Origin of the sequence: Pseudomonas asiatica, from assembly GCF_009932335.1 — a bacterium.
Taxonomy (GTDB): Bacteria; Pseudomonadota; Gammaproteobacteria; order Pseudomonadales; family Pseudomonadaceae; genus Aquipseudomonas; species Aquipseudomonas asiatica.
The window spans coordinates 1,473,293-1,530,963 of the sequence record NZ_BLJF01000001.1 but is presented as its reverse complement, the minus strand read 5'-3'; the positions used below and the strand labels follow the sequence as shown (position 1 = coordinate 1,530,963).

At 64.0% G+C, this 57,671-nt stretch carries 39 protein-coding genes and 1 pseudogene (2 of these 40 running past the window's edge); 16 read left to right on the top strand and 24 right to left on the bottom strand.

The window, feature by feature from the left end:
- Both GYA95_RS07220 and GYA95_RS07215 read right to left on the bottom strand, forming a co-directional pair.
- Window positions 1-277 carry the start of an AMP-binding protein gene (locus GYA95_RS07220; RefSeq protein WP_102083887.1) on the bottom strand. It extends 1,184 nt beyond the left edge of the window, so 277 of the gene's 1,461 nt are visible here — the first part of the coding sequence; it begins with the start codon at window positions 275-277; its stop codon lies beyond the left edge, outside the window.
- Window positions 267-944: a thermostable hemolysin gene (locus tag GYA95_RS07215; RefSeq protein ID WP_015269965.1), complete on the bottom strand. Its 678-nt coding sequence runs from the start codon at window positions 942-944 to the stop codon at window positions 267-269. Before GYA95_RS07215 ends, GYA95_RS07220 begins: the two co-directional genes overlap by 11 nt.
- 111 nt (window positions 945-1,055) lie before the next feature.
- Between GYA95_RS07215 and GYA95_RS07210 the strand changes: the two genes are divergently transcribed.
- Entirely contained in the window at window positions 1,056-1,625 is a 570-nt protein-coding gene (locus GYA95_RS07210) for a hypothetical protein (protein WP_013972078.1), read from the top strand.
- Between the two features lie 111 nt (window positions 1,626-1,736).
- On the opposite strand, the gene GYA95_RS07205 is transcribed toward GYA95_RS07210, so the two are convergent.
- The 3 genes from GYA95_RS07205 to GYA95_RS07195 all read right to left on the bottom strand — a co-directional run bounded on the left by GYA95_RS07205 (window position 1,737) and on the right by GYA95_RS07195 (window position 5,289).
- Window positions 1,737-3,413, bottom strand: coding sequence for an MFS transporter (locus GYA95_RS07205; protein ID WP_013972077.1), 1,677 nt, complete (start codon window positions 3,411-3,413; stop codon window positions 1,737-1,739).
- Between the two features lie 213 nt (window positions 3,414-3,626).
- On the bottom strand, window positions 3,627-4,052 hold the full coding sequence (locus GYA95_RS07200; protein ID WP_015269964.1) for a VOC family protein: 426 nt from the start codon (window positions 4,050-4,052) through the stop codon (window positions 3,627-3,629).
- Window positions 4,053-4,362: 310 nt separating this feature from the next.
- On the bottom strand, window positions 4,363-5,289 hold the full coding sequence (locus GYA95_RS07195) for an alpha/beta fold hydrolase (protein ID WP_015269963.1): 927 nt from the start codon (window positions 5,287-5,289) through the stop codon (window positions 4,363-4,365).
- A 254-nt stretch (window positions 5,290-5,543) separates the two neighbouring features.
- Between GYA95_RS07195 and GYA95_RS07190 the strand changes: the two genes are divergently transcribed.
- Window positions 5,544-10,415 carry an NEL-type E3 ubiquitin ligase domain-containing protein gene (locus GYA95_RS07190; RefSeq protein ID WP_332875585.1) on the top strand — a complete coding sequence of 1,624 codons (4,872 nt, stop codon included), beginning with the start codon at window positions 5,544-5,546 and terminating at the stop codon, window positions 10,413-10,415.
- Between the two features lie 7 nt (window positions 10,416-10,422).
- On the opposite strand, the gene GYA95_RS07185 is transcribed toward GYA95_RS07190, so the two are convergent.
- Window positions 10,423-12,939: a UvrD-helicase domain-containing protein gene (locus tag GYA95_RS07185; protein WP_015269961.1), complete on the bottom strand. Its 2,517-nt coding sequence runs from the start codon at window positions 12,937-12,939 to the stop codon at window positions 10,423-10,425.
- Window positions 12,940-13,114: 175 nt separating this feature from the next.
- Between GYA95_RS07185 and GYA95_RS07180 the strand changes: the two genes are divergently transcribed.
- Window positions 13,115-13,813 carry a pirin family protein gene (locus GYA95_RS07180; protein ID WP_013972071.1) on the top strand — a complete coding sequence of 233 codons (699 nt, stop codon included), beginning with the start codon at window positions 13,115-13,117 and terminating at the stop codon, window positions 13,811-13,813.
- A gap of 162 nt (window positions 13,814-13,975) precedes the next feature.
- Here GYA95_RS07180 and GYA95_RS07175 read toward each other — a convergent pair whose 3' ends face one another.
- From GYA95_RS07175 to GYA95_RS07165, 3 genes and pseudogenes are all read right to left on the bottom strand, one after another.
- Window positions 13,976-14,461: an isochorismatase family protein gene (locus GYA95_RS07175; protein ID WP_015269960.1), complete on the bottom strand. Its 486-nt coding sequence runs from the start codon at window positions 14,459-14,461 to the stop codon at window positions 13,976-13,978.
- 88 nt (window positions 14,462-14,549) lie between these two features.
- Window positions 14,550-14,771: pseudogene (locus GYA95_RS07170) on the bottom strand (LysR family transcriptional regulator); the annotation flags it as partial.
- A 197-nt stretch (window positions 14,772-14,968) separates the two neighbouring features.
- The gene (locus GYA95_RS07165) at window positions 14,969-25,726 is read right to left on the bottom strand and encodes a peroxidase family protein (RefSeq protein ID WP_161551361.1); all 10,758 of its coding nucleotides are present in this window, start codon (window positions 25,724-25,726) and stop codon (window positions 14,969-14,971) included.
- Between the two features lie 548 nt (window positions 25,727-26,274).
- On the opposite strand from GYA95_RS07165, the gene GYA95_RS07160 reads away from it, so the two are divergent.
- The 6 genes from GYA95_RS07160 (at window position 26,275) to GYA95_RS07135 (ending at window position 33,826) form a co-directional block, all read left to right on the top strand.
- Window positions 26,275-28,011, top strand: a complete 1,737-nt coding sequence (locus GYA95_RS07160; RefSeq protein ID WP_015269957.1) for a type I secretion system permease/ATPase — start codon at window positions 26,275-26,277, stop codon at window positions 28,009-28,011.
- A 6-nt stretch (window positions 28,012-28,017) separates the two neighbouring features.
- The gene (locus tag GYA95_RS07155) at window positions 28,018-29,358 is read left to right on the top strand and encodes an HlyD family type I secretion periplasmic adaptor subunit (RefSeq protein WP_015269956.1); all 1,341 of its coding nucleotides are present in this window, start codon (window positions 28,018-28,020) and stop codon (window positions 29,356-29,358) included.
- Between the two features lies 1 nt (window position 29,359).
- Window positions 29,360-30,688, top strand: a complete 1,329-nt coding sequence (locus GYA95_RS07150; protein WP_015269955.1) for a TolC family outer membrane protein — start codon at window positions 29,360-29,362, stop codon at window positions 30,686-30,688.
- A gap of 90 nt (window positions 30,689-30,778) precedes the next feature.
- Window positions 30,779-31,642 carry a sensor domain-containing diguanylate cyclase gene (locus tag GYA95_RS07145; RefSeq protein WP_043935540.1) on the top strand — a complete coding sequence of 288 codons (864 nt, stop codon included), beginning with the start codon at window positions 30,779-30,781 and terminating at the stop codon, window positions 31,640-31,642.
- 17 nt (window positions 31,643-31,659) lie between these two features.
- Complete coding sequence (gene chrA, locus GYA95_RS07140; RefSeq protein ID WP_015269953.1) at window positions 31,660-33,018, top strand: chromate efflux transporter; 1,359 nt, start codon at window positions 31,660-31,662, stop codon at window positions 33,016-33,018.
- 139 nt (window positions 33,019-33,157) lie between these two features.
- Entirely contained in the window at window positions 33,158-33,826 is a 669-nt protein-coding gene (locus tag GYA95_RS07135; RefSeq protein WP_015269952.1) for a class I SAM-dependent methyltransferase, read from the top strand.
- A gap of 144 nt (window positions 33,827-33,970) precedes the next feature.
- On the opposite strand, the gene quiC is transcribed toward GYA95_RS07135, so the two are convergent.
- Window positions 33,971-35,878 (bottom strand): 3-dehydroshikimate dehydratase QuiC, encoded by a 1,908-nt coding sequence (quiC, locus tag GYA95_RS07130; protein ID WP_038409298.1) that lies wholly within the window; start codon window positions 35,876-35,878, stop codon window positions 33,971-33,973.
- 374 nt (window positions 35,879-36,252) lie between these two features.
- Here quiC and GYA95_RS07125 point away from each other — a divergent pair, with 374 nt between their 5' ends.
- Complete coding sequence (locus tag GYA95_RS07125; protein WP_015269950.1) at window positions 36,253-37,626, top strand: MFS transporter; 1,374 nt, start codon at window positions 36,253-36,255, stop codon at window positions 37,624-37,626.
- Window positions 37,627-37,900: 274 nt separating this feature from the next.
- Here GYA95_RS07125 and GYA95_RS07120 read toward each other — a convergent pair whose 3' ends face one another.
- From GYA95_RS07120 to GYA95_RS07100, 5 genes are all read right to left on the bottom strand, one after another.
- Window positions 37,901-39,313, bottom strand: coding sequence for a DOPA decarboxylase (locus tag GYA95_RS07120; protein WP_015269949.1), 1,413 nt, complete (start codon window positions 39,311-39,313; stop codon window positions 37,901-37,903).
- A 120-nt stretch (window positions 39,314-39,433) separates the two neighbouring features.
- Window positions 39,434-40,378 carry a LysR family transcriptional regulator gene (locus tag GYA95_RS07115; RefSeq protein ID WP_015269948.1) on the bottom strand — a complete coding sequence of 315 codons (945 nt, stop codon included), beginning with the start codon at window positions 40,376-40,378 and terminating at the stop codon, window positions 39,434-39,436.
- Window positions 40,379-40,522: 144 nt separating this feature from the next.
- Window positions 40,523-41,233, bottom strand: a complete 711-nt coding sequence (locus GYA95_RS07110; RefSeq protein WP_013972055.1) for a YebC/PmpR family DNA-binding transcriptional regulator — start codon at window positions 41,231-41,233, stop codon at window positions 40,523-40,525.
- Between the two features lie 226 nt (window positions 41,234-41,459).
- The gene (locus tag GYA95_RS07105; protein ID WP_015269947.1) at window positions 41,460-42,851 is read right to left on the bottom strand and encodes an FAD-dependent oxidoreductase; all 1,392 of its coding nucleotides are present in this window, start codon (window positions 42,849-42,851) and stop codon (window positions 41,460-41,462) included.
- A 15-nt stretch (window positions 42,852-42,866) separates the two neighbouring features.
- Window positions 42,867-44,183, bottom strand: a complete 1,317-nt coding sequence (locus GYA95_RS07100; protein ID WP_003259277.1) for an MFS transporter — start codon at window positions 44,181-44,183, stop codon at window positions 42,867-42,869.
- 243 nt (window positions 44,184-44,426) lie between these two features.
- On the opposite strand from GYA95_RS07100, the gene GYA95_RS07095 reads away from it, so the two are divergent.
- Together GYA95_RS07095 and GYA95_RS07090 are read left to right on the top strand one after the other, a co-directional pair.
- Complete coding sequence (locus GYA95_RS07095; RefSeq protein WP_015269946.1) at window positions 44,427-45,296, top strand: LysR substrate-binding domain-containing protein; 870 nt, start codon at window positions 44,427-44,429, stop codon at window positions 45,294-45,296.
- Between the two features lie 156 nt (window positions 45,297-45,452).
- Window positions 45,453-45,824 carry a DUF2784 domain-containing protein gene (locus GYA95_RS07090; protein WP_015269945.1) on the top strand — a complete coding sequence of 124 codons (372 nt, stop codon included), beginning with the start codon at window positions 45,453-45,455 and terminating at the stop codon, window positions 45,822-45,824.
- Here the strand turns inward: GYA95_RS07090 and tam are convergent.
- The 3 genes from tam to GYA95_RS07075 form a co-directional block, all read right to left on the bottom strand.
- Window positions 45,814-46,590 carry a trans-aconitate 2-methyltransferase gene (gene tam / locus GYA95_RS07085; RefSeq protein ID WP_015269944.1) on the bottom strand — a complete coding sequence of 259 codons (777 nt, stop codon included), beginning with the start codon at window positions 46,588-46,590 and terminating at the stop codon, window positions 45,814-45,816. The two genes, GYA95_RS07090 and tam, sit on opposite strands and share 11 nt — an antisense overlap.
- A 129-nt stretch (window positions 46,591-46,719) precedes the next feature.
- Window positions 46,720-48,129 (bottom strand): amino acid permease, encoded by a 1,410-nt coding sequence (locus GYA95_RS07080; protein WP_013972050.1) that lies wholly within the window; start codon window positions 48,127-48,129, stop codon window positions 46,720-46,722.
- Window positions 48,129-48,404, bottom strand: a complete 276-nt coding sequence (locus GYA95_RS07075; RefSeq protein WP_085619209.1) for a hypothetical protein — start codon at window positions 48,402-48,404, stop codon at window positions 48,129-48,131. Before GYA95_RS07075 ends, GYA95_RS07080 begins: the two co-directional genes overlap by 1 nt.
- Before the next feature lie 47 nt (window positions 48,405-48,451).
- Here GYA95_RS07075 and GYA95_RS07070 point away from each other — a divergent pair, with 47 nt between their 5' ends.
- Window positions 48,452-49,876: an aminotransferase-like domain-containing protein gene (locus GYA95_RS07070; protein ID WP_015269943.1), complete on the top strand. Its 1,425-nt coding sequence runs from the start codon at window positions 48,452-48,454 to the stop codon at window positions 49,874-49,876.
- A 343-nt stretch (window positions 49,877-50,219) separates the two neighbouring features.
- Here GYA95_RS07070 and GYA95_RS07065 read toward each other — a convergent pair whose 3' ends face one another.
- The 3 genes from GYA95_RS07065 to GYA95_RS07055 are packed head-to-tail and all read right to left on the bottom strand — an operon-like array spanning window position 50,220 to window position 53,818.
- Window positions 50,220-51,242, bottom strand: coding sequence for a histone deacetylase family protein (locus GYA95_RS07065; RefSeq protein ID WP_015269942.1), 1,023 nt, complete (start codon window positions 51,240-51,242; stop codon window positions 50,220-50,222).
- A complete protein-coding gene (locus GYA95_RS07060) occupies window positions 51,242-52,483 on the bottom strand; it encodes a Zn-dependent hydrolase (protein WP_015269941.1) in 1,242 nt (413 codons plus the stop codon). Before GYA95_RS07060 ends, GYA95_RS07065 begins: the two co-directional genes overlap by 1 nt.
- 30 nt (window positions 52,484-52,513) lie before the next feature.
- Complete coding sequence (locus tag GYA95_RS07055) at window positions 52,514-53,818, bottom strand: MFS transporter (protein WP_013972046.1); 1,305 nt, start codon at window positions 53,816-53,818, stop codon at window positions 52,514-52,516.
- A gap of 291 nt (window positions 53,819-54,109) precedes the next feature.
- On the opposite strand from GYA95_RS07055, the gene GYA95_RS07050 reads away from it, so the two are divergent.
- The 3 genes from GYA95_RS07050 (at window position 54,110) to GYA95_RS07040 (ending at window position 56,151) form a co-directional block, all read left to right on the top strand.
- Complete coding sequence (locus GYA95_RS07050) at window positions 54,110-55,018, top strand: LysR family transcriptional regulator (protein WP_015269940.1); 909 nt, start codon at window positions 54,110-54,112, stop codon at window positions 55,016-55,018.
- Window positions 55,019-55,106: 88 nt separating this feature from the next.
- Window positions 55,107-55,502 (top strand): hypothetical protein, encoded by a 396-nt coding sequence (locus tag GYA95_RS07045; protein WP_023662326.1) that lies wholly within the window; start codon window positions 55,107-55,109, stop codon window positions 55,500-55,502.
- 16 nt (window positions 55,503-55,518) lie between these two features.
- A complete protein-coding gene (locus tag GYA95_RS07040; RefSeq protein WP_015269938.1) occupies window positions 55,519-56,151 on the top strand; it encodes a BRCT domain-containing protein in 633 nt (210 codons plus the stop codon).
- A gap of 15 nt (window positions 56,152-56,166) precedes the next feature.
- On the opposite strand, the gene GYA95_RS07035 is transcribed toward GYA95_RS07040, so the two are convergent.
- From GYA95_RS07035 to GYA95_RS07025, 3 genes are all read right to left on the bottom strand, one after another.
- Entirely contained in the window at window positions 56,167-56,448 is a 282-nt protein-coding gene (locus tag GYA95_RS07035) for a type II toxin-antitoxin system RelE family toxin (RefSeq protein ID WP_003259987.1), read from the bottom strand.
- Complete coding sequence (locus tag GYA95_RS07030; protein WP_013972043.1) at window positions 56,438-56,683, bottom strand: type II toxin-antitoxin system Phd/YefM family antitoxin; 246 nt, start codon at window positions 56,681-56,683, stop codon at window positions 56,438-56,440. Before GYA95_RS07030 ends, GYA95_RS07035 begins: the two co-directional genes overlap by 11 nt.
- Window positions 56,684-56,926: 243 nt before the next feature.
- On the bottom strand, window positions 56,927-57,671 hold the 3' portion of the coding sequence (locus GYA95_RS07025; protein WP_054572951.1) for an alkene reductase. The gene runs 362 nt beyond the window's last position; 745 of the gene's 1,107 nt are visible here — the last part of the coding sequence; its start codon lies off the right edge, out of view; it ends in the stop codon at window positions 56,927-56,929.

The following is a 57,671-nucleotide window of genomic DNA, read 5'->3' as shown; positions in this document are numbered from 1 at the left end:
GGCGCTGGGCGCTGCTGAAGAACGCCGGCAGAATAACGATGGGGCGCGCCGCGAACAGCGCCGCCAGGTCCCAGAACAGCGCCTCGGGACCGTTCTCCAGGGCCAGAGCGAAAGTGCCCGGTGGCTGCGCGCTCAGCCAGGCCTGGCGTTGCTCGACCTCGTCCAGCAATTGTTGATAGGTGAACGGCCCGCCAAGGCCCAGCAACGCCGGTTGCGCCCCTCGGTGGCGGGCATGCAGTTGCAACACTTCCCTGAACAGCTGGCATTCACGCGGCATGGCCGGCCTCCTGCACGCTCGCGGGCAAGCCCAGCCGCTCGAAAACGCCGCCGCGGGCCAGGGCTGCATGGCCGTAGCCGATGTTGCCGACGAACACTTGCGGGTGCTGTGCGTAGTAACTGCCCCAACTGTCGGCATCGCCGTTCAGCCGGCCAGGGTCGGCCACGGCCAGCGCCGTCGGCACCAGGCCCAGGCGATGAAAGCTGTTGACCAGGGTCGCGGCACCGGTGAAGGCCACCCACTGCAAACCGCGGGCAGCCAGCAACCAGGTCACGGCAATGATCATGATCCGCGCGCTGCCGGCGCTGAGCGCGGCCAGGTTGCCCACTTCGACCAGCTGTGCACGGCTCACCGAGCTGCCAGACAGCCGGGTCACGGCCGCTTCCAGCGGCTCATCCAGATAACGCTCGAGGAAGGTCGGCCCACTGCTGGCCAGGCGTATGCCGGCGGCGGCCATCAGGCGCCCGTGGCTGTCATGCAGGCCGAGCAGTTCGGGCAGGTAGTGCTGCACGTCGGCGTGGTGCGCGCAGGCAAAGCGGGCGTGAATGAACTGTTCCAGCTCGTCGCGCCCGGGCTCCCCCGAGCGTTTCAGCGTCATGCGGGCAAGGCGCTCGCCGTGGCTGCCGATAGCCAGTGGAAACAGGCTGGCGCTGTCTGCCTGAGTCATGGCGGTCCCCCTTTCAAGTCAGGTGTTGGGGGCAGTATCAGGGGGCAATCTGAAGCCAATCTGAAGTGCTACATTTGCCATTGCCCTCACGCGCACCAACAAGGAAAACAGATGCGCCACGAATTCAGCGAAGTGCTCAACGACCTGGTCGACTACTTTCTGCTCGGCGATATCCAGTTGCTCGAGCGCTTCAAGCAACAACATGAATTGCCCGACGACCTTGCCCATGCCTTCACCCACGGCGACAGCGGCGACCAGGCCGTGCGCGAAGGGGTCGTGCTGCCACTGGCCGGGGTCGATAACCTGCCCTACCGCATCCTGTTCACCCTGGACAACCATACCCCGGCCCTGCGCGAACCCGGCAGCCGCCTGAAGCACCGCCGCAATGGCTATGTGCTGCAGGTCGAGCACGGTGCGCTGATGCTGTACACCTGGCGCATCCTGCAGCACTTCACGCCCAAGACACTGGGTGACCTGATGGCGCGTTACCAGGTGCCGGGGCGGCCGATCATCGAGCTGGACAATGGCTGGTATGACGTGGAGGTGCTGGCGGGTGCACTGGTGCGGGACGGGCTGTACGAGCCAGCGTTCGAGTTCGTGTTGAAGAAGCGCTGGAGCCGCGGCGAGGCTGCTGGGGTGGATACCGGGTATGCCTTTGGGTTGCGTGGCTATTTCGACTGATGGGTTGACTGTACCGGCCTCTTCGCGGGCTTGCCCGCTCCCACAGGGCGCAGTGGTATCCCTGTGGGAGCGGGCAAGCCCGCGAAAAGGCCGGTACAGGCAGCCTCACCTTCAAGTGTGGTTGATATCGCGGTCCTTGGTCTCCGGCAGGAAGAAGATCCCCAGCACCGCCGTCATCACTGCAATCACGATCGGGTACCACAAGCCGTAATAGATATCCCCGGTCGCCGCCACCATGGCAAACGCCACGGTCGGCAGGAAGCCGCCGAACCAGCCGTTGCCGATGTGGTAAGGCAGCGACATCGAGGTGTAACGGATGCGTGCCGGGAACAGCTCCACCAGCCAGGCCGCGATCGGCCCGTAGACCATGGTCACGTAGATCACCAGAATGGTCAGCAGCAACAGCACCATCGGGTAGTGGATCTTCGCCGGGTCGGCCTTTTCCGGGTAGCCGGCTTCCTTCAACGCCCCGGTCAAGGTCGCGGTAAAGGCATCGCTCTGTGCCTTGAAGTCCGCTGCCGCCAGGCTGCGTCCATCAAAGCTTGGCAGTACCCGTTCACCAATGCGGATCTGCGCCACGCTGCCAGGTTCTGCCGCTTCGTTGGTATAGGGGATGGCCCGCTTGGCCAGCAGGCTCTTGGCGATATCGCACGAACTGGTGAATTTGGCCTTGCCCACCGGGTCGAACTGGAACGCGCACTGGGCAGGGTCTGCCATCACCACCACCGGGTTCTGCTCCTGGGCGACGAACACGTCCGGGTTGCCGTACTGGGTCAGTGCCTTGAAGATCGGGAAGTAGGTCAGCGCGGCGATGATGCAACCGGCCATGATTATTTTCTTGCGGCCGATGCGGTCGGACAGGCTGCCGAAGAAGATGAAGAACGGTGTGCCGATCAATAGCGAACCGGCAATCAGCAGGTTGGCGGTCTGCGGCTCGATCTTGAGCATCTGCAACAGGAAGAACAGCGCATAGAACTGCCCGGTGTACCACACCACGGCCTGGCCGGCGGTGCCACCGAGCAGCGCCATGACCACCACCTTGAGGTTGTCCCAGCGAGCGAACGATTCGGTCAGTGGCGCCTTGGACGCCTTGCCCTCGGCCTTCATCTTCATGAACACCGGCGACTCGTTGAGTTGCATGCGGATGTACACCGAAATCGCCAGCAGCAGTATCGACAGCAGGAATGGCACTCGCCAGCCCCAGGCCTCGAACACCTCGTTACCCATGGCCGTGCGGCAGGCCATGATCACCAGCAGCGAGAGGAACAGCCCCAGGGTGGCCGTGGTCTGGATCCAGGCGGTGAAAAAGCCGCGCCGGCCCTTGGGTGCATGTTCGGCCACGTAGGTGGCCGCACCGCCGTACTCGCCACCCAGTGCCAGGCCCTGCAGCAGGCGCAGGCTGATGAGGATGATTGGCGCTGCCACGCCGATCGTGGCATAGCTGGGCAACAGGCCCACCACAGCGGTGGACAAGCCCATGATGACGATGGTGATGAGGAAGGTGTACTTGCGCCCGATCATGTCGCCCAGGCGACCGAACACGATGGCGCCGAATGGCCGCACGGCAAAGCCGGCGGCAAAGGCCAGCAAGGCGAAGATGAACGAGGTGGTTTCATTGACCCCGGCAAAGAAGTGCTTGGCGATGATCGCCGCCAGAGAGCCGTAAAGGTAGAAGTCGTACCATTCGAATACCGTGCCCAGGGACGAGGCGAAGATGACCTTGCGCTCCTCCCGGGTGATACCGCGTTGGGGCGCGCTGCCCGTGGATGTGCTGTCGAGAACCGCCATGGGGTGCCTCCGTCTTGTCGTCATGCAGGCCGGGAGCACCTCATATTTTTTTCACCGTCGCACCCAGGCCCTGGGGGGCTTGCTTTGGATATGCGAAGCACGACGAGGCGGGCCGCCTCGGATCGCAGCAAGGTAAATGAAGCATAATAGGCTTTGCCGGGATATCCACCTGAACCTTGCGCGATCCCTACCTCTCGCGAGTGTGCAGGTTGCTCATGGAGCCTGCGTTGCCGGTACCGGCCCTTTCAGCTCGACCTGGTTGCCATCGGGGTCGTAGCAGTACAGCGACAGCCCCTCGCCTTCGGCGCCATAGCGTTTTTCGGCAGGTTCGACTTTAACCCCTGCAGCTTGCAGGTAGGTCGTAAGTGCCGCCTCGTCGAACGGCTCGATGCGCAGGCAGAAATGGTGCAGGTTGCGCCCCTCGGCCCCCGGCGCCGCACCACCTGGCTGGCCCAGGGGACCATCCAGGGTCACCAGGTCGATCATCGCCGTGCCCGTGGCCAGGTGGACCATGCCCAGGTCGTCGCGCACGCGGCTGACCGTGCAGCCGAGCAGCTCGGTGTAGAAGGCGACACTGCGCTCCAGGTCGCTGACCCGCAGGACGAGGTGGTCGATGTGCTTGATGACGAATGGTCGCATGCCAAGGCTCCTTGTGGCCGCTGGATTCCTGTGGGAGCGGGCGTGCCCGCTTTGGCTCATTGGTTTGCCAGGGGCCTGTAGGAGCAGCCTTGTGCTGCGAAGAGGTCGGTACTGACAATGCTTGTCTGTTGACTTTACCGGCCTCTTCGCAGCACAAGGCTGCTCCTACAAAGGACGCACCAAGCGAGCGATATCTGTTATCTGCGCGACAGCGCAGCCCAAAGAGCTGGACAACCTCCCACAAGGGATCACGCAAGCCCGATGAGATTCACCACCATAGCCCACGTGCGCATGGCATGACCATATGCAGTTATTCGTTTACCAACCGTTGCAGAACGCCCCCTTCATGGCGGGTGAGGATGCGCAGCAGTTGATCGACCAGCGCCCGGTCCGGCGCATCCAGGTGGAAGTGGTGCCCGCCCGGATGCCAGGAGATCTTCGCCTGGCTGGGCAAGGCCGCCTGGCGCCGGGTAAAGGCTTCGCCGGTGAATGCCCCCTGGCGCCCGAACAGCAGGTACAACGGGCAACGGATCTGGCTGAGCAGGTCGCAGGCTTCGCGCTCGGTCAGCGGCATGGGTTCGGGCAGCACCAGGCGTGGGTCGTGGCGCCAGCAATAGCCCTCGCCCAGTTGCAGCAGGTCACGCAGCGCCAGCAGCCGTGCCGCCTCTTCCGACAGCTCGGTGTCCAGGCGCTCGCGGCGTTGTTCCAACGCCGTGTCCAGGTCCTCGAAACGGTCGACGTCCGGCTCGGAAAAACCCTGCAACTGGCTGCGCTGCACCATGCGCTTGAGCCGGTAGGCCCGGGCCAGGTGCTGCACGCGGTCATCCTCGGCCACCGTGAACGGTGCGCCCATGCCGTCGAGGAAGGTCATGCTGGCAATACCGCTGGTCATGGCCGCCAGCAGCGACGCCACCCCGGTGCCCATGCCATGGGCCAGCACATGGAATTGCGACAGGCCCAGGCTGTCGGTCACTGCCAGCATGTCCTCGGCATGTTCCCACAGGTAGTAGCCACTGTCGTGGCGGCGATGGTCCGAGCGGCCGTGGCCAACCAGGTCGGGGGCGACCACGAAGCAGCCGTCGAGCATCGGTGCCAGGCGTTCGAACGAGGCGGCGTTGTCCAGCCAGCCGTGCAGAGCCAGCACCGGGATGCCGTCCTCCGCCCCCCAGGTGCGTACCGCTATTTCAATACCGTCGAGGTCCAGCAGGTGATCCTTGGGACTGCACAGCGAATGCATCGTAGTTCTCCCTGATAGAACGCCGGCCCATGGCCAGGCATCACATGACGCCGGCCCATACCCCACGTGCCGGCGTCATCCACACGACATGCCTACCCCATGCCTTGCTTCACCATCTCCCAACAACCCTGCCCGCGCTGCTCCCCTACCGACGCTCTCGTGCACAGGACCGACCTGTGCATTCAACTAAATACCACCGCATGCCGAGGCGAAACCTGTCGACTGGCCCCTCCATCGACCACGGAGACTTCAGCATGACCAGCACACCCATGCCTTTCCATCAGGCCCAGATTGTCCGTAACCTGCCTGACTGGTGCCGAACGATGCACCCTGACCATACCCGCCGCGTCGTACAGAGCATCCGCAAGGACTACCTCGACGAAAACGGTTCGCCTTACGCCTGGTACACCGCAGCCAGCGATGAAGACAAGGCGCGTTTACGGCAGCTGATCAGCGCCCGCGATGCCGAGTTCAAAGCTCTGCGGGCCTTGCTCGAAGACTTCAGGCAGATCAGCGAATTCTGCAAGCCTTTGCTCGAGAGCCGGTTGGGCCCGGATGTCAAAGCGGACAAGGCCCAGTACCTGCACCAGCCGTTCAAGGTGTACACCACGCTGGTGAATGTCCCCGGCCTCGATTTCTCACTCGGCGGTGACGATACGTACATCAAGCGCCCCGAAGGGCCGCCACAGAAGCGCTCGCTGCTGGAGGCCGCACTGCACAATTTCGAAGGGCCCGACGAAGTGGGCCCGTTCGACACCCTGACCCTTGGCCCGGACGACGACGCCTCACTTCCAGGGCTCGAGCCCGAAGCGTTCGTGAACCTTTGCCGAAGCCTGGACCTCGGCCAGCAGTATCAAGACCACCTGCAGGGCATTTATGAAGGCTCCAGAAAGGCCGCGATCGAACAGCAGTGGATCGATGCAAGCCAGCAGGCACTGAAAACCGAGGCAATGATCGCCTACCTCAAGGGCCTGTTGACGCTCAAAGGCCACAATGCTCTGGTACAGCTATGCGACAACGAAAGCACGCCGCGTTACGGCGAACACAAGCTTCGCTGCTGGCGCTTCAGCCTGTTCGGCATCCCGCTTCATGGCGTACTGCTGATAGGCCCTGATGAAGCCGACCAGACCAACCCCTGCATGCTCTACATTCCCCACGATTCCGAACACCCGGTGAGGGAGTTTGCTTCCTTGCAAAAGGCCGGCTCGCTCATGCGTCAACGCCTGCTGCAAACCACGTTTCGCCAGCACTTGATCAGCTTCGCTGACCAGGACAACCAGATCGAGCTCAGCCGCAAGCTCGAAAATGCCCTGTTCGAGCATGGCACCTCCACGCGCAAACCCAAGGACAAGCCTGAGCTGCACTTCAAGCGAACCCGCCTGGCCTTTCCCATCTGGCAAGTGCTTTACAGGGACCACAAGCGCCGCATCAAGGCGAATGCCAGAACGATCGCAGTACCGACCGCAGATGCCGACGCCAAGGCACGCAAGGAACGGCTGCAGCACTGGCTGGACGCAGGCATGAACGTACTGAACGTGGCCGCCTTCTTCGTGCCTGGGCTGGATGCCGCGATGCTTGGAGTATTTGCCTACGACCTCATGGATTCGGTATTCACCGGGTTCGAAGCCTGGGAAGAAGGCGATACCCAGGAAGCGCTGCAACAACTCGAGTCACTGGCCATCAATGCCGCCGTGATCGCCGGTTTTGCCATCGGCAGCAGCGCGGTCAAGGCATCAGGGTTCGTCGATGCGCTGGAAAGCGTCTGGAAAGGTGGCCGCGAACGGCTTTGGCACCCAGACATGGGCCCTTACAGCACTTCGAGCTCGTTGCCGGTGGGTGTGCAGAAAAATGCCCAAGGGCTCTACATCATCGGAGGCAAAACCCACGTTTGGCTTCAAGGCAAACTGTATGAGGTGTTCGAAACCGACGGACAGTGGCATGTGCGCCACCCGGACGCCCCCGATGCCTACACTCCGGCCTTGCGCTACCTCGGCGACCAGCGCTGGCAGTTGGCCCACGACAACCCGCTCGAATGGGACGATGCGCAGTTGCTCGAGGGGCTGGGCCGGTTCGGCCAGGGGCTGGATGCATCGGAGCAACTTGCCGCATTGCGCATTACCGAAGTCGACGCAGACACCTTGCGTCGCAGCCAGGTCACCGGCTCGCAGCCGCCGGCTCTGCTGGCCGATACCTTGCTGCGCCTGCGACTGGCTGACGACGTGGAGGGCATCATCACCCGAGTACGTCATGGCCAGCCTTTGGCTGCACATATGAACTTCGCGCTGCCGGAACTGGTACAGCTGCCTGGCTGGCCCGCGAACTACAGGCTGAAGGTCTTCACCGGTGCCGAAAAGTGGGGGGACGCAGTCTACTTCGGTGCGGAGCCAAAAGCCGACACGCTGCAGATCGAGATCGGCCGCGAAGAGCTTGACGATGGCGAACTGAGCAAGATTGTCCTGGCGGGGATGGATGAAGATGTCATAGAGCAGCTACTACCCGATACGCCAGTAGAGCAGCGCCCGGGCGCCCTTAACGAGCTATTGGCCAACCGCCTGTCAGCACGTCGTCGCGAAGTCTTCGCGAGCATGCTGGAAAGCCATCGCGCACCGCTTGGCGACGAAGCGCAGACCTTGGGCCGCCAGTTCCCCGGTTTGCCTGACAATGCCCTGGAAGAACTCGTCGCGCATGCCGACAGCACCGAACGCGAACGCCTGAAGAACGGGCGCGTGCCCTTGCGCGTGGCTGAAGAAGCCCGCTACCTGCAAGCTCGTGCCCGCCTCGATCGTGCCTTGACCGGCCTGTACCGAGCAGACCTGGCCAATGCCGACAGCCAACTGCTGCGTGATGCATTGGTAGCCGAACAGCCGCAGGCGAGTGAAGCCGAGCTGTTCGCCAGCGCCCTCGCCGACCGCTCGGGCTGCGCGGTGCTGCTCGGCCAGCAGCCAATCAGGCCTGGTTTTCGCTCACCCATGCGCCTGGCACATGGGCGAATCGGTTACCCGCTCAGTGGCCGAGGAGCAGGCCCTTTCGGCGAAAGCGCCGCGACACGCCGGCTCAAGTCACTTTTCCCCTCACTGAACAGCAACGAGATCAGCGCCTTGAGAGCCGAACTGAGCCAGACCGGTGACCTGGGCACGGCAGTGCGGCAACTGCAGGCAGAGTGGCAAGATCTGAAACGCTATCTGGAAACGTGGTACCTGACCGCACGCAACATCAGCCAGCGCTTCGAGCGACAACAATGCGCCGACCGCCTCAAAGCCGCCTGGCGACGGGAGGGTCCCGGCAACCTGGGCACACTCGTGCTGGAGCGAATGCAGTTAGGCGAGTTGCCAGCGATCACAGCCAGCCTGCCCCACATCCGTGAACTCAAGCTGGACGAGCTGCAACTGCAACGACTGGACAGGGCGTTCCTGTCACGCTTCCCCAACCTGCAAGTGCTGGAAGTGACCAACAACCGTACAATTGACGCGCAAGCACTGTTCGAGGCACTTGAATCGGTGCCCAGGCTGCGCACGCTGGATCTGACCAACAACACCCTTACTACCCTCTCACCCACCGCACAACGTGTGCTGGCGGCGATGCCAGACCTGCGCCAACTGAATTTGCGCCGCAACCAGCTGACACTGGATGAAGCGACATTGACTTTCCTCTGCGGCCGGCCATTGGATGTCCTGAGGCTGGGGCACAATCGCATCACGCTCGATGAAAACCTCTCCACGCGCTTTCAGGACATGATCCATCCGCAGCAACTGGACCTGGACTTCAACCCGCTGCAGCACGCGCCTGATGTACGCTACATGGCGCGGCTGCAGCGCCTGAACCTGTCCAATGCTCAGTTGCAGGCATTTCCTACTGGCCTGACCACGTTGATGAATCAGCCACAGTACCAGTTGCGCTACCTGGACCTCTCATCCAACCGCATTCACCATGTTCCAGACATCGAAGGTATCCTGCGCAGCCCCTATGCGCGGGACGTCGCCGCCCGCTTGCCCGAGCGCCGCTGGCTCTTCAACTACAACGATCTGGAGACCGAGTCGGCCAGGCGCCTGGGAGCCAGCGGCGTCAGTATCTTCGAGCACACGCCCGAAAGACAGGAGTGGCAAGGGTTCTGGCGCAATGTCGCGACAGACCCTCAAAAGCAGCTGTGGTCCGACCTGTTCGACCAGAACGACAATGGCGACCTGCAAGCGGTGTTGGAGCCCCTGACCTACTCGTTGGTAGCGCGAAGGGATCCGGATGGCCTGCGTGCCCGAGTGTGGGCACTGTTGAAGCAGGCCCACGAGGATACAGCGCTGCGCGAGCGGTTGAACGAGGTGGCGCATACCTTCCCACCCACTTGCGGCGATGCCGGCGCAGATGCATTCAGCGCCCTGGAAGTGGAGTTGCTGGCCAGCCAGGCCTCAGGGCGGGCACGGGACACGGCCAAGCCGCTGCTCGACCTTTACCGCAAGCTGTATCGTCGCGAAAAAGTCAACGAACTGGCGGACCGCATCAGCACGCATCGCATCGTGCGCAGGGCGGCGCTAGGTGGAGATGCCGGTCAGTTACCGGACCTTGACGTGCTGGATGTCCCTGCGGCAATCCCTGATGCGGTCCTGGCCAGAGAACGGGTCGACGATATCGAAGTTCGCCTGGCACTGCGCCAGTCCTTGGCCGAAGAGCTCGATTTCCCCGAACCTAGCAGCGGCATGATTTATCGCCATTTCGCCAACATAAACCAGCAAATCGTCGACAACGTCCGCGCTGCTGTGCTCGAACTCGATGCCGATTCCACCACCCGACAGCAGTGGACGAGCAAACAGCCGGTCTGGGCTGACTACCTCAAGCGCCAATATGCCAACCAGTTCGAAGCCATTACCGACTTCTGGCGCCCGGGCCTCGATTACCTGTTCTATTGCCTGGATGAAACTCAGGAGCCGGTCACGCACCTGGACGACGCGATATTACGTGCATTGGCCCCGGAAATGCCTGACCCTGCACTGGACGAAAACGGCACGCTACGTCGGGTTCCTCTCAATGAGCAAGCCTATGTCAGGGCTACGAAAGCCTTGACCGAGGCACAGCAGGAGGTGGAAGCCGGGCTACTGCTGAGCCTTACCCGGCAAGCGGACGTCCTCGATGCCTGAAGGCTGATCAATGACCTCGCAGGTCTTCGAAGAAGGCCTGCCGTCCATCCACCTGGCTCGACGCACGCGGCGCTGCCGCCGCCTCTGCGTTGGCCGCCTCCACATGCCAATAGCAGTGCCTGACCGCGCGGGTTACCGCCACATAGGCCAGGCGCTGCACCTCTTCCTTCTGTGCGGTATCGAACGGCTGGGCATCACCGGCCTTGCCCAACCCGGCCTGGCGATACACCTGGTTCTTGTAGGGCGAGCTGGTCAGGTACTGACAGTCGCCCAGCATGAACACTGCATCGGCCTGCAAGCCTTTGGCACTGTGGTAGGTCAACTGCCGCAGACGGCGCTGCTCGGCCGGCAACGCCGCTTCGGCGTGCAGCACGCCCTGCAGGTGCTCGTTCATCAGCGCCCTGTCGCTGCCCTTGCGGTAAAGCATCATCACCGTCTCGCCACGCTGGTAGTGCTCGATCAGCGTTTCACCCAGGGCTGCCTCGTCACGGTCGAATACCTTGACCGGCGAGCCTGGCAACTCGGCCGCCGGCCCACTGGCCCGGGCTTTCTTGCCGGCTATCGCCGGGGTGCCCTTGACCAGGTGCTCGGCCGCGTCGATCACCTGCTGCTGGCAACGGTAGTTGTCGACCAGCATCACCCGGGTGTTGGCCGGCGACGGGAAGGCCTTGGTGAACTCCATGAAGTACTTGGGCGAACTGCCACGCCAGCCGTAGATCGACTGCCAGTCGTCGCCCACACACAGCAGCGACGAATGCTGCGCATGGCGCCCGATGTGCATCGCCGGGCCGCGACGACGGATCTCGGCGAGGCTGGCCCGCAACCAGCTGACGATCTGCGGCGACACATCCTGGAACTCGTCGATCATCAGGTGCGCCAGCGGCCGCAGCAACGGGTCGGGCAGCAGTTGCAGGTTTTCCGGGTTGTTCTCGCCGAACAAGGCGAACATGCGGTTGTAGCTCATCACCGGCGGCGACTGGTCCAGCAGGTGGGCCTCCAGGGCCTTCCAGTACAGGGCCAGGGCCTCGAAAAACAGCGCATCGCTGTCGCCGGAGGGGAAGCTCATCGCCGCCACGGCAGTGTTCACTTCCAGGCCGAGGTTCTCGATGAAATTCGCCGCGCCGACAAAGGCATCGAGCAGTGGCGCCGGGGCCAGTTCGCCCTTGACCTTGTATTCGAAGCCGGGGCCGGCCACGGCATCACCGGCCAGCGAGGCTGCCAGGCGCCGGGCCATGGCGTAGTTGTCGAGCCAGATCAGCGGCTGGTCGCAGAAGGCCTGCAACAGGGTGCGCTTGACCGCCCACTCGGCACGCACCGCCAGCTTGGCGCCGGGGCGCTGGTACTGCGCGCTTTCCGCAGGGTCGAAGCCCAGCACGAGCAAAGGCCCCTGGCCGGCCAGACGACCATGCACATGGAAGCGGCTGCCACGGATCTCGATGGTCTCGCGGCAGGGTTCGATGCCCTTGATCGGCCAGGCGCCGGCGGCGAACCACAGGTCTTCGATCACATCGCACAGTTCTTCGTCGCGCTGGGCGGCCAGCTGGGTTACCTGGGCGCGCTTCTGCACATCGGGGTTGTTCGGGTCCAGCGGCTTCAGCTGCAGGGCTTCGCTGCGCAACAGGCCGACCAGCTCGGCAAAGCGCTGGCTCTCGCCCAGCAGCGTGCTGTAGCACTGGTTCAGCTGCTGGCGCTGGGCATCGTTCAGGCGCAGGTCGAACGGGTTGCTCTCGGCCTCGGCTTCACGCCCGGCCGGCATCTCGTTGCCCAGCGTTTCGAACGCGCGCACCTGGCCAAAGCCCGGCAGGCTGCGCACCAGCGGCAGGATGCGCGAATGGAACGTGCGCACAAGCTCGCGGGCCTGTGGCGGTTGCAGGTTGATCTGCCACAGGGCGAAAACCTGCAGCAGGCGCTTGATGAAGTCCTTGCGCGACTCACGGGTGAAGGTGACCACGGTCATCGCATCGAGCTCGTAGCCCAGGTAGTGGCGCAACAGCAGGATGCGCAGCACCAGCGAGGTGGACTTGCCCGCCCCGGCCCCTGCCACCACGCAGGTGGACGGTGTGTCACTGAAAATCAGCTTCCATTGCGCGGCACTGGGTTGCGCCTCGGCGGGCAGACGCTGGGCGACATCGGCCTTGAAACGCTTTTTCAGCTCGGCAGTCAGCGGCAGGCGCCAGTCATCGAACAGGTTGTCATCCCGGCCCGGTACGGCGGCGGTGTCTGGCCGGGTGTCGCGGATCACCAGCACCTGGCGCCCGGCCTCGTAACCTTCCACCCGCCCGCGTTCGAACCCTTCACGCACGCCATCGGCATGGCCACTGCGCTGGCCGCTGGCGTGGCCGAGGAACCAGGAGTCGCGGTGCTGGGCCTGCAGGCGGGTCAGGCCACGCCCCAGCAGGCGGGCCGCCAGGCGGCGAAACCAAGGCAGTTGTGCAGGAGGGGTAAGGTCGGCGGGGGCCTGGGGTTGCTCGTGGGCCACGGTCACTCCGTTGAAAAACAAAATCAGCGGGCATGTTCGCCGCATCGACAAAAAATCGCCAGCGAATGCTTGCAGATCAGTGGATTAGGCGATGAAGCGAATAAAACACTCGATCGCATTAAATCAATTTTACTGATTGTTTTAAGCCGATATTTACGCTTATTTTCGATGCTTCTTTGACGCATCATGGCCTCATTCCACTGATTCAAGGAGCACGACCATGCTGCAACTGCGACCGTTCGAAAGCCTCGGCCACGCCAACCACGGCTGGCTCGACGCCCACCACCATTTCTCGTTTGCCGAGTACTACGACCCGGCGCGCATGCACTGGGGCAACCTGCGGGTGTGGAACGACGACCTGATCGCTGCCGGCAGCGGCTTCCCGCCGCACCCGCACCGCGACATGGAAATCATCACCTATGTGCGTGAAGGCGCGATCAGCCATCAGGACAGCCTGGGTAACAAAGGCCGTACCGAAGCCGGTGACGTACAGGTGATGAGCGCCGGTACCGGCATCGTGCATAGCGAGTACAACCTGGAAGACGTCGACACGCGTATTTTCCAGATCTGGATCGTGCCGGAGCGCACCGGCGAAGCACCGCAATGGGGTACCCGGCCGTTCCCCAAAGGTGAGCGTGGCGAAGGCTTCGTGACCCTGGCCAGCGGCCGTGCGGGCGATGAGGACAGCCTGCAGATCCGCACCGATGCGCGGCTGGTGGCTGCCACCCTGCGGGCCGGTGAAACTGCCGAGTACCGCTTCGATACCGCTCGCCGGGGTTACCTGGTGCCGGCCAAGGGGCTGGTGGAGGTCAACGGGCTGCGTGCCAAGGCGCGCGATGGCGTGGCGATCGAGCAGGAGGAGGTGCTGCGGGTGACCGCCATCGAGGACAGCGAGATCGTGCTGGTGGATGTGGCCTGAGGCTTTCGTCTTGCGACGCGATCTCTGGAGCGGCCTTGTGTCGCGATCGGGCTGCGCAGCAGCCCCTCGATTTCAGCTGCGCTGCACATATTGCCGGGTCCGCCTTGCGGCCCTTTCGCGACACAAGGCCGCTCCTACAATTTAGGCCTTTTGGCTACGGTTCTAGCCTAGCGCAGCCACTTCGGCGAGCACCTCGGCCGAGGTGGTGACCTGGCGGAAGTGATGCTTCCACAGGTCGGTGCCCAGCTTGCCCGACCTGTCCAGCGAAGACCCTACAGTCATGTCCGTGACCAGGGTGGGCATCAGCCCCGCATCGAACAGGGCAAAACCGGCGGCCAGCACGCAAGTTTCGGTCTGCAGCCCACATACCAGCACCCTCTCCACGCCCAGTTGCCGGATGTACTCGATGGCCTCGGCGCTCTGCCCGTAGCCATGCTTGACGAACACCTGGTCGGCCTCGACCAGGCTCTCGTCCTCCGCCGCCGGGTGCCAGCCAAGCTGGCGCTCGAACGGCGTGACCTGTTCGTCGTGCAACTCGACCGAGGCGACGGTGGGGATGTTGGCCGACAACCGGCGCAGGCCATCGACCAGCCACTCGGGCGGGCTGAAGGTGGACTGGACATCGACAATGAGCAAAACCTGGCGCATGGGCGGATTCCGGGCATGGGCAAAGGCGCGGAGTATAACGCGATCGCCTGTGGGAAAGGCTTCAATGCCACGCTGCCAGGTTGTCCCCCTGGTAATCGCCAAGCACTTCCACCAGGCGCCCGCTGCGCAGGTGATCGGCCAGGTTCCACCCGGCCCGCAACAGGATACCCTGCCCGTCCAGCGCCCAGTTCAGGGCGACCTCGCCATCATTGGTGCTGAGGCTGCCATGCACCTTCACCGACTCGCTCTGCTTGCCGCGGCTCAGCCGCCAGATACCGAACGCGGCGTCATTCTGGCGTAACACGATGCAGGTTGCTCCCACAGGTTCACCACAGGGCTGAGTATTGTGGGGTATCTGTGAGTTATCTGTTGCCTGAACCAACCTCATCGCGGGCAAGCCCGCTCCTACAGGGGTATCACCAAGCCTGAGGGCAGTGATATCCCTGTAGGAGCGGGCTTGCCCGAGAATGGGCCGCAGAGCGGCCCTTGCTGCGTTCTCCCAGGCCCTCAACCTGCCAGGTTGAAGTCCGCTACGGTCACCGTGGTTGCATCCGCCACCCCCACCAGGCGGATGGAGTCGGTAGCACCGATGCTGACCAGCGTGTCATTGCCGACATCGGCGATGGTGACGTTGGCGGCAAAGGTGGCAGCGGTAATGTTGAGGGCAGAGATATCCAGCCGGTCCTGGCCACCCTGCGGGACTGCGTCGAAGTTGATGATCAGGTCATTGCCGAAGCCTGCACTGAACAGGAAGACATCATTGCCATCGGTGGCCATCATCGTGTCGTTGCCGGCACCGCCCTCGACGGTATCGTTACCCGCCCCACCGTTGAGGAAGTCATTGCCGGCACCGCCCTGCAAGGTGTCATTGCCAACGTCACCAAACAGCGTGTCGTTGCCATCGCCACCCTGCAGCACATCGACGCCGTTGCCGCCGTCAAGGTTGTCATCGCCGGCACCACCCTGCAGGTTATCGTTGCCGGCGTCCCCGAACAGCGAGTCGTTACCGGCGCCGCCGTCGAGGGTGTCGTTGCCAGCGCCACCGTTCAGGGTGTCGCTGCCCAGGCCACCGAGCAACTGGTCGTTGCCGCCATCGCCGTTGAGGGTGTCGTTACCTGCCGCGCCGGTAATGATGTTGGCCAGGCCATTGCCGGTACCGGTGAAGTTGCCCGCCCCGATATAGGTCAGGTTCTCGACGTTGGCACCCAGCGTGTAGCTGGCCGCCGTGGCACGCACGGTATCCGTACCGGCAGCCGTAGCCTCGACTACCACATCCCCGGCGTTGTCCACCACATAGGTGTCGTTGCCCAGGCCACCGACCAGGCGGTCGATACCGGCACCGCCATTGAGCAGGTCGTTACCAGCGCCACCGGTGATGGTGTTGGCCAGCGTGTTGCCGGTACCCGTGAAGTTGCCTGCCCCGGTAAAGGTCAGGTTTTCGACGTTGGCACCCAGGGTGTAGCTGGCAAGGGTGGTCTGCACCAGGTCGACACCGCCGTTCAGCGCCTCGCTAACGGTATCGCCGAGGTTGTCGACCACGAAGGTGTCGTTGCCTGCACCGCCAACCATGGCATCCGCACCAAGCCCGCCGTTGAGGGTATCGTTGCCGGCACCGCCGTCGAGGCTGTCGGGGTCGTTACCCCCATTGAGGATGTCGTTACCATCACCGCCGAACAGTTGGTCGGCGCCGCCGAGGCCGTTGAGCACATCGTTGCCGCCCAGCCCCGAGAGCGTGTCGTTGCCCGCGCCACCGGTCAGGGTGTTGGCCCCGGCAGTACCGACCAGCACCACGCCTGGCGGCGGCACCACCGCCGCAGTCGCTGCCGAGGTCAGCGATTCCAGGGTGCCGAAGGCGTCGGTGTAGCTCACGACCACCCGCAACTGCCGGTTACCCTGTTCGAAGCCCGGAGTGAAGGTTGCAGCAGTGGCACCCGCGATGTTGCTGAAGGTGCCGCCAATGTTCTGCTGCCACTGGAAGCTGAACGCGCCCAGCCCATCCAGGTCGGCGATACTGCCGGTGAGGGCGGTCAGCGTCTGGCCCTGGTCTGGCGTGGTGTCGCTGATCAGCACGGCACCGGTGGGCGCATCGTTGACGTTGGCCACCGGGTCGAGGATGTCGGAGGCGATGCTTTCCTGTACACCGAAGTCATCCACGTAGCTGACCACCACCCGCATGTTCTGCCCCACCTGGTTCTGGGTAAGGAGGAAGGTGCTGTTGATGGCGCCAGCAATGTCGACCCAGCCGGTACCCCGGTTGGACTGCCACTGGAAGGTGAACCGCGGGTTGCTCAGGCCGTCGGCATCGACAATGGTTGCCGGGTTGGCGGTGAGCGTCTGGTTCTGCACCAGCAGCCCGGTCACGGTAGGCCCGGCGGTCGGCGCGTTGTTCGGCGCCGAATCGACGATTTCCAGCGTGCCCTTGGTGTCCTGGTACACCGCGCGTACGCGGATGTTCAGCCCCGCCACATGGTCCGTGACCCGGTAGGTGGTACCGACAGCTCGCGAAACCTCGCCGGCAGCAACGAAGGTGATGTCTTCATAGACCCCCGAACCTGGCAGGGTCTCTACTTGCCAGTAGTACGCCACCGGGCCGGTGATCGCACCGGTCAGGTTGGTTGCGCTGACATTGTCCGCGTCATGTACCGCCAGCGGGGTAACCCGCAGCAGCTGGCCGCTTACCGGTGTGTCGTCACGCACGCCGGTGGCAGCGTCAAGGATCACCAGGCTGCCGGTGGGGCCGGCGTTGACGGCGGTACCCACACCGGAAGCTTGCGAGCTATCCGAGAACTGCAGGCGCTCGATGCCGGTCAGGCGGTCGACACCATCACGCCCGGCCACCGAGTCGGTGACGATCACCGAGTTGCCATCGACTACCACGCTGTAGTCGCTGGCCACCCCGGAGTACACCGCCGTGTCGTAGCTTTCGGTGCCGTTGAGGATTTCGCGAACGATCACCAGCTGGCCCGGGTTGTAGGTGCCTTTGAGCATCAGCGGCACCATCGGCTCCATGCTGTCGAAGCTGGCGATTTCCGGGCCGGTGCCGTCGCTGTTGGCGCGCACGCTGATGCGCACGTTCAGCCACTTGTCACCGTCGAGGATGTCGTCGCCACCGCGGCCTTCGATCAGGTCGCTACCACTGCCACCGAGGATGATGTTGCCACCATCGTAGAACGTTGCACCGGCGGCCAGCAGGCTGGACAGGCCGTTGATCAGGCTGATGTTGGTCAGTACGCTGCCGTTGGCGCCATTGGTCGGCAAGGTGGCAGAGGTTTCGCTGTCACCACGCAGGAAGTCACCATGAGCCGACCCCGACAGGCCTTCCATGATGTCGAAACGCACCAGCGCAGACGCGCCCGAGCCCGGTACCGGCGGCACATTGAAGAAGCGGTCGCTGAAGTCGACAGTCACGCCCTGGGCCAGCCCCTTGAAGGTCGCCCAGTCGTAGCCGGAGCCACCGATGTAGCGGTCACCGAAGCCCAGGCTGCCGACCATGATGTCGTCACCGCCTTCACCGTTGAACTTGTCGTTCTCGTTGCCACCGATGAACACGTCGTTGCCGATGATCGGGTCGTTGCCGAGCGGGTCGAAGTTGTCGCCAGGCGCACCGTCCGAGGTGCCCTTCTCGATCCAGTCGTCACCTTCGTTGCCCATGTCCTGCTCGTTGGCCTTGCTGCCCAGGATGAAGTCGTTGCCCTGGCCGCCAATGGCTTCGGAGGCGTCCTCACCGGTGACGATGAAGTCGTTGCCGAAACCGCCGATGATCAGGTTGACGCCATTACCGCCGTGCAGCACATCGTTGCCGTCGCCGCCCTGGATGTTGTCGTCACCACCCATGTCGCTGATGATGTCGTCGCCGGCACCACCACGCAGTTGGTCGTTGCCGTCGCCACCCTCGATGCGGTCGTTGCCGCCATCGCCCCAGACAGTGTCGTCACCCTCGCTGGAAACCAGGATGTCGTCACCGTTGGTGCCACCCAGCACGATGTGCTGGTCACCGGCGTAGCGGATGTAGTTGGTGTCCGGGCCTACTGTCAGCGGGCTGTCGCGGAACACCACCTGCTCGCCGTTTTCGCCCACTGGGTCGGCATTGCCCAGCCCTTCGTTGAACTGCTTGCTCTGGTCCACTTCCAGGTAGAAGCCAACGTCGGAGAACACCAGGCCCGGCAAGTGGGTGGCCGAAGTGTTGGCCATGATCAGCTTGGCGAACGAGTTGCTTTCCAGCTCGGCGTTCATCGACAGGCCGGCGGTGCGCTCCAGGTAGTAGAAACGGTCGCCGTCCTGCAGTTTCTCCATCTGGTTTTCGAACACGAAGTTGAACGTGCTGCCCAGCATGCCGCCGAACGGGGTTTTCGCCTCCGCCAGGCCACCGATCCACAGGTCGATAGCATCGACACCGGTCACGGTCACTGCCCGCAGGTCATCGACGGTGCCGAGCACGCCATCCTTGCCAGGCAGGGTGACGTTGGCGTAGGCGCCGGTGCTGTTGAGGAACTCCAGGCGATCGGCTGGCGCGCCGTCGCCGCCGAACACCAGGGCCATGGCCGCCGCGCGTTTCTCCAGCAACGTGGTGGCCCCGGTGATGGTGCTGTGGGTGCCGTAGGCGGCGATGAAGTTGATCAACGACTCCGGATGCTTCAGGTGCTGCACCAGGTCGACCCAGCTGGTGTAGGGCTTGAGCTGGGTATCGCCGGTTTGCGCGTAGATGTCGCGGCGCACGGCGTTCAGCGAAGGGATACCGACGTCGCGGCCCCGAGCGATGTTGATCGCCGGCAGGTCCAGCGGCAGGCCGAGCAGGTTGTTGCGCAGCGCCTCGGTGACGAACTCATCGATTTCGTTACCGGCCTGGCGGGTTACCCCGCGCACGATGGCGCTGGTGGCATCCTCGGGGGTGACGCCACTGGCGGCATACGCCAGCGGGTTGAGGAACGCCGCGATCAGGCCCAGTTGCTGGTCGGGGTTGGCGCTGGCCGGGTCGCTGATGACGGTGAAGTCGACGTCGAAGCGGTCGACGGTTTCGGTCAGCATCGAGTGGCCAAAGCGGTACACGGTGTGGGCGAATTCGGCCACGATCGACGCATCGAGGTCGACGTCATACACCTGGGTCGGGGCGAAGAACAAGTCTACCCGCGGCTGCACGGTACGGGCGAACTCCTCGAACACCAGGTGCTGGTACTGCATCTCGGTACCGAACTTGGCGGCCTGGAACAGCCGCTCGCCATTCCACACCAGTGCGTCGATCTCGGCCTGGTTAGCCGGCAGCGCGCTCAACGGGTTGAGCAGCCACTCGTTGATGAAGGCCAGGTCACCCGAGTCGAGCACGGTGTCCATGGTCTGCGCCACCAGCCGGTTGTGCTCGGAGTGGAAGATCGCATGCACGGCGGTCAGGCCGATGTTCTCGTTGACCCTGCCGTCGCCGGCGATGTAGTGAGCATCAAGCAGCTCGTTGTCGTAGGCCAGGTTGGCGCCGGTCTGCGGGTTCACCGGCACGGCGTTGCCGACATCGGTATCTGCATCAGGCACCAGCGCGCCATTGCTGAACACCGGCACGGCATTGTGGGCGATGTCGGCAAGGAACTGGTGACCGGTGCGCACGGCGTTGGTCAGGTCGATCGGCGCCAGCGGGTTGCTCTCGACCTGCTGGTCGTCGGCCGTGCCGGCAATGCCGTCGGCGCCTTTCATGATCACCATCGGGAAGCCGTTGGGCCCCTTGATGAAGTTGCCGTAGGCATCGGTCGCCAGCAGCGGCACGTTGTCTACGTCTGCATCGGTCAGGTTTATGCCCAGTACGTCACGAGCCTGGGCCTTGACCACCTTCCATGTCGCCATGCCGCCGATTTCGGTGTCGTCCGCGGTGCCGTATTTGCCATCTGCCCCCAGGTCACGGTTGGTGATCAGGCGGCCGGTGGCGACGGGGGCACCGTCGACCGTCACATAGGCGCGCAGGAACACCTGGTGTGAGGGGTGCGAGCTGTAGGTCTGGTTCTGGTCCACGAACGGCGAGGTGGTATTGGTGTGCTCGTGGATATCGTCGGCCGTGCCAAGCACGCCGTCCGGCCCAGGCTGGTTGGTCGCACGTGTCACCACCATGAAGTTGGTGAAACCGCCCTCCACGTACAGCGGGTCATCCGGTTGCAGCGGGATGTAGATGGTGCCCGAGCCCCCCTTGGTGACCAGGTCCAGGCCATGGTCGAAGAACTGCCCGAAGAAGGTCATCCAGGCGTTGAACGGCGCGGACAGGCCGGCATCGGCGGCGGTGTTCTCGAACAGGTAAACGTCGTGATCGTCGTCGGTGCCGAACTGGCCGTCCAGGCCCGGGCTGGCGACGATGCGCACGCCGTCCTTGAGCACGTCGTCATTGCCCTCGACGCCGAAGTTGAGCACGCCGTCCGCACCCGGATCATACGCGGTGGCATAGGCCGCCGGGTTGTTGGAGGTCTGGTCGACGATCAGGTTACTGATGGTGCGCGGCTGCGAGTCGAATACCGGGCCACTGGTCTGCTGGTACGACGAGCCCGGAATGGCCGGCGAGCCAGGGCCAAAGAAGCCGGCCGGTGCACCTTCGGCCGGGTTGAACACCGGGTCGGTCACGCGCGGGAAGACGTTGTCGGCCGCACCGAACTCGGTGTTGTTGATGCCGTTGAGGTTCATCAGGTTGTTGTTCGAACCATCCACCGCCCGCAGGCCGAGTGGCGCACGAATGTTGGGCAGCAGCGAGAGGATGTCTGCCCCATTGGCGTCGGCCTCGGCGATCTTGATCTGCTCGAGGATGAAGTTGAGGTCGGAGCGCACCATGTGCAGCCCGGCACCACCTGCCGTGGCATCCACCACCGGCGTGGCTGGCGTCGGTACCACAGGCGCGCCCGGTTGCACCACGGTGGTGGGCTGGGAGAACAGCACTTCGGTGGTGCCATGGGCGTCCTGGTAGATCGCCTTGACCCGCAACGACAACCCGGCCAGGTCCGGCGACACCTTGAACGTGGTGCCGTCGGCGCTCTGGAACGCCAGGTCGCCTGCCGGCAGCAGGATGATGTCTTCGAACACACCACTGCCCGGGGTGGCCTCGAACTGCCAGTAGTACGACACCGAACGGTCGGCGAGCGTGCCAAGCGGGTTGCCGGCGCTGATGTTGTCGGCATCCCGCACGCCGGCCACGTTTACCGTAAGGAGGTCGCCCACGGTAATCGCGCCGCCGTTGTTATCAGTAACGGCCGGGCTGCCGACAGGCTGCGCATTCAGCCCTTCCACCAGCACCCGCTGGCTGTCGGCGAACTGCAGGCGCTCGATGTGCAGCAGGGTATCGACGCCATCGCGGCCGGCCACGTTGTCGGTCACCGTCCAGACATCATCGGAAGTGTCCAGCGTACCTTTGGTGTTCTGCGTCACCGTGTACTCGCTCTGCAACCCCGAGAACACCGCCGTGTCGAAGGCTGCGCCACCGGTCGAGGTGCCGGGCAGGATTTCCCGCACGGCCTTCAACTGGCCAGGGTTGTAGGTGCGGTCGAGCATGAACGGAATCATGTCGACCATGCTGTCGAAGCTGGCGATTTCAGGGCCGGTGTGGTTGACATCTCCCGGCGCGTACACGGCGATGCGCACGTTGAGCCACTTGTCGCCGTCGATCAGGTCATCACCGCCACGGCCTTCGATCAGGTCGCTGCCGTTGCCGCCGAGCATGATGTTACCGGTGGCAAAGCCGGTGGTCGGCAATCCGGCATCGGCCAGGAACTGCTGCAGGCCACGGATCAGCGCCACGTTGGTCAGCGCACTACCGGTAGCACCACCATGGTTGAGGATGGTCACGGCATCGACATTATCGCCCTTGAGCACATCGGCGAAGTTCGAACCGGACACGCCCTCGACCTCGGCGAAGCGGTCGAGGATTGAGGCCGGCGAGGCGCCGACCGGGTTGAAAATACCGGTGTTCTGGTTCGGTGCGTTGCCATGAGGCTGAGCCAGGGCGGCCAGGGTCAGGTCGACGGTGACGCCGACCTGGTCATTCTTGTTGGTAATCCAGTCGAAACCGGACATGCCATCCATCTTGTCCTGGGCATCGCTGCCGACAAAGATGTCATCGCCACCCTCGCCGATCATTTCGTCGAAGCCGCCACCACCGACGAAGATGTCGTTGCCGACCACTTCGTCACCCAGCAGCGGCGCAAAGTTGTCGCCGGGCGCACCGTCCTGGGTGCCCTTCTCGATCCAGTCGTCACCCTCGTTGCCGGTCGGTGGCAGGTTGGTCTTGGCGCCGAGAATAAAGTCGTCGCCCTGGCCGCCGAAGGTGGTGCTGATGTCTTCGGTGGTGATGATGAAGTCCTGGCCGTTGCCGCCCAGGATCAGGTTGCCGCCCACCAGCATGCTGCCGGCGACGATCACATCGTTGCCGTCGTTGCCTTCCAGGCGGTTGTCGCCGAACGAGTCGGTGATGATGTCGTCACCGGCACCGCCCAGCACCGCATCGTTGCCCGCACCGCCTTCCAGGGTGTCGTTGCCGGCGTCGCCGTAGAGGGTATCGTCGCCCTCACTGGAAATGATGATGTCGTTGCCGGAGGTACCGCCCAGTACCACGTGGTCTTCGCCGGTGTAATGCAGGAAGTTTGTGTCGGTGCCCACGGTATCGGGGTTGTCGCGAATCACCAGCGGCACCACTTCGACACCGTTAATCATGATGCCGCCCGTCGGGTCGGCCCGGCCGTCGGCGCCCAGGCCGGTGAACTGCTTGGTCTGGTCCACTTCCAGGGTGAAAGTGGGCGTGAGGAACACGGTGTTGGACAGGTGGGTGACATCGGAGTTGAGCATGATCAGCTTGGCGAAGGAGTTGTTCTCCAGTTCGGTGCCGAAGTTCATGCCCGCCGTACGCGACAGGTAGTAGAACCGATCGCCGTTCTGCAGGGCTTCCAGCTGGGTTTCGAAGACGAAGTTGAAGCTGGAGCCGAGCATGCCGCCGAATGGCATTTTTTTCTCGGCCAGGCCGCCGACCCAGAAGTCGATGGCATCGACACCGGTCACGGTCACCCCGGTGATGTCATCGGCGGTGCCAGCGATGCCGTCGGCACCGGCCAGTGTCACGTTGGCATAGGCGCCGGTGCCGTTGAGGAAGTCCAGGCGGTCCGCTGGCGCGCCGTCACCGCCAAGCACCAGCGCCACGGCTGCGGCGCGCTTGGCCGCTTCGGTGTCAGCCCCGGTGATGGTGGCGTGGGTACCGTAGGCGGCGATGAAGTTGATCAGCGACGCCGGGTGCTTGAGGTGGTCGGCAAAGTCGGCCCAGCTGATGTAGGGCTTGAGCTGGCTGTCGCCAGTCATGGCGTAGAACTCGCGGCGCGCCTCGTTCAGGGTGGGGATGCCGGTGTCACGGCCACGCGCGATGTTCAGCGCAGGCAGGTCCAGCGGCAGGCCGAGCAGGTTGTTGCGCAGCGCTTCGGTGACGAACTCGTCGATTTCGTTGCCCAACTGGCGGGTGACACCGCGGATGATCGCACCGGCCGCTTCATCGGCAGTGGCGCCACTGCCGGCGAATGCCAGCGGGTTGAGGAAGGCAGCGATCAGGCCCAGCTGCGGGTCGTCATTCACCGTGGCGAACGTCGGGTCGTAGCGGTCGACGGTTTCGGTCAGCATCGAGTGGCCGAAGCGGTAAACCACGTGGGCGAACTCGGCGAGGATGGCCGGGTCGATCGAGGTGTCATAGCCGTTGGGGGCGAGAAACTCGTCGATCTGCGGCTGAATGGTGCGGGCGAACTCCTCGAACACCAGGTGCTGGTACTGCATTTCGGTGCCGAATTTGGCAGCCTGGAACAGCCGCTCGCCGTCCCATACCAGCGCGGCGATTTCGGCGGGCGTGGTGGGGATGGCAGCGACATCATCGATCAGCCACTGGTTGAGAAACGCCAGGTCACCGGCGGCCAGCAGGGTGTCCTTGGTCTGCTGCACCAGGCGGTTGTGCTCGGAGTGGAACACATGGTGCACGGCGGTAAGGCCGATGTTCTCGTTCACCCGGCCGTCGCCGGCGATGTAGTGGGCGTCGAGCAGTTCGTTGTCATAGGTCAGGTTGTTGCCGCCAGGCCCGGTTGGCTGCGCGTTGCCGACGGCAATATCGGCGTCGGCCTGCAGCACACCGTTCACGATCACCGGCGCGGCGTTGTGGGCGATGTCGTCAAGGAAGCCATGCCCGGTGCTCACGGCATTGGCCAGGCTGATCGGCGCGTCGCGGTTGCCTTCGACCAGCGTGGTGACGTCGTCGGCGGTACCGGCAATGCCGTCGGCGCCATTGTTCACGCGCATCACCACCTGTGGCATGCCGTTGGGCCCACGCAGGAAGTTGCCGTAGGGGTCGGTGGCCAGCAGTGGCACGCTGTGCACATCGGCGTCGGTCAGGTTTATGCCCAGCAGGTCGCGGGCCTGGGCCTTGACCACTGCCCAGGTGGCCATGCCACCGCTTTCACCATTGCCATCGTCGGCGGTGCCGAAGCGGCCATCGGCGCCCAGGTCACGGTTGGTGATCAACCGCCCGGTGGCTACCGGGTCGCCTGCGGCATTGAGCGTGTATTCACGCAGGAACACCTGGTGCGAGGGGTGCGAGCTGTAGGTCTGGCTCTGGTCGACGAACGGCGAGGTAGTGTTGGTCTGGCCATCGTCGGCAGTACCCACCACACCATCGGCGCCTGCAGTACGCACGGCGCGCGGCAGCACCATGAAGTTGGTCGGGCTGCCTTCGACGTACAGCGGGTCGTCCGGCTGCAGCGGGATGAACACGACGTCGGTGCTGCTCTTGGTGACCAGGTCCAGGCCGTGGTCGAAGAACTGGCCGAAGAAGGTCATCCAGGCGTTGAAGCCGGCGGTCAGGCCGACGTCGGGCGACACGTTGGGGATGAAGAACACCTCCGTGTCGTCAGCGGTGCCGAATACCCCGTCGATGCCGGGGCTGATCACCGGGGCGGCGCCGCCATTGGCTTCGACCGCTGCCGGGTTGTTCGCCGTCTGGTCGACGATCAGGTTGCTGATGGTGCGGGGTTGCGAGTCGATGACCGTGCCGGTGCCGGCATAGTCGCCGGTGAAGGATGGGCTGAGCAGGCGCAGGAACGAATTGTCGGCGGCGCCGAACTCGCTCTGCCCGGTCACCAGGTTGTTGTAGCTGCCGTCTACGGTACGCAGGCCGAACGGCACCTGGCTGTTGGGCAGCAGGTCGATCAGGCTGGCGCCATCGGCATGCGCTTCGGCGATGAAGATCTGCTGAAGGATGAACTCCAGGTCCGACTTGCTGAAATCTGCCATTTCAATTGCCCTCGATCTGTCGGGAGATGACTCAGGGGCAACAGGGTCCTTCCCGCGCCCAGTCAGTGTGACGTGCGCAGTTTCTGATTCTGGGTTCTGGGGCAGTTGGGCACTACGGTGCTGCGTTATCGCCACTGGCCTCATCGCCGGCAAGCCGGCTCCCACAGGAACGGCGGGAACCTTGTAAATGGTGCGATACAGGTTGGCACCGCACACACATCGACCCCAGCTCGCACAGGGTCCGAATACATCAGACTAAAGTCGCAGAAGAAAACCTTGTCAATATCCCGTCAAAAAATTCGTTCAGCATCGATAATGCGACTCAACTTACTGTTTTTCTGAGACTTATGAAAAGTTCAACGATTTTATAGAGCGAAAAGATATTACCGAGTGTTTCACTGCAACCTACGCTCCAGCATGTGGGAGCAACGCAGCGTTTTGGACCATTCGCCCTCAGAGCGACCCGCCTGCGAGCCGACCAGAAGCCACAACTACCGCTGTACGGGCCGCCGCAAGGGCTTCCCGTTTGTGATAAAGGGAGGCCCCCGATGCACAAGCCACCACGCACTCGTTCCGAGTTGGCCGACGTGCTGTTCCGCCTGCGCCGCAGCTTTTTTGCCCTGGCCGCCTTCAGCGGTGTCATTAACGTCATGATGTTGACGCCAGCTATTTATATGTTGCAGGTGTACGACCGCGCCCTGGTCAGCCGCAACGTCACCACCCTGACCATGCTCACCTTGCTGGTGATCGGCTTGTTCATGCTGATGTCGGCCCTGGAGATGGTCCGCACCCGCGTACTGATCCGGGTCGGCAACTTCCTCGACATGGATCTGAACCGACGCATCTTCAGCGCTGCCTTCGAACGCAACCTGAGCCGCGCCGGCGGTAACCCGGCCCAGGCCCTGCAGGACCTGGCCCAGGTACGGCAATTTCTCACCGGCAACGGCCTGTTCGCCTTCTTCGATGCCCCGTGGACGCCGATCTACCTGCTGGTCTGCTACCTGATCCACCCACTGCTGGGGCTGGTGACGTTGATCGGTTCGCTGATCCTGGTGGGCCTGGCCTACCTCACCGAGAAGGCCACGCAAAAACCCTTGGCCGAAGCCAACCAGGCAGCCCTGTCGTCGGCCAGCTACGCCAACAACAACCTGCGCAATGCCGAAGTGATCGAAGCCATGGGCATGCTGCCGGCGATCGGCAAGCGCTGGTTTCAGGGCCATTTGCGCATCCTGCAGATGCAGACCCTGGCCTCCGACCGCGCGGCGATCATCAGTAGCACCGGGCGCTTCGTGCGCATTACCTTGCAATCGGTGATCCTCGGCGCCGGCGCACTGCTGGCGATCGAAGGCAAGATCACCCCCGGCATGATGATCGCCTGCTCGATCCTCACCGGCCGCGCCCTGGCCCCGGTAGAACAGGTGATCGCCGCGTGGAAGCAACTGCAAGGCAGCCGCTCCGCCTGGGGCCGGCTCAACGATCTGCTGCACGACTACCCGCAGCGGCCACCAAGCATGTCGCTGCAACGGCCAATGGGCATGCTGGCCGTGGAAAACGTGGTTGCCGGTGCTCCCGGCACCAGCAACAGCATCGTGCGCGGGGTCAGCTTCAGCCTGGTCCCGGGTGAAAGCCTGGGCATCATCGGCCCGTCGGCTTCGGGCAAATCCACCCTCGCCCGCCTGCTGGTAGGCGTGTGGCCGACCCAGGCCGGCAAGGTGCGCCTGGACGGCGCCGACATCTTCACCTGGAACAAGGCCGAACTCGGCCCGTGGCTCGGCTATCTGCCGCAGGACGTGGAGTTGTTCGAGGGCACCATCGCCGAAAACATCGCACGCTTTGCCGAAGTGGACAGCGAAGCGGTGATCCGCGCTGCCCGCAGCAGCGGTGTGCACGACATGATCCTGCGCTTCCCGCAGGGCTACGACACCCGTCTGGCAGCCGACGGCAGCCCGCTCTCCGGTGGCCAGAAGCAACGCATCGCACTGGCCCGCGCGCTGTATGGCGAGCCGAACCTGGTGGTGCTGGACGAGCCCAACGCCAACCTCGATGACGTTGGCGAAAAGGCGTTGGTCGATGCGTTGGCCGAACTCAAGGCGCGCGGGGCCACGGTAATCCTGATTTCCCACCGGCCCAATGTGCTGTGCGCGGTCGACAAGGTGCTGATGCTGCGTGACGGTGCCGTGCACATGCTCGGCAGCCGTGACGAAGTGTTCGCGGCGCTGCGCAAGGCCAGCGTGATCCCGACGGCGACCGCTGCGCCGCTGGCGTCGGTAAAAGTACGGGAGTGACCGATCATGCAGATGACCCAACACACCGAGTTGATTCCCGCCGAGGCTCGCAACGAGATCGACCTGGACATTCATCGGCCGGCACGCTGGGGCGTGTGGCTGGTCGTCGCCGGCTTTGGCGGTTTCCTGCTGTGGTCGGGCCTGGCGCCGCTGGATGCCGGTGTGGTCGCCACCGGTACCGTCAAGGTCAGCAGCAACCGCAAGGCCGTGCAGCACCTGACCGGCGGCACGGTCGAGGCGATCCTGGTGCGTGAAGGCGATGTTGTGAAGAAAGGCCAGGAGGTGGTACGCCTGGACGCCCTGCGCGCGGTGGCCGAACAGGGTGCGGTCAGTGCCCAGTACATCGTCAGCAAGACCGTGGAGAACCGCCTGGAAGCCGAGCGCGATGGCCGCGACCAGGTCACCTTCGACCCTGCCCTGCTCAAGCACTACGGCGGCGACCCGCGCCTGCTGGCAGCCATGGACCTGCAACAGCGCCTGCTGGACACCCGCCGCGCGGGCCTGGCTGGCGAACTGAGCATCCTCGAGGAAAACCTGGCTGCCACGGCGGTGCAGCTCAAGGGCCTGCAGCAGGTGTACGGCGCCCGCGCCTCGCAGATCGGCTTCCTCAACCAGGAACTGCAAGGCACACGCGTGCTCGCCGCCGAAGGCTATGTACCACGCAACCGCCTGCTGGAGCTGGAGCGCAACAATGCCGACCTGTCCGCCGGCCAGGCCGAAAACCTCAACAACATTGCCCGGGCGCGCAGCCAGGCCACCGAGATCAAGCTGCGCATCCTGCAACGCCAGCACGACTACCTCAAGGAAGTGGAATCGCAGCTGACCGATACCGCCAAGGAGAACACCACCCTGGCCGATCGCCTGCGCGCGCTGGACTACGAAGTGACCCATACGGTGATCCGCTCGCCGATCGACGGCATGGTCCAGGCCCTGAGCATCGCCACGGTCGGCGGCATCATCCAGCCAGGGGCCAAGATCATGGAGGTGGTACCGCTGGACCAGCCGTTGCAGGTGGACGCGATGATCCCGGTGCAGGCCATCGACAAGATGGTGCCGGGCTTGAACGTGGACCTGGCCTTCCCGGCCTTCAACCATGCGAAGACGCCGAATATCCCGGGGCGGGTCAAGACCATCTCCGCCGACCGCCTGATGGACGAAGAAAGCAAGCAGCCGTACTACCTGGCCCAGGTGGAAGTGACGCAGGACGGCATGGCCCTGCTGGGCAGCAACCATATCCGCCCCGGGATGCCGGCCACCGTCACCATCAAGACCGGCGAGCGCAACCTGCTCAGCTACCTGCTCAAGCCGATGCTCGAACGCGTGGACGCCTCGTTCAAGGAGCAATGACATGAATCGCCCGTGCCTGATGTTGTGCCTGTTGGGGTTGTCCGTACAGGCCAGTGCCATGGACCTGAAGCAAGCCTGGGACCTGCTGCAGTACCAGGGCCCGATCTACCGCGCCGCGGTGCACGAGAAAGAAGCCGGCAGCGAGAACCGCGCCATCGGCCAGGCCGGCCTGCTGCCGCAGATCAACGCTGTGGGTTACTTCAACAAGGTCAATGGCAGCCAGCGTCAGAGTGGCCGGGACAACGACCTGGACTATGACTCCAAGGGTGCCAACGTGCGGTTGCGCCAACCGCTGTTCAACAAGCAGAAGATGGCCGAATACCATCAGGGCCAGCAACGTGCCGACTACAGCGTGGCGGTGTTCGATGCCAAGACCCAGGACGCTGCGGTGCGCCTGGCCGATGCCTACTTCGACGTGCTGCTGGCCAGCGAAACCATCACCCTGGCCAAGGCCAAGCTGAATGCTTTCGAAGAGCAGCTGGCGTCGGCAAAGCGGCGCATGGAGCTGGGCGCCGGCACCATCACCGACATCGACGAGTCGATAGCCCGTCGCGACCTGGCCGAGGCCGACCTGATCGAGGCCCAGGACAACCTGGTCAACGCCCGCCGCAAGCTGGAGGAATACATTGGTGAAACGCCGGAGTCGCTGACCACCTTGCAGCCGGGCTTCAACACACCGCCGCTGATGCCGGGCAACCTGCAGGACTGGCTGGTCAAGGCCCAGGCCGACAGCCCGTTGATCCATGCGCGCCGGCACAACTACGAGCTGGCCGAAGAAGAAGTGAAACGCGCCCGCGCCGGGCACTGGCCGACCCTGGATTTCGTGGCGGGCTATACCGCCGGCAGCAGCCAGTCGATCTCCGAACTGAACCAGCGCAACCACTACAGCTCGATCGGGCTGGAGCTGAACATTCCACTATACAGCGGCGGCAGCACCAGCGCCCTCACCCGCCAGGCCAGTGCCAACAGTTCCAAGGCACTGGATGAACTGGATGCCACGCGCCAGGAAGTGATCTCCGACACCACCCGCGAGTACCGCGGCGTACAGAGTGGCGCCTTGCGCATCCAGGCGCTGGAAAAGGCCGTGGCATCCAACGAACGCTCGCTGCTTTCGGCCCGCAAGGGCTTCAGGGAGGGCGGCACCAGCACCAACTCGGATGTGCTCAATGCCGAGGAATTGCTTTTTGACGCCCGGCATGACCTGTTCGAGGCGAAGCTGAACTACCTGATGTCGCGGCTGCGCCTGGCATCGTCGGTGGGCAGCCTGGGAGATGACGATATCCAGCAGATCAACGATTACCTCGGGCCGGAACTGATAGTAAGCAACTGACTATCGGCGGCCCGCTCCCACAGCGGCGCCTACCGCATTTTGTTCCATTTCAGGCTATGATCGGTGACCCCGCCGCGGACGCCATGCCCCATGCCCGTAGACCTGCAATCGTTATACCCCAGGCTGATCCACCTGATGCTGGACACGGTGTTCGTGGTCGACAGGGACAACCAGATCGTTTTCGTCAGCGATGCCTGCGAGGCGCTGCTGGGCTACCAGGCCTGCGAGCTGATCGGCACCCCGATCACCGACTACATGCACCCTGACGACCTGGCGATTACCCGCGCGTCGATCGTACGGGTGATGAACGGCCAACCCCATTACGACTTCCGTAACCGCTACATCCGCAAGGATGGCAGTATCGTGCATATCCTGTGGTCGGCCTCCTGGTCCGATGAGGCCAATGCCCGCATTGGTGTAGCGCGGGATATCACCGCCCAACACCAGGCCGAGGAAGAATTGCGTTTCCTGGCCCACCATGACCCGCTGACTCGCCTGGCCAACCGGGCCATGTTCAATGAGCGGCTGGGCACCGCACTTGTCGCGGCCCGGCACCACAACCATCCGCTGGCGTTGCTGTTCATCGATATCAACGACTTCAAGGATATCAACGACAACCACGGCCACAGCGTGGGCGACCGGGTGCTGTGCACCCTGGCGCGGCGCCTGGAAGGCTGCGTTGGGGCGACCGATACAGTGGCGCGGATGGGCGGTGACGAGTTCACCGTGCTGTTGACCGACTACGCCTCACCAGAGGCCATTGTCGAGCAGGTGGCACGTATCCTGGCAGCCATGGCCGAGCCACTCGGCGCCGAGTTTGCAGGCATCGGAGCGCCGTCCTGCAGCATTGGCGTGGCCCGTTTCCCCGAAGACGGCAATGATGCCGACATGCTGCTGCGCCATGCTGATGGCGATATGTACCGGATCAAGCGACAGCGCGCTGCGGCCAGCTGAATACCAAAGGGAAGAAAATGACGGAACACCTGCAAGGCGCCGCCGAGCAAACGCGTGGTCACATCAGCCGGATCGAGGCCTTGCTGTTCTGGCTGAAGCTGGGTTTCATCAGCTTCGGCGGCCCGGCGGGGCAGATAGCGATCATGCATCAGGAACTGGTGGAGCGGCGCCGCTGGATCAGCGAGCGGCGCTTTCTGCATGCCCTCAACTACTGCATGCTGCTGCCTGGCCCCGAGGCCCAGCAACTGGCCACCTACATTGGCTGGCTGATGCACCGCACCTGGGGCGGGGTGATTGCCGGCACCCTGTTCGTACTGCCGTCGCTGTTCATCCTGATCGGCCTGTCGTGGGTCTATCTGGCCTGGGGCGAAGTGCCGGTGGTGGCTGGTATTTTCTACGGGATCAAGCCGGCCGTGACCGCCATCGTCGTGCATGCCGCACATCGGATTGGCACGCGCGCCCTGAAAAACGGCTGGTTGTGGGCCATTGCCGCGGCCTCGTTCGTGGCCATTTTCGCGCTCGACGTTCCCTTCCCGCTGATCGTGCTGGCGGCCGCGCTGCTGGGCCATATCGGCGGGCGGCTGCTACCGGGGCAGTTCGCGCCTGGTGGTGGCCACGGCGCAGCCAGGGCCAGCCATGGCCCGGCCGTGATCGACGACGACACACCGGCGCCAGAGCACGCCCGCTTCAGCTGGGGGCGGCTGCTGGGCCTGCTGCTGGTGGGTGCCGCGCTGTGGCTGCTGCCCATGGGTGTACTGATGGCTACCTTTGGCTGGCAAGGCACCTTGACGCAAATGGGCTGGTTCTTCACCAAGGCGGCATTGCTGACCTTCGGCGGCGCCTACGCGGTGCTGCCCTACGTCTACCAGGGGGCCGTCGGCCATTACGGCTGGCTGTCGCCGACGCAGATGATCGATGGCCTGGCGTTGGGGGAAACCACCCCCGGGCCGCTGATCATGGTGGTGGCCTTCGTCGGCTTCGTCGGTGGCTACCTGCACCCCATGTTCGGCACCGACCAGGCGTTCATGGCCGGCGCGGTAGCGGCGAGCCTGGTGACCTGGTTCACCTTCCTGCCCTCGTTCCTGTTCATCCTGGCCGGTGGCCCGCTGGTGGAATCGACCCACAACGAACTCAAATTCACCGCCCCGCTGACCGGGATAACCGCGGCGGTAGTGGGCGTGATCCTCAACCTCGCGCTGTTCTTCGGCTACCACGTATTGTGGCCGGCCGGTTTCGACGGGCGGTTCGACTGGCCTTCGGCGCTGATTGCGCTGGCGGCGGCGGTGGCGCTGTTCCGTTACAAGCGTGGGGTGATCCAGGTGTTGATAGCCTGTGCCCTGGCGGGGCTTGCCACCCATCTGTCGAGCCCACTGTAGGAGCAGCCTGGTGCTGCGAAGATGCCCGCATGGCTGGCGGAAATCTGTCTGCCATACTGACCTCTTCGCAGCACAAGGCTGCTCCTACAGAGGGTAGTGATAGGTCGCAGGGCCTATCTCCAATCCAACGGAGATGAACATGCGCAACCCTGAAGACGCCTTGCTCGACAGCTGGCAGCACAACGCCCAGGCCTGGATCGATGCGGTGCGCAGCGGCAGTATCGAGAGCCGTCGCCAGGTTACCGACCAGGCCATCCTGCTGGCGATCCTGGGCCGCCAGCCCGAACGGGTGCTCGACCTGGGCTGTGGTGAAGGTTGGCTGCTGCGCGCGCTGGGCGACCGGGGTGTCGAGGCGGTAGGTGTGGACGGTGACCGGGCGCTGGTGGATGCCGCGCGTGCTGCGGGTTCCGCCGAGGTGCACCTGGCCAGCTATGCACAGCTGGCCGCTGCGCAGGCCTATATTGGCAAGGACTATGACCTGATCTGTGCCAACTTCGCCCTGTTGCAGCAGGACATCATCCCGCTGCTGGCAGCGATGAATGCCTTGCTGGCGCCTGGCGGTGCACTGGTGATCCAGACCCTGCACCCGTGGAGCGTGGCGGATGGCGATTACCAGGATGGCTGGCGGGAAGAGTCGTTTGCCGGGTTCGGCGGGGATTGGCAGGTGATGCCGTGGTACTTCCGCACCCTGGCCAGCTGGTTGAACGCGCTGGACATGGCGGGGTTGCGGCTGGTCAGCCTGCAGGAGCCACAGCACCCCCAGAGTGCGCTGCCACAGTCGCTGCTGTTGGTGGCCGAACGCTCTTGAAGCATACGCGGTCGGTGTAGGAGCGGCCTTGTGTCGCGATGGGCCGCAAAGCGACCCCAGGATTCATGCGGTGCTGCTGAAATCCTGGGGCCGCTTTGCGGCCCATCGCGACACAAGGCCGCTCCTACAGGGACCGCGCCGGGCTCAGAGGACTGGCTTGCGCGCCGCCCCGCTGCGGGCCTTGGCCATGGCCGCCAGGCGCACCGCAACGTTGGCCGCACCGTAACCGGCATACCCCCCCTTGCGCTGGATGATCTCGAAGAAGAAACGCTCTTCGAACGGCTCGGTATACACGTGGAACAGCTCGCCACCCTGGGCATCGCGGTCGTACAGCACGTTGTAGTAGGCCAGTTCGCTGAGGAACTCGTCGTCGAAATCGAAACGCGCCGCCAGGTCGTCGTAGTAGTTCAGCGGGATCTCCAGCAACGGTACCCCGGCCAGTTTGGCCCGCGCCACTTCGCGGAAGATGTCGTCGCAATCGAAAGCGATGTGGTGCACGCCCGAACCACGATAGCTGGACAGCGCATGGGCGATGGCGGTGTTGCGGTTTTCCGAGATGTTCAGCGGCAGGCGAAGGGTGCCGCATTGGCTACGCAGCGCGCGGCTCTTGACCAGGCCGTACGGGTCCGGCAGCACCACTTCGTCATCGGCTTCGAAATCGAACAGGCTCTTGTAGAACAGCACCCAGCTGTCCAGCGACTCGGCCGGCAGGGCCAGGGCCATGTGGTCGATACGGCGCAGGCCGCCGGTGGCGGTGGCGTTCTTGTCCAGGCTGAAATCGGTGTCGTACAGGGTCTGGCCGGCAGTGCCCTGCTCCACCAGGTACAGCAGGCTGCCATCTGGCGCACGTACCGCCGGCACTTCGCACTCGTTGGGCCCGACCAGGCCACGGAATGGCTGGCCACGGAAGGCGGTGGCGCGCTTCAGGGCGGCTTGCTGGTCCTTGACCCGCAGCGCGGTGGCACACAGCGACGGCCCGTGGGCCTCGAAGAAGTTGTGGCCGAAGGAATAGGGTTCAGCGTTCAGCACAATGTTGATATCGCCCTGGCGCAGCAACTGCACCTCTTTGCTGCGGTGCTTGCCGGCATCGGCAAAGCCCAGGCGCTTCAGCCAGCTGCCCAGGCGCGCGCCGACGGCTTCGTCGACTGCAAACTCGAGGAACTCCACGCCGTCATAGGCACTGGCCGCCGGTGGGGTGAACAGCACACCGGGCTCGATCGAGGTACCTTCCTGCTCCAGGCGCAGGCGGGTGTGCTCTTCGAGATACAGCAGCGAACGCAGGCCGTCGGCGGCATTCTGCCGGGGCGGTGCGGCGCGGAAGCCGTCGTTGAAGATTTCCAGCGACAGCGGCCCACGGTAGCCGGTGGCAAGGATCGGCGCCAGGAAACCGGCCATGTCCATCTCGCCCTGCCCCGGGAAGCAGCGGAAGTGGCGGCTCCACTCCAGCACATCCATGGCCAGGATCGGCGCGTCAGCCATTTGCACGAAGAAGATCTTGTCGCCGGGGATATCGCGGATCGCGCTCGGGTCGCCCTTGAGCGACAAGGTGTGGAAGCTGTCGAGGATCACCCCGAGGGCCGGGTGGTCGGCCTGGCGCACCAGGTTCCAGACTTGCTGGTAGGTGTTGACGTGGCGGCCCCAGGCCAGGGCTTCGTAGCCAATGCGCAGGCCGCGTTTGCCGGCGTGCTCGGCCAGCAGGCGCAGGTCGTCGACCAGCAATTGCTCTTCACCCAGGGCATCGGCCTGGACGTTGCTGCATACCAGCACCAGGTCGGTGCCCAGTTCCTGCATCAGGTCGAACTTGCGCTCGGCGCGGTCGAGGTTCTTCTGCAGGCGGTCGCGGCGGCAACCCTCGAAATCGCGGAACGGCTGGAACAGGGTGATGGCAATACCCAGGTCGGCGCACATCTGCCGTACCTGGCGCGGGCTGCCGGCGTAATAGAGCAGGTCGTTTTCGAAGATCTCGACGCCGTCAAAACCGGCGGCGGCGATGGCTTCGAGCTTTTCCGGCAGGGTGCCGCTCAAGGACACGGTAGCGATCGAACGCTGCATGGCGGGAGTTCCTTGTTGTTGGAGGTTGAGGCCAGGGCTGCCTGTACCGGCCCTATCGCCGGCAAGCCAGCTCCCACAGGATTGGCGCATACCTTGTGGGAGCTGGCTTGCCGGCGATAGGGCCAGACCTGGAAAATCCGGACCACAGTTCCTGGCACGATCGATTATTCGCAGGTAAAGTCGTCGCTTCAATCTCTTTGTACGGAATGGTTAGTTTTGCGTTCGATTATCGAACAAAACCGATTTTAGCGAATTGCCAGCCCACTGGCCCGTGGTCAACATGAACCACAGACGCAGGCACACCGACCCTCGCCTCCTGCCTTGGCGAATCTCCGGCGGAACCTGTGCAAACAACAATAACAACGGAGACAACGATGGCTCACTCCAGCTCTCAAGCCAAGAAAGCGACTGCCAGTGGATGGATAGGCTCGGCACTCGAGTACTACGACTTCTTCATCTACGCCCAGGCTGCTGCGCTGATTTTCCCGCAGATCTTCTTCCCCAACACCGACCCGAAAATGGCCATCATTGCCTCGCTGGCCACCTACGGCGTGGGTTACCTGGCGCGCCCGGTCGGCGCCTTCGTGCTGGGCCACTGGGGTGACACCCGCGGCCGCAAGAACGTACTGCTGCTGTGCATGTTCCTGATGGGCCTGTCGACCATGGCCGTTGGCCTGCTGCCCACCTACCACGACATCGGCCTGCTCGCCCCGGCGTTGCTGGTGGTGCTGCGCCTGGTCCAGGGCTTTGCCGTGGCCGGGGAAATCTCCGGAGCCAGTTCCATGATCATGGAGCACGCACCGTTCGGTCGACGGGGCTACTACGCCAGTTTCACCTTGCAAGGCGTGCAGGCTGGCCAGGTGCTGGCGGCGGCAGTGTTCCTGCCACTGGCCTACTTCATGCCTAGCGAAGCCTTCAACGACTGGGGCTGGCGCATTCCGTTCCTGCTGAGCGCCTTCGTGCTGATCGCCGGCTTCATCATCCGTAAGGAAGTGCACGAAACCCCGGCGTTCGTGAAGGAAGAGAAGCAGGACAAGGTCGCCAAGTCGCCGATCAGCGAGGCCTTCCGCCACAGCTGGAAGCACATGGTGCTGGTGATGTTCATGGCCTTGATGAACGTGATCCCGGTGGTCGCCACCATCTTCGGTGCGGCCTACGCGGTGCAGCCGGCCTATGGCATCGGCTTCGACAAGAGCGTGTACCTGTGGATTCCGGTAGTCGGCAACATCGTTGCGGTGCTGGTGATTCCGTTTGTCGGCAACCTGTCCGACAAGATTGGCCGTCGCCCGACCATGATCGCCGGTTGCCTGGGCTCTGGCCTGCTGGCCTTCGTCTACCTGTATGCGATCAGCATCCAGAACGTACCGCTGGCGTTCGCCTCGTCGATCGTGATGTGGGGCATGGTGTACCAGGGTTACAACGCGGTGTTCCCAAGCTTCTACCCAGAGCTGTTCCACACTCGCTACCGCGTTTCGGCCATGGCCATCGCGCAGAACATCGGCACCATGCTGACCGCCATGCTGCCGGCGCTGTTCGCCTTGGTAGCCCCGCCCGGTTCGGACAACATCCCATTGGTGGTTGGTAGCCTGGCGTTCTTCATCACCTGCGTGTGTGCTTTGGCAGCCTACATTGCACCGGAAACCCATCGCCTGGCGATGGAAGACCTGGGTAACCCCGATGCCAAGCCGATGGACAAGACCGCGTATGAAGCTAGCCGTAAAGGTAGCTTTCAGGCGGTGAGCCACTGAGATTGCAGGGGGCTGCTCTGCAGCCCTTTCGCCGGCAAGCCAGCTCCCACCTTGACCGCACAGGCTTCAAGCCTTGTGCGGTTCCTGTGGGTGCCCTTCGCCGGCAAGCCAGCTCCTACCTTGACCGCACAGGCTTCAAGCCTTGTGCGGTTCCTGTGGGAGTCCATTCGCGGGCAAGCCCGCTCCTACCTTGACCGCACAGGCTTCAAGCCTTGTGCGGTTCCTGTGGGAGCTGGCTTGCCGGCGAATGGGCCGCAACGCGGCCCCGGCAGTTTCAGCCCTTGACTACTTCCTGCAGGCGCGCCCAGAGCTGTTCGACATGCTCCCGCTCGGTCGGCAATGCGCCAATCGACACCCGCACCATCCACCGCCCATCCAGCGTCGCCGGCGTCACATAGGCATCCCCAGACGCATTCAGCCGTTCGGCCCAGCCCTTGGTATGCGTATCCAGCGTCTCCCCTTCCAGCCCCGCCGGCCGATGGCGAATACACAACGTCTGCAACTGCACCGGCGCCAGCACCTCCCACTCCGCCGCCGCGCCGATTTGCCCGGCCAGCCACTGGGCATTGTCCAGGTCACGCCGCAGCCGTGCCTGCAACGCCTCGACCCCCTCGCTGCGCAGCATGAACCACAGCTTCAATGCGCGGAACCGGCGGCCCAGCGGGATACCCCAGTCACGCAGGTTCTTCACCTCGCCATCCACCGCCGACTGCAGGTAGCTGGGGTTGGTGCTCATGACCCGGATCAGGTGCTGCGGGTCGCGCACGTAGTAGATCGAGCAATCGAAGGCCACGCCCAGCCACTTGTGCGCGTTGACCACCAGCGAATCGGCCAGCTCGATGCCGTCCCACATCCAGCGGCATTCCGGCAGGATCATCGCCGAGCCGGCCATGGCCGAGTCCACATGCAGCCACAGGCCATGGGCCTGGGCGATCTCGCCGATCGGCCGCAGAGGGTCGAGGGCCGTGGTGGCGGTGGTGCCGGTGGTCGCGACCACCGCGCAAGGCTGGTTGCCAGCGGCCAGGTCCTGCTCGATCGCAGCCTGCAGGGCCTCCGGGCGCAGAGCGTAGCGTTCGTCGGTCGGGATCAGGCGTATGTTGTCGCGGCCAAAACCGGCCAGCAATGCGGCTTTGTCCACCGAGCTGTGGGCATGGGCGCTGACATAGACGATCAGCGGCTTGGCCTGGGCTTGCAGGCCGCCGCGTACCAGTGCGTAGTCGCTGGCGCGTTCCCGTGCGCAGATCAGCGCCACCAGGGTGCTGGTGGATGCGGTGTCCTGGATCACCCCGCTCCATTGGCCAGACAGGCCGAGCAGCTGACGCAGCCAGTCGAGGGTGGTTTCCTCCAGCTCGCTCAGGGCCGGGCTGGACTGCCACGAAAGGCCCAGCACGCCCAGGCCAGTGCTGAGGAAGTCACCGAGGACCGACGACAGGGTGCCATTGGAGGGGAAGTAGCCGTAGAAGTCCGGGTGCTGCCAATGGGACAGGCCGGGCATGACCAACTGGTTGACGTCGTCAAGGATCGCTGCGAAAGGCTCGCCTTGCCGGGGGGCCTGTGCAGGCAACGCAGCCTTGAGATAGCCGGGCTCGACCTGGGCCATGACCGGGCGCTCGCCGACGGATTGGCGGTAGTCGGCGATCAGGTCGATCAGTTGGTGGCCGTACTGGCGGAATTGTTCGGGGGTCACCTGGGGTCTCCTGTGGGGTTTTTCGCTGCCTGTGCCCGCGAAGAGGCCAGCGCAGGCAGCACAATGCCCCCAGTCTAGGCACCTGTCCCGAAGTGAATAACCCCGCTTCGCGCATACCTGCTATGGCAAACCCGCATGCCCACCCTGCACACCGAACTGCGACTGGCGCCACAACTCGAACACCCGGTTGCGCAACCAGCGGTGTTCGGCCGAGGCCTGCAGGCGCTGGTGCCACACCACCCAGTAGCGCTGGCTGTGGTCGATGAAACCCAGCGGCCGCCAGGCCAGGTCATGCAGGCGGCACAGCTGCCGGGCGATGTGCTCGGGCACGGTGGCCAGCGCCTGGCTGTTGGCAATCACCTGCACGGTGGCCGAGAAGAACGGCACTTCCAGGCTGACCTGCCGTTGCAGGCCCTGGGCGCGCAAGTGGCGGTCGATGAAGCTGTCCTTGTCGCCTCCGCCGGAAATACGCACATGCTTGTGCGCCAGGTAGTCGGCCTGGCTGAGCGCACCGTGGGCAGCCAGCGGGTGGTCGTGGCGCATCAGGCACACTGCCCGGTCCTCGCCCAACAGCCGACCGTGCAGGTTGGGTGGCGACTCGTCGAACAACGTGGTGGCAAGGTCGATCTCGCCGCTGGCCAGCAAGGCGTACTGGCCGGCCTGCCAGGTGCGGTACTCCAGCGATACACCCGGCGCCTCGCGCTCCAGCGCCGCCACCAGCAGCGGCAGCATGTGCTCGGCCACATAGTCCGACGCGGCCAGACAGAAGCGCCGCTCGCAACGCGCCGGGTCGAACACCGCGGGCTGGCGCAGGGCGTGCAGCTCCTCGAGAACCTGGCGCAGGGGTTCGACCAGGGCTTCGGCGTGTTCGCTGAGTACGTAACCGCGGCCCTGGCGTACCAACAAGGGGTCGTCGAAGGCTTCGCGCAGGTGGGCCAGCTGGCGGCTAAGTGCGGACTGGCTGACGCCGAGGCGCTCGGCGGCGTGGCTGAGGTTCTTCAGCTGCAGCAGGTGGTCGAGGGTGCGCAGGTGGGCGAGGCTGAGGGAGGCGAAAGCGGGGTTCATACAGGCTCCCTTCTAAAGGATCGACCGGCCCAATCGCCGGCAAGCCAGCTCCCACAGGGTCACCACAACCATCGGGGCTTGTGCTGTACCTGTGGGAGCTGGCTTGCCGGCGATTGGGCCGCAAAGCGGCCCCAGAGAAGCAGATCAGTCAGTCAGGCCAACATAAACGTTCTGCACGTCATCGTTCTCGTCGATCGCCTCGAGGAACGCTTCCACCTCGGCCAGCGCCTCGGCACTCAGGCTGGCCGCGCTCACCGGGTTCTTCGGGGTGTAGCCGATCTTCGCCGAGGTCACGGTGAAGCCGTGCTCCGGCAGGGCCTTCTGCACGGCGTCAAGGTCGGTGGTGTCGGTGATGAACAGGGTCGAACCCTCTTCGTCACCTTCCTCGAAGTCCTGGGCGCCGGCTTCGATGGCCGCCATTTCCGGGTCGGCGTCGCCGTTCGGGGTGGCTTCGATCAGGCCGACATGGTTGAAGTCCCAGGCCACCGAACCGCTGGCACCCAGCTGGCCCTTGCGGAACAGCACGCGGATCTGCGCGACGGTGCGGTTGACGTTGTCGGTCAGGCACTCGACGATCAGCGGCACCTGGTGCGGGGCGAAACCTTCGTAGCTTACCGCCGAGTACTGCACGGCATCGCCGTCCAGGCCCGCGCCCTTGCGGATTGCGCGCTCCAGGGTCTCGCGGGTCATCGAGGCCTTCTTGGCCTGCTCGATGGCCAGGCGCAGGCGTGGGTTCATGTCCGGGTCGGCGCCGGACTTGGCGGCGATCTGGATCTCTTTGGACAGCTTGCCCATGATCTTGCCTTTGGCGTTGGCCGCGGCTTCTTTATGTTTGGCTTTCCACTGTGCGCCCATGTCGACTCTCTTGTTTCAGCGGCCGGTTCAGGAAGCGACCGGCCAAAAGTGGGTGCAGTTTATACGCCCTCTGGCCTGTGTTCGACAAGAAATCGCTGGGGCCGCTTCGCGACCCTATCGCGACACAAGGCCGCTCCTACAGAAGAAGCGCGCCAATCTGGGCTTGCGCGTCCCCCTGTAGGAGCGGCCTTGTGTCGCGACAGGGGTGCGAAGCGCCCCCAAAATATCAGCCTTTATCGGCCTTGCCCGCCGCCGCGGCAAACCGCGCCAGACGCACATCCAGCCTGCGCGGCCGCAGCCCACGGTCCTCGGCCCGCTCCTTGCGGCGGATGGCATTGCGCACCATCAGCGAACCCAGGTAGCGGATCGGCTCGGGCGGGAACAGCCCCAGCGGCCCCTTGATCAGCGGCGAACGGGTCCATGGGTTGTCCAGCCCCAGTGCCAGCGACGACAGAATCTGCCCGCCCATGTGGCACGGCCCGACGCCGCTGCCGGAGTAACCAAAGCCGTAGAACACGTTGCCCTGCCCGTCCAGCCGGCCAAAGAACGGCAAACCGGTCACCGAGCGGTCGGACGGCCCGTTCCAGCTGGCCGCCAGCGGCACCTCGGCCAGCGCCGGGAAAAACCCGCCCAGGCTTTCACGCAGCAGCGGCCGGTACGGCGACGGCTGGTCGAACACCGGCAGCATGCGCCCGCCATAGGCGAAGGTATTGCCGCCCTTGCCGAGCATCAGCCGACCATCGGAGGTGTTGTGGTAGTAATGCACGAAAATCCGCGAATCGAGCACGCTGATGCCACTGTCCAGGCCGACCTGGTGCAGCAGCTCGGGGCAAGGTTCGGTGATCACCATGTCGCTGGAAACAATCGCCACGCTGCGTTCGAACTGCGGGAAAGCCCGCGCCATCCAGGCATTCAGGCCCAATACCACGCGGTCGGCGCGCACCGTGCCATGGGCCGTGCGCACCTGCACCGGGGCGCCGTGCTCCAGGCCGGTCATGGCGGTGCCCTCATGGATGCGCACGCCGCGCTGCAAGGCCACCCGGCGCAGGCCGCGCACCAGCTTGCCCGGCTGCACCGTGGCCGCGGCCGGCGAGAACCAGCCTTCCAGGTGCCGCGCCGAACCCGCCAGACGCTGCACCTGCGGCAGCGGCAGGCGGCGAAACGAGTTGATCCCCTTTTGCTCCAGCGCAGCGATCACCGCGTCGGTGGCGCCGACCTGCGCGGCGTTGGTGGCGGTGTACAGCGTGCCGTCCAGGCGGTAGTCGCAGTCGATGCCATTGGCCGCGCAGAACGCACCGATTTCACCGATGCTACGCTCGGACTCACGCACCAGGCGCACCGCCTCGGCCACCCCGAACAACCGCTCGAGGGTGAAGTACTTGGCCGACCAGGACAACGCACAGCCACCATTGCGGCCACTGGCACCGGCACCGCAGATATCGGCCTCGATCAGCACGATATCCAGGGCCGGCACCGCTTCCTTGAGCATCAGTGCGGTCCACAGGCCGGTATAGCCGCCGCCGACGATGCATACATCGCAACGGGCATCGCCTTGCAGCGGCGGGCACACCGCCTCTTGCGCCGAATCCAGGGCCTGTTGCAGCCAGAAGGGTCTCATTCGCTCGCTTTCCTTTCAGGTACGCAATGGCTTGATTGCCATGCTGGTATTCGGTGCCACGTCGGTGCTTTGCGCAGCGCTGGCCGGGCGGCTGTTCCAGTGCGGCAGCAGCACCAGCGCCGAGAACAGCGCGCAGCCGGCAAACACGATGAACACCGTGACGCCATCGAAGTATCCCGGCAGCAGCCCGCCCAGCACCGCCCCCACCGAGCCGCAGCCGTTGACGAAGCCTGCTGCGGTGGCACCGGCCTTGGCGGTGCCGAAGTCGATGGCCGCAGCACCGCTGATCATCGAGTCTGGCCCGTACAGGGTCAGGCCCATGACGAACAGCAGGGCCACCACCAGGATCACGCTGCCGGTGTGCATGGCCGCCATGAATGCCGCCAGCGCCACGGTCAGCAGCACCAGGCTGATGACACAGGCCGGCATGCGCCGGGCGCCGAACAGCTTGTCGGAGGCAAGGCCGATGATGATCGGGCCGAGCAGCCCGGCCAGTTCGAAGGCTGTCGGGATGATCGCTGCCCCCACCTTGCCCACCGAGGGCATCTGCTCGAAGACGATCACCGGCCCCCACAGCAGGATGGCGTAGCGCGCCGGTTTCAACAGGAAGTACGCCAGCCCCAGGGTCAGCACCGTGCGGTTGCGCATGATCTCCTTCAGGGGCGCCCACACACTGCACAGGTTGCCGGCCGGGGCCATGCTCTGCGGCTCGGGCTCCACCGCCGGCAGGCCGACGTCTTCAGGCTTGTTGCGCTGCAGGAAGAAGAACAGCACGGCCACCAGTGCCACCACCGCGGCACTGGAGAAGAATGCCGCGTGCCAGGTACCGACCAGGGTGTAGGCCCACCAGCCGGCGAACGGCGAGGCCACCAGGCCGCCGAAGGCATAGCAGGAACTCCACAGGCCCAGCACCCGCCCACGCTGCGACGCCGGGAAGAAGCTGCCGATGTTCTTGCACAACCCGGCCCAGCCGGTGGATTGCGCCAGGCCCTGCACCAGCATGCAGGTGGCGAAGATCGGGAATGTGGCGTAACTGCCCATTACCACCGCCGCAACAGCAGAAATCAGCAGGCCGCCGAGCACCACCACGCGTGGGCCAAAGCGGTCGGCAAGCATGCCCCAGGTGAACTGGCCCACGGCGTAGGCGGCCAGGTAGATGGCGTCGAGGTTGGCCATGGCGGCCTTGTCGAGCATGAAGTCGGGGTCTTCACCGATGCCCAGCTTGGCCACCGAGAAGGCCTTGCGGGTGAAGTAGAAGGCGGCGTAGGCCAGCCAGGTAATGGCGAAAATCTGGATACGCCAGCGTTTGAACGCGGCTAGGGATTGGTTCATGTAAGTCTGACCTCTTGCTTGAGTGTGCCGGCAGAATGTGAAGAAACGCCTGTCTTGTTCTTGTGTTACGCACAGCGATGACGAGGCTGTCATCGGGTCAGATGGCGCCGTTTGGGTGCCATGGCCCTGGCGGCACTTGTGGTGCCAGCGTCGGGCTGACATGCATGGAAACAGTTGCGCTAAGATAAATAAAATCGATTTATCGTATTTCACACATAAGCCCAGCTTGTTACTGAGGTCGTCATGTCGGTTTCCCACGCACAACTCAAGGCCTTCCACGCCGTCGCGGTGCACGGCAGCTTTACCCGCGCCGCCGAAAAGCTGTTTCTTACCCAGCCCGCGGTGTCGGACCAGGTGCGCAAACTGGAGGAGCGCTTCGGCGTCTTGCTGTTCCACCGCAACAAGCGTTCGGTGCAGCTCACCGACCTCGGCGAACGCCTGCTGGGCATCAGCCAGCGCCTGTTCGCCTGCGAGGCCGAGGCCCATGAACTGCTGCAGGATTCGCGTGCGCTGCACACCGGCAGCCTGGTGCTGGCGGTGGACGCGCCGGTGCACGTGCTGCCGCAGATCGCCCGCTTCTGCCAGCGCTACCCGGGCATCCAGGTCAAGATCGAGACCGGCAACACCGACGAGTCGCTGGCCCGGCTGTTTAGCTACCAAGCCGACCTGGCCCTGCTGGGGCGGGACGTCGACGATGAGCGGCTGCACTGCCTGCCGCTGCGCCGCGACCCGATGGTGGCGTTTGTCTCGCACCAGCACTCCTGGGCCAGCCGCGGCGCGATCAGCCTGGCGGACCTGGACGATACACCGCTGGTACTGCGCGAGCCCGGGTCGGTGACGCGGCAGACGCTGGAAGAAGAAATGCAACGGGCCGGGCTGCGGATTCGCCCGGCGATCCAGGTGGAAGGCCGGGAAGCGGCGCGGGAAGCGGTGGTGGTGGGGATTGGTGTGGGGGTGGTGTCGGCGGCTGAGTTTGGTGCGGATGCGCGGGTGTGCGCGTTGCCGATCGTCGATTGCCAGCGGCACCTGACCGAGACACTGGTGTGCCTGAGCGAGCAGCGCACGCGGCGGGTGGTGGCGACCTTCCTGCAGATGGTGGAGGAAGGGTTGTAAGCCTGTGCCGGCCTCTTCGCGGGCTCGCCCGCTCCCACAGGCACTGCACAGAATTCAAAACCTGTGGTGATCCTGTGGGAGCGGGCAAGCCCGCGAAAAGGCCAGCACAGGCAACCCAACTATGCTGGGATAACCTCAACCCTCGGCACACAACCCATGCTCTACCGCCTTGCCGCCGACACCCTGGTCCTGCTGCACCTGCTCTTCATCCTGCTGGTGCTGTTCGGCGGCCTGCTGGTACTGCGTTGGCGCCCTGCCCTGCTGCTGCACCTGCCGGTGCTGGCCTGGGGCCTGGCGGTGGAGTGCCTGCACCTGGGCTGCCCGCTGACCACCTGGGAAAACCGCATGCGCAACGCGGCTGGTGACGCGGGCTACCAGGGCGGCTTCGTCGAGCACTATATCTGGCCGTTGATCTACCCCGCCGGGCTGACTCCACACATCCAGCTGCTGCTGGGCACTTTCGTGCTGCTGCTCAACCTCGGCGTCTACGGTTACGTGGCCTGGCGCTGGCGCCGCCCTAGCGGGTAGCGATCACGAACAGCCGCGGGAACGGCAACAGCACCTTGCCATCGGTGGCCGGCGGGTAGTCGCGTTGCATCGCCTGCAGGTACATCTGCAGGAAATCCGTCTGCTCCTGGGGATCCAACCGCGCCAGGTACGGTCGCAAGGCCGAACCCTTGAACCATTCCACCACGGCTTCTGCGCCACCGGCCAACGGGTGGTGGTAAGTGGTGCGCCACACATCCACCCGTGCACACAGCGGGCTGAGCAGGTCGTAGTAGAACGCCGCGCTGTGCCGTGGCGGCAGCTGGAAATCAGCGAACTTCGCCGCCCAAGGTCCCTGGCTGGCGATTTCGCGCAGTTGCCGGTGGGCCGGCTCATCGAGGTTGTCCGGGGTCTGCACGGCCAGGCTGGCACCTTCGCTCAGCTGGCGCACCAGGTGCGGGTACAGCGAGGCGTGGTCGGGTACCCATTGCAGCGAGGCATTGGCCAGGATCAGGTCCTGCGGCTCGGGGGCGGACCAGCCGGCAATGTCAGCGATGACTGTGCGCACGCGGGGGATGCACAGCCGTTTGCGCTCGCGGGCCTTGTCGATCATGTCCGGGTCGCTGTCCAGGGCCGTCACCTGGGCATCCGGGTAACGTTGCAGCAGCACCTCGGTGGAATTGCCAGGGCCACAGCCCAGGTCGGTGGCGTGGCGTACAGGGCGTGCCGGTACAGCGGCCAGCAGGTCACGCACCGCGCGGGTACGCTCGTCTTCGAATTGCGAATACTGGGTGGCGGACCAGGCCATGTGAAGCTCCTTTGGGCGGGCAATGTGTTCAGCATATGCCATGTAACAGGCGGCCATATACCCCTGGCCCAATAACGCAAAACGGCCGGGTCCCCCAGGGAGCCGGCCGTTTCGAGAAGCGAGTGACGCTTAGTGCTGCTTGCCAGTACGGATCTGGTGCACTACACCCATCGCCACCACGATTGCCGCGGCGATACCGGTGGAAATCACCAGGATCTGGTAGTCAGGCATGAAGGCCATGGTTACCAGGGCGGCCACGATGAACGCGATCACCAGGTAGGTCAGCCATGGGAACAGCCACATCTTCAGGCGTACTTCCTTGCCTTCGGCAACCAGCTTGCGGCGCATGCGCAGCTGCGAGAAAGCAATCACCAGGTACACCAGCAGGGCAATCATGCCGGTGGTGTTCATCAGGGTTTCCAGCACGTCTTTCGGGCGCAGGGTCTCGCTGAAGTTGATCAGCGCACACACCACGGCCACGGCGCACGAACCCATGATCGCGTACACCGGTACACCGGTGCCGGCGCGGGTGATCTTGAAGAACGACGGCGCGTCGCCACGCTGGGCCAGGGAGAACAGCATGCGCGAAGCGGTGTAGTGGCCCGAGATCAGGCAGCTGCTCACCGAGGTCAGCACCACGAAGTTCATCAGCAGCTCGGCATATGGCACGCCCAGCAGCTCCAGGGTGCGGCGGTAGGCGCCATAGCCGGAAACGCCCAGGTGCGGGTCGTTCCACGGTACCAGGCAGACGATCAGGAAGATCGAACCCACGTAGAACAGGCACACACGCCAGACCACCGAGTTGGTCGCCTTGACGATCTGCGCGGCCGGGTCCTTGGCTTCGGAAGCGGCGATGGTGACGATTTCCGCGCCGAGGAAGGCGAACATCACCCCGAGCAAGGCACCGATCACTGTGGTGATGCCGTTGGGCATGAAGCCTTCGGCGGTGAGGTGGCTGATGCCACGTACTTCACCGAACTGCCAGATGTTCAGCACGGCAGCGGTACACACGATCAGGAAGCAGACGATCGCGATCACCTTGATCAAGGCGAACCAGAACTCGAACTCACCGTAGTGCTTGACGTTGAAGAAGTTGACGGTGATCAGCAACAGGGTCGTGGCCAGCACGAACACGTTGACGCTGACGTCGGGGAAGAAACCATGCAGGATCTTGCCCGCCACATAAGCTTCCCAGGCCATGAGGATGACCCAGTACCACCAGTACAGCCAGCCGATGGTGAAACCGGCCCAACGGCCGATGGCGCGATCGGCGTAGGTGGAGAACGAACCGGTGTCTGGCGAGGAAGTCGCCATTTCACCCAGCATGCGCATGATCAGTACCACCAGGATGCCGCCTGCCAGGTAGGCCAGCACAGCAGCTGGGCCGGCGCTGTGAATCACGCTGCCGGAACCGACGAACAAGGCGCCGCCGATAACCCCGGCGATCGACATCATCGTCAGGTGGCGCGACTTGAGCGAGGCACTGAGCTTGCTCTCATGCCCGCTTTTCGCGGTGGTGGTTGTGGATGTTGCGTCCATCAGTTGTGTACCCCGTGCTTCTTTTTATCCAAGGAAAACTGTGAAACCCCGATGGCTGGCGGTTTCACGTACATCAGTGCTAATGCGCGCAGGATGGTGTGAGCGAACACACGCAGGCCTTCCATGGCGGCCTGCTGACGCGCCCCAGGGCAGGCGCCTGGAGCGAACTGAACATGCTTTAGGTGGCGATATCTGACACCTAATGTAAAAATGTCCGACGCAGAGAGCCATGCACAGTGGCATGAAACTCGCACTGCACTGTACAGGTCGCCCATGCAATACACCTTGCAAACGCCGGGCGATACGCAACCTGAAGGCCCAAATGTTCGAATTACATCCAGACTCCTCGACCCCGCTGGTGAACCAGATCATCGACGGGCTGCGCGAGCTGATCGACAACCAGACCCTCAAGCCAGGCGCCAAGGTCCCCTCGATCCGCGCCTTTGCCGCGAGCTATTCGGTGAGCACCTTCACCGTGGTCGAGGCCTACGACCGTCTGGTCGCCCAGGGCCTGCTGGTGAGCCGGGGCAATGCGGGGTTCTTCGTCAACCGCGCGGCGGGCGAATTGCTCGACCCGCACAACGCCGAGGCCGACACCAGTCGACCAACGTTCAACTCCGAGTGGTACCTGCAGCAGATCTTCGAAATCCGCCAGCTGCCGTTCAAGCCTGGCTGCGGCTGGCTGCCCAACGACTGGATGTACGAAGACGGCCTGCGCCGCGGCCTGCGCCAGGTGGCCGGCAGCCCGCTGGAGCTGTCGGGCTACGGCGACCCCATGGGCCTGATGGAGCTGCGTGCACTGACCGCACAGAACCTGCAGCAGGAACTGTCGATCGTCGCCAACCCGGCGCAGCTGATGCTTACCCATGGCGCCAGCCAGGCCCTGGACCTGGCCGCGCGCACCCTGGTACGCCCGGGCGACGTGGTGCTGGTGGACGACCCCGGTTACCCCAACCTGATGAGCATCCTGCGTACCCAGGGCGCGACTCTGGTCGGCGTGCCGCGCACACCGGCCGGCTACGACCTGAACCAGCTGGAGCAGTTGCTCACCCATCACCGCCCCACTGCATTCTTCACCCAGCCGCACCTGCACAGCCCGACCTGCTCGCGCACGCCGCTGCCGCAGCTGCACCGCCTGCTGCAACTGGCCAGCCAGCACGGCTTCCGCCTGGTGGAGAACAACCTGTACGCCGACATGGTCGCCGAACCGCAGCCGTGCCTGGCCAGCCTCGACCACCTGCAGCAGGTGGTGTACGTGGGCAGCTACTCCAAGAGCATTTCGCCCAATGTGCGGGTCGGCTACATGCTGGCCAACCCCGAGCTGATGCAGAAGCTGCTGCACCTGAAAATGCGCTCTGGCCTGACCACCTCGCAGGTTATGGAGCGTGTGGTGTATGCCGCGATCATCGACGGGCGCTGGCGCAAGCACCTCAAGCGCCTGCGCCAGCGGCTGGCCGAGGCGCACCAGGAAGTTGGCCGGCATCTGCATCGGCTGGGCTTCGAGCTGTTCATCGAGTCGGATGAAGGGATGTATATCTGGACCCGCCACCCAGCGATTCCGGACAGCGCGGCGTTGCTGGATGATGCGTTGGAGAAAGGCATCATGTTGGGGCCTGGGCAGTTGTTCATGGTCGATGCCAAAGCGACCGGCTGGATGCGGTTCAACGTGGCGTTCAGTACCGAGCCGGCGATGTGGGAGTTGCTGGAGAAGGTGTTGGTGAAGCATGTGCGGCGGGGTGGGGTGTAACGGGCTGCGGGGTGTTCGCCACAACACCTTCAGCGCCTATGAGATCGAGCGCCGCCCGCGCGGCGCTTCGCGGGACAAGCCCGCTCCCACATCTGTTTCGGGCCAATTACTCCTGCGCCAGATAGGTTGCAGCCTTGGGGCATGGCTGAAGATCGATGAAGAGCAGTCGCGCCCCCTCGATATCGAATGGAACAAACAAGGCGGACACAGGTGCCCTCACAGGAGTGACTGGCCCGAAACAGATGTGGGAGCGGGCTTGTCCCGCGAAGCGCCGCGCGGGCGGCGCTCGATCTCATAGGCGCTGAAACTGTCAAGGCAAGCACCTGTCAGCCCCGACACTACGTTATCGCCAGTCCGCCTTGTCGGCAAAAAACGCCTGCGCATTCGCCTCCAGGCTCTCCAGGTGATACCCCCCTTCCTGCACGATCAGGCACGGCAAGCGCATCGCCCGAATCCGCTCGCCCAATACCGCAAACCCTTCAGTCGTCACCGCCACCTTGCTCTGCGGGTCGAGTTCGTAGATATCGAACCCCAGCGACAACACCAGCACCTCGGCGCCGAAGTCCTTCACTGCAGCCAGCGCAACCTCCAGCTGGCCCATGAAGTCCGCTTCGCTAGCCCCATGCGCCATCGGCAAGTTGAGGTTGTACCCCTCCCCCGCACCGCTGCCACGCTCGTCCGCGAACCCGGCCACACCCGGGTAGAAGTTGGTGGGGTCGCCATGCACCGACACATACAGCACATCCCGGCGGTCGTAGAAGATTTCCTGAATCCCCTGCCCGTGGTGCATGTCGGTATCGAGGATGGCCACGCGGCTGTAGCGGCTGCGCAAGGCCTGGGCAGCGACAGCGGCGTTGTTGAGGTAACAGAAACCACCGGCCGCATCGAAGCGCGCATGGTGGCCTGGCGGTCGGCACAGGGCATAGGCCGCCGGCTCGCCGTCGAGAATGGCCTTGGCACCGGCCACTGCGCTTTGCGCAGACCAATAGGCCGAGCGCCAGGTGTGTTCGCCTACAGGGCAGCTGCCGTCAGCCAGGTAGCGCCCGGCCTGGGCGAGGATGCCGCGCAAGGCGTTGGGTTCACGCACGAAGATGTTGGACATGACCTCGTCGCCCCAGTCCTCGGGCACTTCCTTCCAGCGCGCATGGGCCTCTTCGAGGAAGGCCAGGTAGGCCTCGCCATGCACTGCCTTGAGCGGCTCGAGGCCGGCGTCCTCAGGCTGACGGATGTCGAAGCCCAGATCCTTGGCCGCCTGCAGCAGGCGCTGGGCACGCTCGGGGACTTCCTGCGGGGTGCGCATGGCGCCGCGCGAGTAGTAGCTGCGTGGGTGGTGCAGCAGTTGTTCGGGGTGGAAGTAGCAACGCATCAGGCTTCTCCTTGTTCGACAATGCCCGCGCGGGCCAGCACGGCATTGAGCAGTACATCGGCACCCTGGCGGGCGTCGTCGGGCAATACGTCTTCGGCTTCGTTGTGGCTCAAGCCGCCGACACAGGGGATGAACACCATGGCGGTCGGGCAGTAGCGGGCCAGCAGGATGGCGTCGTGGCCGGCACCGCTGACGATCGACTGCTGGGCATAGCCCAGGCCATCCACCGCCTGCTGCACGGCGGCTACGCAATCGGCATCGAATGGCGTGGCCGGGCTTGTCCAGTGGCGCTCGATACGCACCTGCAACCCGCGTTGATTGGCGATGGCTTGCAGCTTCAACGTCAGCTCGCGTTCCATCGCCTCGATGGCTTCGTCTCGGTGATGACGCAGGTCGACTGTGAACTGCAGCAGCCCCGGAATGGTGTTGCGCGAGGACTTGGCGATGGACAGTTCACCCACCGTGGTCAGGCCTTCAGGGGCAAAATCGGCAGCCAGTTGCTCGACTGCCTGGATCATCCGCGCGGTGCCATACAGGGCATCCTTGCGCAGTGGCATCGGCGTGGTACCGGCGTGCGCGGCCATGCCTTCGACCGTGACGTCGAGCCATCGGATAGCCTGCCCGCCGCTGACCACGCCAATGGCCTTGGCGTTGTCTTCAAGGATCGGACCTTGCTCGATATGCGCCTCGAAATAGGCATCGACCTGGCCGCCCAGCGGGCGCCGGCCGGCGTAACCGGTGCGTTGCAGTTCGTCGGCGACGCTGATGCCATCGGCGTCGCGAATGGCCAGCGCTTCGTCCAGCGCCAGGGTACCGGTGAACACCGCCGAACCGAACATGGCCGGGGTGAAGCGGGCGCCCTCCTCGTTGGTCCATACGGCGATTTCCAGCGGCTTGCGCGTCTGGATGTTCAGGTCATTGAGCCGGCGCACCACTTCAAGGCCTGCCAGCACACCGTAGACGCCATCGAAACGGCCGCCCTCAGGTTGGGTGTCGAGGTGGCTGCCCATCATCACCGGCGCTGCATCGGGGTCGCTGCCAGCGCGGCGGGCGAACAGGTTGCCGATGGCATCCACAGTCAGCGTCAGGCCGGCTTCGCGGCACCAGTGGCTGAACAGTTCACGGCCAGCCTTGTCCTCGTCGCTCAGGGCCAGGCGGCAGCTGCCGCCACGGGCAGTGGCACCGATTTCGGCCATGGCCATCAGGCTCGCCCACAGGCGTTCGCCATTGCTTTTCAACATGTGCGGGTACTCCAGAAAAAAGCGGTTCGATCAGGCCAGTTCCAGGCGCTGGCTGCGGGCGTACTGGCGCGCCAGGGCGAGCACGCAGACCAGCGAGATGGTGGCGATCAGGGTGTAGAACACCGCCATCGGCCACCATTGGCCGGTGAAGGTGTGGGCCAGCCAGGTACCGATCAGCGGGGTCAGGCCGCCCGCGATGGCGCCGCAGATCTGGTAGGCCAGGGATATGGCGGTGTAGCGCACGCGGGTGTCGAACATGCCGCTGACATAGCCGGCGATCACCGCGTAGAACGACGCCATGCACGCTGCGGCCAGGGCGATGCCGAGCACGATCAACGGGCCCTGGCCCGAGCTGACCAGCACGAACATCGGGTACGGCGAGGCCATCGCCAGCAACGCGACCAGGGCCAGGAAGCGGGTGGCGCCGATTTTTTCCGATAGCCAGGCGGCCAACGGCTGCACGCAGAACTGGATGATCGCCACGAAGAACAGGCATTCCAGGATCAAGGAGCGCTCCAGGTGCAATTGCGTGGTGGTGTAGCTGATCATGAAGGTGTTGGTGAAGTAGACCCCGGCAATACCCAGGGTATTGGCACCGATGCACAGCAACAGCGGGCGCCAGGCCGTGCGCAGCACTTCGAATACCGGGGCCTGCTCCTTGCGCCGGGCCTTTTCCGCCTGCTCGCGGCTGGCGATGAACTCGGGCGACTCATTCACCCCCAGGCGAATCGCCAGGCCCACCAGCAGCAACAGCGCGCTGGCCAGGAATGGCACGCGCCAGCCCCAGTTCATCAGGTCTTCTTCCGGCAGGCGGGTGACCGCGCCGAAGGCCAGCAGCGACAGGATCAGGCCCGCCGGGCTGCCCAGCTGGGCGAACGAAGCGAAGAAGTTGCGCCGGCCCTTGGGTGCATGCTCACCGGCCATCAGCACCGCCCCGCCCCACTCGCCGCCCACGGCAATGCCCTGGACGATGCGCAGCAGGATCAGCAGTACCGGCGCGGTGGCGCCGATTTGTGCGTAGGTCGGCAGCAGGCCGATGCCCACGGTGACGATGCCCATCATCAGCAAGGTGATGACCAGCGACTTCTTGCGGCCGATACGGTCGCCCACGTGGCCGAAGACGATGCCCCCCAGCGGCCGGGCGAAGAAGCCAACGGCGAAGGTACCGAACGCGGCCATGGTGCTGAACAGGCTGTTGTCGGAGGGGAAGAACAGCGCGCCGAACACCAGGGCAGCGGCGGTGGCGTAGATGTAAAAGTCGTACCACTCGATCATGGTGCCGATGAACGCGGCGGCGGCGGCACGGCGTGGCTGGGGGGAAGCGGTGGGCTTCATGGGGGCTCCTTTGCTTGTTGTTCTGGCAGGAGTTGTCAGGGGCACGGTGGCGCTCTTGTGGCGCTTGGCCTGTTGGTCTGGTGTCAGCTTCTTCGCGGGTAAACCCGCTCCCACAGGGATTGCACAAGGTCTGCAAGCGCTGCAGTACCTGTGGGAGCGGGTTTACCCGCGAAGAAGCCAGCACCGATTCAACAGGCCTCGATACCTGCGATTTATCGGCCCGGGGCTATGATTAGTCAATTTTCTATTTATTATTCGAAATATTAGCCTTGCTTATTATCGAGCCCTGCCATGCCCGACCGTCTGCTCAACGACCGCCTCGACTGGAACCTGCTGCGCACCTTCCGGGTCATCGGCCAGGAGCTGTCCATCAGCCGTGCGGCCGCCCGCCTGCACCTCACCCAGCCGGCAGTGAGCCAGGCGCTCAAGCGCCTTGAAGAACAGCTTGGCCGCCAGCTCATCGCCCGCCGCGGGCCGCGCTTCGTGCTGACGGAAATGGGCGAGCAGCTGTTCCAGCTGGCTGGCGAGGTCTATGGGCAGATGTCGCAGATCGGCGGCTTGCTGGTGCAGCCGGCGGACGAACTGGTGGGCAAGGTACGCCTGCTGATGATCAGCCGTATCGTCAACGAACACTTCGACGACTTCCTCGCCGACTTCCACCGCCAGCACCCGCGGGTGGAGCTGGAGATCGACGTGATGCGCAGCTCCGACATCGTTGCCGCCCTGCAGGAAAAAACCGCCACGGCGGGCCTCAGCCTTAACCGGCGTGCGCAGCCACGGCTGGAGCAACGGTTGTTCCTGCGCCAGCGCTATGCATTCTTCTGTGGCAAGCACCACGCATTATTTGGCCAGGACGAGGGCGATCTGCAGCGCGAGAACTTCGTCAGTTTCACCAGTGACCAGATTGGCGGCATGCTGTCGCCCCTGACCATTTTCCGCGACCAGCAGGGGTTTGCCGGGCGGATCGTGGCATCGTCACCAAGCCTTGAGGAGGTACGCCGGCTGGTGATTGCCGGGTTTGGCATAGGTTGCCTGCCCGAGCATGTGGTAGCGCCGGATGTAGACGCCGGGTTGTTGTGGAAGCTGCCGCCGCAGGAAGGGATTGCCGATGTGGATATCCACCTGTTGTGGAACAGGGAGCAGCGCTTCAGCCGCGCGGAAGAGGTGTTTATCGAGGCGTTGCAGCACAGCCTTGACTGAACGCAGAGCTGGGGTCGGCGAGCACTGGACACGATAGTGGCCAATTAGTAGCATCCAGACCAACTGAACATTACGGACAATCTCAGTCATGGATCGAGCTACCGGGGTCATTCGACGCCCTATTCATCACCCCATCCGCCCCTTGATCACTTGGGAAGAAGCATGGAAGGGGCCCGACGAGGGCTTGATCCGCTGCTGGGAGATTGGCCGTGAGCGGGCTCTGGCCCAGCCAGAACTTGCCCGGCACTGCGCCGATGGCGCACTCCCGGTGCTAGGTTGGAAAGGTGGCCATGATCGCGCATTGAAGAAACCGATGAAGTACGGTTCGTTCAAGTACCTGGCGCAATGGCAGGGCCTTCGCGGCGAGGATCTGTTCATCGATACGCGAACAGAGCTTACCCTGACCTGTAATCACACCGGCATGCTGACAACGTTCACACCGGACCAGGAAAAATACGCCAACGCTGTGATGCTGATGGAATAGCAACGAGGAACAGGGAATGGTCGATCTTCATCAGGAATTTCAGAACAGCCGCTTTTTTCACGAAGCGCGGATCGCGCAGCGCTCGGTTGATGGGTTGATTGGAATCGCTGCGGGCCTGACTGCTGACAATCAGGTCAATCAACAAGAAGCCGAGTTCCTCAAAGGATGGATGGAGCAGCAACTCGTTCATCTTGAGGATCCGGTCATCAATTTGCTGTACCGGCGCCTGAGCGACATGCTCAAGGACAATATGCTGGATGCTGCCGAGTCGGCTGAACTGCTTGAGCTATTGCAGCAGTTCACCGGCAAGCCGCGCTGCAGCGACAACCCATTCTCTTCACCCACCTCACTGCCACTCGATAACCCCGAACCCACACTGGAGTGGACAGGCCGCATGTTCCTGTTTACCGGCACAATGGCTTACGGGCCTCGCAAAGCATGCGAAGCGCTGGTAGTCGAACGTGGGGGTTCAATCGCCGCGGGGGTGAACAAGAAGACCCACTACCTGGTCATTGGCAGTATTGGCAACGAGCAGTGGCTGCACAGCAGTTATGGCACGAAGATCAAGAAAGCCGTGGAAATCAGGGAAGCGGGTGCGAACATTGCGATCATAAGCGAGGCGCATTGGCAGCGTGCGGCGTTTGGTTGATGGCCATGATGGCGTTTACCGCTTCTGAGCGGATCGATACACCTCGCTACGCTCGCGTTTGCCAACCGATACCACCACTACAACGATACGCTCGTCCTCGACTCGATAGACGAGGCGATATCCAGAGGCCTTGAGCTTGATTTTGTAGTGGTTCGGCAGGTCACGCAGCGCGTCGGCCTGTACCTTGGGTGACTGCAGGCGCTCGGCGAGTTTTTTCTTGATCTGTTCGCGCACGGTGTGGCCTAGCTTGCCCCACTCTTTCAGTGCCGAAGGCAGGAATTCGAGTTTATAGGTCATCCAGGGATACCGGTACGCCTTTTTCACCCAACCTCGACTTGGCCAGTTCGCTCAATTCGAGATCTTCCAAGCGTTCCATCATGGCCTCGTACAGTTCGGCCGGCACCATGTAACCCATCACGCGGTTGTGATTGAGCACGGCGACGGGCATACCCGCAGCGCCGGTCATCACCGCGGATGGGTTCTTTTTCAGTTCCGACACGCTTACGGCCACGTCAGCGAATATGTTTTGCATGTTTGCACCCTCAATAGAGAGCCATATTTTGGTCCATATATAGGACACAAACAAGTCGTCACTGCTCAAGCATAGAGGTGAGACACGACAGGCGAAATGCCGTCTTTGTGGGAGATCGACCAGCCCTTTGAATCCAACGCGGTGCATGGCACCGGCTGCGCCGGTGTTCGCGGCTAAAGCCGCTCCCACAGGGTCCCTGCTAACTCAATGAGTCATTTGCAGTTCCATGAGGAGCGGTCGGGGTCAGGCTGTTGCCATGACCGGATAGTCGGTCAGGCCATGGGCATCACCACCGAACAGCGTGGCCCGTTCGTGCTCGGCCAGGGGCGCATTCAGTTTCAGCCGCGCCGGCAGGTCCGGGTTGGCCACGAATGGCCGGCCGAAGCCGACCAGGTCAGCCCAGCCCTCCTCCAGCGCGCGCCGTGCACGTTCGCCGGTGTATTTGCCGGCATACACCATCACCCCGGGGAACACCGCCCGCAGCTGTTGCTTGAAGTCCACCGGCATGTCCGGCGCGTCATCCCAGTCGGCTTCGGCAATGTGCAGGTAGCCGATGCCGATTTCACCCAGGCGCTTGGCCGCTGCGGTATAGGTGGTGACCGGGTCGGCGTCGACACAGCCATTGAGCGTGGTCAGCGGCGCCAGGCGTACGCCTACACGCTGGGCGTCGCCGGTACCTTCGACCAGCGCACGGGTGACCAGGTCGAGGAAACGCAGGCGGTTTTCCAGCGAACCGCCGAAGCGGTCGGTGCGGTCGTTGGCGCCGGAATCGAGGAACTGGTTGACCAGGTAACCGTTGGCCGCGTGCAACTCGACACCATCAAAACCGGCGGCCATGGCGTTGCGCGCAGCCTGGCGGTATTGCTCGATGGTCTCGGCAATTTCCGCTTCGCTCAACGCGCGCGGCTTGGAAGCCTGGACAAAGCCTGGCGTGCCGTCGGCATTGTCGATGAACACATTCACGCCTTCAGCCTGCATCGCCGAGGAC

Coding starts and splice junctions, on each gene's coding strand:
- GYA95_RS07215 (WP_015269965.1), bottom strand. CDS start 944: ATGACTCAGGCAGACAGCGCCAGCCTGTTTCCACTGGCTATCGGCAGC.
- GYA95_RS07210 (WP_013972078.1), top strand. CDS start 1,056: ATGCGCCACGAATTCAGCGAAGTGCTCAACGACCTGGTCGACTACTTT.
- GYA95_RS07205 (WP_013972077.1), bottom strand. CDS start 3,413: ATGGCGGTTCTCGACAGCACATCCACGGGCAGCGCGCCCCAACGCGGT.
- GYA95_RS07200 (WP_015269964.1), bottom strand. CDS start 4,052: ATGCGACCATTCGTCATCAAGCACATCGACCACCTCGTCCTGCGGGTC.
- GYA95_RS07195 (WP_015269963.1), bottom strand. CDS start 5,289: ATGCATTCGCTGTGCAGTCCCAAGGATCACCTGCTGGACCTCGACGGT.
- GYA95_RS07190 (WP_332875585.1), top strand. CDS start 5,544: ATGACCAGCACACCCATGCCTTTCCATCAGGCCCAGATTGTCCGTAAC.
- GYA95_RS07185 (WP_015269961.1), bottom strand. CDS start 12,939: ATGCGGCGAACATGCCCGCTGATTTTGTTTTTCAACGGAGTGACCGTG.
- GYA95_RS07180 (WP_013972071.1), top strand. CDS start 13,115: ATGCTGCAACTGCGACCGTTCGAAAGCCTCGGCCACGCCAACCACGGC.
- GYA95_RS07175 (WP_015269960.1), bottom strand. CDS start 14,461: ATGCGCCAGGTTTTGCTCATTGTCGATGTCCAGTCCACCTTCAGCCCG.
- GYA95_RS07165 (WP_161551361.1), bottom strand. CDS start 25,726: ATGGCAGATTTCAGCAAGTCGGACCTGGAGTTCATCCTTCAGCAGATC.
- GYA95_RS07160 (WP_015269957.1), top strand. CDS start 26,275: ATGCACAAGCCACCACGCACTCGTTCCGAGTTGGCCGACGTGCTGTTC.
- GYA95_RS07155 (WP_015269956.1), top strand. CDS start 28,018: ATGCAGATGACCCAACACACCGAGTTGATTCCCGCCGAGGCTCGCAAC.
- GYA95_RS07150 (WP_015269955.1), top strand. CDS start 29,360: ATGAATCGCCCGTGCCTGATGTTGTGCCTGTTGGGGTTGTCCGTACAG.
- GYA95_RS07145 (WP_043935540.1), top strand. CDS start 30,779: ATGCCCGTAGACCTGCAATCGTTATACCCCAGGCTGATCCACCTGATG.
- chrA (WP_015269953.1), top strand. CDS start 31,660: ATGACGGAACACCTGCAAGGCGCCGCCGAGCAAACGCGTGGTCACATC.
- GYA95_RS07135 (WP_015269952.1), top strand. CDS start 33,158: ATGCGCAACCCTGAAGACGCCTTGCTCGACAGCTGGCAGCACAACGCC.
- quiC (WP_038409298.1), bottom strand. CDS start 35,878: ATGCAGCGTTCGATCGCTACCGTGTCCTTGAGCGGCACCCTGCCGGAA.
- GYA95_RS07125 (WP_015269950.1), top strand. CDS start 36,253: ATGGCTCACTCCAGCTCTCAAGCCAAGAAAGCGACTGCCAGTGGATGG.
- GYA95_RS07115 (WP_015269948.1), bottom strand. CDS start 40,378: ATGAACCCCGCTTTCGCCTCCCTCAGCCTCGCCCACCTGCGCACCCTC.
- GYA95_RS07110 (WP_013972055.1), bottom strand. CDS start 41,233: ATGGGCGCACAGTGGAAAGCCAAACATAAAGAAGCCGCGGCCAACGCC.
- GYA95_RS07105 (WP_015269947.1), bottom strand. CDS start 42,851: ATGAGACCCTTCTGGCTGCAACAGGCCCTGGATTCGGCGCAAGAGGCG.
- GYA95_RS07100 (WP_003259277.1), bottom strand. CDS start 44,183: ATGAACCAATCCCTAGCCGCGTTCAAACGCTGGCGTATCCAGATTTTC.
- GYA95_RS07095 (WP_015269946.1), top strand. CDS start 44,427: ATGTCGGTTTCCCACGCACAACTCAAGGCCTTCCACGCCGTCGCGGTG.
- GYA95_RS07090 (WP_015269945.1), top strand. CDS start 45,453: ATGCTCTACCGCCTTGCCGCCGACACCCTGGTCCTGCTGCACCTGCTC.
- tam (WP_015269944.1), bottom strand. CDS start 46,590: ATGGCCTGGTCCGCCACCCAGTATTCGCAATTCGAAGACGAGCGTACC.
- GYA95_RS07080 (WP_013972050.1), bottom strand. CDS start 48,129: ATGGACGCAACATCCACAACCACCACCGCGAAAAGCGGGCATGAGAGC.
- GYA95_RS07075 (WP_085619209.1), bottom strand. CDS start 48,404: ATGGGCGACCTGTACAGTGCAGTGCGAGTTTCATGCCACTGTGCATGG.
- GYA95_RS07070 (WP_015269943.1), top strand. CDS start 48,452: ATGTTCGAATTACATCCAGACTCCTCGACCCCGCTGGTGAACCAGATC.
- GYA95_RS07065 (WP_015269942.1), bottom strand. CDS start 51,242: ATGCGTTGCTACTTCCACCCCGAACAACTGCTGCACCACCCACGCAGC.
- GYA95_RS07060 (WP_015269941.1), bottom strand. CDS start 52,483: ATGTTGAAAAGCAATGGCGAACGCCTGTGGGCGAGCCTGATGGCCATG.
- GYA95_RS07055 (WP_013972046.1), bottom strand. CDS start 53,818: ATGAAGCCCACCGCTTCCCCCCAGCCACGCCGTGCCGCCGCCGCCGCG.
- GYA95_RS07050 (WP_015269940.1), top strand. CDS start 54,110: ATGCCCGACCGTCTGCTCAACGACCGCCTCGACTGGAACCTGCTGCGC.
- GYA95_RS07045 (WP_023662326.1), top strand. CDS start 55,107: ATGGATCGAGCTACCGGGGTCATTCGACGCCCTATTCATCACCCCATC.
- GYA95_RS07040 (WP_015269938.1), top strand. CDS start 55,519: ATGGTCGATCTTCATCAGGAATTTCAGAACAGCCGCTTTTTTCACGAA.
- GYA95_RS07035 (WP_003259987.1), bottom strand. CDS start 56,448: ATGACCTATAAACTCGAATTCCTGCCTTCGGCACTGAAAGAGTGGGGC.
- GYA95_RS07030 (WP_013972043.1), bottom strand. CDS start 56,683: ATGCAAAACATATTCGCTGACGTGGCCGTAAGCGTGTCGGAACTGAAA.